Below are 56,821 nucleotides of genomic sequence, written 5' to 3'. Positions count from 1 at the left end.
TCAAGAACACCTGCGCGATGGCGGAGGGCCGCTACGCCTGGCTGAGCCAGCACATCGGCGACATGGACGACCTGGCGACGCTGCGTTCCTTCGACGCCGCCCAGCGGCACCTCGGAGAACTCACCGGGGTACGCCCGGTCCAGTTCGTCGCCGACGCACACCCGGGCTATCGCTCCACCGCATGGGCGCGCAGGCACGCCGGGGAGCGAACCGTGTACACCGTCCAGCACCACCACGCCCACATCGCCGCCGTCATGGGCGAGCACGGACTCGGCCCCACCGAGCAGGTGGTCGGCATAGCCTTCGACGGCACCGGGTTCGGGCCGGACGGCGCGGTGTGGGGCGGCGAGGTGCTGCTGGCGGGCTACAAGGGCTACCGCCGCCTGGCCCACCTGAAGTACGTCCCGCTGGCGGGCGGCGATCTCGCGGTGCGCAGGCCCTACCGCATGGCGCTGGCGCACCTGCGAGCGGCAGGCATCGAGTGGGCCGAGGACATCCCCGCGGTCGCGGCCTGCCCGCCCGCCGAGCGATCGGTGCTGGCCCACCAGTTCCGGACCGGATTGGGCTGCGCGCCGACGTCGAGCATGGGCCGGTTGTTCGACGCGGTGTCCTCGCTGTGCGGCGTGCGGCACGTCGTCGACTACGAAGCCCAGGCGGCGATCGAGTTGGAGGGGTTGTCGCGCACCGGCGCGGAGGGCGCCGTCGCATACCGGTTCCCGGTGGACGACGGCGATCCCGCCGTGATCGATCCCGCGCCGGTGCTGGCGGCCGTGCTCGCCGACATTCGCGCGGGCGCGCCCGCACAGGTGGTCGGCGCGCGGTTCCACGCCGCCCTGGCCCGGTTGGTGCTCGATCTCGCGGCTCGCTACGCCGCCGCGTCGACGGCCGTCGCCCTGTCCGGCGGCGTCTTCCAGAACGCCCTGCTACTCGCGCGGTCGTGTGCGCTGCTGCGCGACAACGGGTTCACCGTGATCACCCACCGCCGGCTGCCACCCAACGACGGTGGCCTCGCGTTCGGGCAACTCCTCGCGTGCAGCGAGGGATGAGCGAAGGAGAGCAACGATGTGTCTTGCGGTACCAGGCAAAGTGCTCAGCCTGCACGAGCGGGACGGCACGTTGATGTCGGTCGTCGACTTCGGCGGCCTGCACAAGGACGTGTGCCTGCAATACATCCCGGACGCGGCGGTCGGTGACTACGTCGTGGTCCACGTCGGCTTCGCGATCCAGCGGTTGGACGAGGAGTCCGCGTTGCGGACCCTGGCCGAGTTCGAGCACCTCGGCGTACTGAACGAGGAATTCGGCGACGGCTTCGAGATCGCCGCCAAGCAGGCGGGTGTGGACAACCCCGCCGCCGAACCACCACGTGAGCAACCGGAGGCGACGTCATGAAGTACCTGGACGAATTCAGCAACCCCGAGCTGGCCCAGCACCTGCTCGATCGGATCCGCAGCGCGACCAGCCGCCGCTGGGCGATCATGGAAGTCTGCGGCGGGCAGACCCATTCGATCATCCGCCACGGCATAGACCAGCTGCTGCCCGACCAGATCGAGATGATCCACGGTCCCGGTTGCCCGGTCTGCGTCACCCCGCTCGAGGTGATCGACAAAGCGCTGGAGATCGCCGCGCAGCCGGGCGTGATCTTCTGCTCGTTCGGCGACATGCTGCGCGTGCCCGGCAGCTCCAAGGACCTGTTCCGGGTAAAGAGCGAAGGCGGTGACGTCCGGGTGGTGTACTCGCCGCTGGACGCGCTCAACCTGGCCAGGGAGAATCCCGACCGCGAAGTCGTCTTCTTCGGCATCGGGTTCGAGACGACCGCCCCGGCCAACGCCATGACGGTGTATCAAGCGAGACGGCTCGGCATCCGGAATTTCTCGCTGCTGGTCTCACACGTGCTGGTCCCGCCCGCGATCGCCGCGATCATGGAGTCGCCGACCTGCCGGGTCCAGGGCTTCCTGGCGGCAGGGCACGTCTGCACCGTGATGGGCACCGAAGAGTATCCGCCGCTGGCCGAGCAGTACCGGGTGCCGATGGTGGTCACCGGATTCGAGCCACTGGACATCCTGGAAGGTATCCGCCGCACCGTGCTGCAACTGGAGTCGGGCAGGCACGAAGTGGAGAACGCCTACCCCCGGGCGGTGGCCGCGGCGGGCAACCCCGCCGCGAAAGCCATGCTGCAGGACGTCTTCGAGGTCACCGACCGGGCCTGGCGCGGCATCGGCGTGATCCCGCGCAGCGGCTGGCGGCTGTCGGACCGCTATCGCGAGTTCGACGCCGAACACCGCTTCGCCGTGGGCGACCTGCACACCGCCGAGTCGTCCGTCTGCCGCTCCGGCGAGGTGCTGCAAGGGTTGATCAAACCGAACGAGTGCGCCGCCTTCGGCAAGGAGTGCACGCCGCGTAACCCGTTGGGCGCCACCATGGTGTCCTCGGAAGGCGCGTGCGCCGCCTACTACCTGTACCGGCGTCTCGACCTGCCCGCGGAGGTGGCACATGCGTGAGGACGGCGCCGCCTCCCCGACGATCGATATGGAGGGCTGGGTCTGCCCGATGCCGCTGCGGGATTCGCCGAATATCGTGATGGGTCACGGCGGCGGCGGCGCGATGTCCGGCGAGCTCATCGAGCATCTGTTCCTGCCCGCGTTCGGCCCGGCCGCGAGCGCGGACCTGGCCGACTCCGCGGTGGTCACGCTCGATGGCGCGCGACTGGCATTCTCTACCGATTCGTTCGTCGTAAAGCCGATAGTGTTCCCCGGCGGCACGATCGGTGAGCTCGCGGTCAACGGCACGGTGAACGATCTGGCCATGTCCGGTGCGCGTCCGATGGTGCTGTCCACCGCGTTCATCCTCGAGGAGGGCACCGCGCTGGCCGACATCGCGCGCATCGCGCAGGCGGTCGGCACCGCCGCGCTGGCGGCGGAAGTCCGGCTGGTCACCGGGGACACCAAGGTCGTCGACGCCGGGCACGGCGACGGTATCTACATCAACACCGCCGGAATCGGTGTGGTGGCCCCCGAGGTGGACATCCGGCCGCAACGGGCGGCGCCGGGCGACGTCGTGCTGGTCAGCGGCGACATCGGCGTGCACGGTGTGGCGGTGCTCAGCTGCCGCGAGGGACTGGAGTTCGGCACCACCGTGCTCAGCGACACCGCGCCGCTGCACGGATTGGTCGCGGCGATGCTGGCGACCGGCGCGGACGTGCACGTGTTGCGCGATCCCACCCGCGGCGGCGTCGCGGCCTCGCTCAACGAGATCGCGCGCGCCGCGAAGGTCGGTGTGTCGCTGGACGAGCGCCAGCTCCCGGTGCCCGACGGCGTGCGCGACGCGTGCGGCCTGCTCGGGTTGGACCCCATGTACGTGGCCAACGAGGGCAAGTTGCTGGCGTTCGTCCCGCCGGAGGACGCCGACCGCGTGCTGGCGGCGATGCGGGAGCACCCGCTGGGCGCGCAGGCCGCGGCGATCGGCCGATGCGTCGCCGAACATCCCGGCATGGTGGTGGCTCGCACGGCGCTCGGCGGAACGCGCGTGGTGGATCTGCCCGCGGGTGAGCAACTGCCGCGAATCTGCTGACGCGGTCCGCGAATCGGTCCGCAGCTGGAAGGCGAGGTGTGCGTCATCGTCCGGATCGCCGATACCGCCGCGCCGCCGCGCGGCTTGCCGGCCCGCCTGGACGGGCGGCAGAGACGCGGCGTCGCGGGGATGGCGTCGGTCGTCGTCGCGCTGCACGTCCTCGGGTGGTCGGCGCTGCTGCTGGTGGTGGTGCCCGGCGGGTACGTCGTGGACGGTGCGGTGTTCGGCGTCGGCCTCGGCGTCACCGCCTACACACTCGGCATGCGGCACGCGTTCGACGCCGACCACATCGCCGCGATCGACAACACCACCCGCAAGCTGGTCGCGGACGGGCGCAAGCCGCTGTCGGTCGGGTTCTGGTTCTCCCTCGGGCACTCCACCATCGTTTTCGTCCTCGTCGCGCTGCTGGCGTTCGGCGTCAAGGCGCTGGCCGGGAACCTGCGCGACGACGACTCCGGGCTGCACCGATGGACCGGTGTTCTCGGCACCGGCATCTCGGGGAGCTTCCTGCTCGCCATCGGCCTGTTGAATCTGGTCTCGCTGATCGGGATCTGGCGAGTGTTCCGCGGGATGCGTCGCGGGACATACGACGAGGCCGAGTTGCGGCAGAAGTTGAACGACCGGGGCGCCCTGCAGCGGGTGATCGGACCGCTTACCCGGGCGGTGCGCGCGCCGTGGCAGATGTACCCGGTCGGGCTGCTGTTCGGCCTCGGCTTCGACACCGTCACCGAGGTCGGCCTACTGGTGATGGCGGGCGGCGCGGCGGCGACCGACCTGCCGTGGTACGCGATTCTCGTCCTGCCCGTGCTGTTCTCGGCGGGGATGACGCTCTTCGACGCCCTCGACGGGGCGTTCATGAACTACGCCTACGGGTGGGCGTTCGCGGGGCCGTTGCGCACCGTGTACTACAACATCGTCGTCACGGGCCTGTCGGTCGCCGTGGCCCTGTTGATCGGAGCGCAGGAGATGATCTCGTTGCTGACCGCCGAACTCGGCATCGCCGACGGTCCGTTGGCATGGGTCGGCGGATTGGACCTCGGCGCCATGGGATTCCTCATCGTCGGGCTGTTCGTGCTCACCTGGGCGGTGGCGGTCGCGGTGTGGCGTTTCGGCCGGCTGGAGCAGCGGTGGTCGCCCGGGCCCGTCGGTGAAAGGCCCTGCTGATGACCGGCAGCGGCGCGGAGATGTTCGCCCGGTACGCCTACGCGCCCAATCGGCTCGGCTACTGCGGTCCGCCCGACGCGGCCGCCCTGCGGGACGGCTCGGAAGACCAGGTGCGCGCGGTGGCGCGCCGTTTCACCGGGGCGTGGCCCTACCTGCGCGTGATGGCGCGGATGACCGGGATCGCCGATCCACTCGACCGCCGCCTCGTCGAGTCCTATTGGCTGGGCGGCGGAGTGGGCGCGGAACTGGACGCAGGCGAGTTCACCGCCGAACTGCTGGCACTGCTCGGCCCCGTCGCCGGTGGATATTGGACGTACTTGACCCCGGAGCTGGCCGAGGAGGCCGCGGCCAATCACTGCTTCCACGTTTTCGGCGTATACCCGTGGTCGCGGCTGTTGCGGCACGGCAACGATCATCCCTTGCGCGTGCTCGACAGCTGCCGGATCACCTGGGGGACCGTGCTGGACCGTACCGGCGCACAGGTCGTGCTGCGCTACCGCGAACTCGACTGGGACGGAGAGCGTCTCGCGCTCTCGGCGGAAACGTCTCGAGCCGTTCCGATCCACGTGGACGGGTATGCGGCGGTGCCGGATGTCGCGGTGGGGGAGCGGGTCGCGGTCCATTGGGGGCGGCTGTGCGGCCGCTTGGACGACGCCCAGGTGAGCGCTCTGGCGGCGGGTACGGCGCGTCAGCTCGAGCTCACCAACCGACGGATGGCCGCACGACGATGAGGCTCGCGGCCGGGCACCGGAACACGCGACGGCCGCGCGAGTTACCGCGCGGCCGTGGCACTGTCGCCCTTTCGGACCGTCAGATCTTGCGGATGACGGTGACGACCTTGCCCAGGATCTGGGCGTCGTTGCCGGGGATCGGCTCGAAGACCGGGTTGTGCGGCATCAGCCAGACGTCTCGGCCGGTGCGTTTGAAGGTCTTCACCGTGGCCTCGCCCTCGATCATCGCCGCGACGATGTCGCCGTTGTCGGCGACGTTCTGCTGCCGCACGACCACCCAGTCGCCGTCGCAGATCGCCGCGTCGATCATCGATTGGCCGACGACCTTCAGCAGGAACAGGGAACCGTCGCCGACCAGTTCGCGTGGCAGCGGGAACACGTCCTCGACCGCTTGTTCGGCCAGGATCGGGCCACCGGCGGCGATGCGGCCGAGCACGGGGACGAACGTGGGAACGGGCCGTTCGACGTCCACGGTGACATCGCCGTCGTCCACGGCCGCGACCGGCAGGCTGGTCACCGACCGCACCACCTCGTCCAGACCACGGACGTCGACGGCGCGGGGCCGGTTCGGGTCGCGGCGCAGATAGCCCTTGCGCTCCAGGGCGCGCAGCTGATGGGCGACCGACGAGGTGGACGTGAGGCCGACGGCGTCGCCGATCTCCCGGATGCTCGGCGGGTAGCCGCGCTCGCTCACCGAGGTGCGGATCACCTCCAGCACTCTGCGTTGACGCACGGTGAGATCCGCCCCGCTACCCGCCGCGTCGGCGCCGCTTTCGGTCGCGTCTCCCGTGTCGTCCGTCTGCCTCACCGCAACCGCCCTTTCCTGCTGTGCCCGGCCGGTTCGTGCCCGGCATGTGTCCTCGTGGCCTGTCGTGTCTTCGGTTCTTCGAATCTAGTCCGGTCACGCGCCGGGATCAAACATCTGTTCGACGCATGTCGGGTGTTCCTGCTGACTTTGTCGTCCGGGCGTGGTAGAAATCGAACACCAGTTCTTCGAACATGTGAGCGAATGACTACGGAACATGTGTTCGACTACGAGTCCGGCTCGAACGGCGACGGAGCACCCACCACGGAGGTTTGTCCGATGAGCACTGCGATCAGCGATACCACTCCATCCACCGATGCGACGGGCGCCGAACTCGATCGCCGCGTCATCGATCTCGACCCCGCGCGCGACGATCTCGGATACGAGTCCGTCCAGCGGTTGCTCCGCGGCGCCGCCCGCGCACGGGCGCTGACGCCCGCGTATCGGTCCGCGGTCGATCGGCGCCCGCCCGGCGCGCGGCCCGGTGGCGGCATGGTCGACTACGACCGGGCGCCACGAATTTCCGCGCCACGGCGAGGCTGTGGCGACCATCCGATGCGCCGGGTCGAACAGGCGCAGATCGGCTTCGCGGTGCTCGCCGTCGCCGCGCTGCTCACCGCCCTCGTGGTGGTGGGGTTCATCGCCTTGGCGCACGTGCGGGCGGGCGACTGGAGTGAGGGCCAGGGCGCTTCGGTCCCGGCGGCGGTGGAGGGCTCGGGTATGCCGGGCGGTGGGAATCCCCGCTGAGGAAAGGAAGTCCGGCCTCCCGCGAGACGCGATGGGCCTGCACACCGGTGACCTGGCGCCCGCCACATCGATATGGGAGCCGACTCCGTCGTCGCCCAGGCCGCCCTCGGCGAGGCGTTCCGCGACTGACTCGCCCGTGGTCGCCTCGCCGCCTGGTGGCCGGGCCTACGGGCGCGGACCTGACCGGCCTGGCGGATCGCCGGATGAGGAAGCCGACAGCCGGGGTGAGTGCGACGATCCGGGAACCCGGACGGGTATCCTCGAAGTGTTATGCAGGTGTTCCGCGTGTCGCACGAGGAACACCTGGTGCCGGGGTATAGACCTCTGTACACGGGCTCGCCGGGCCGATCGCCGCGATCGGCGCCCGGTCCGGACGCGAGCACGCGCATCGACGAAGGATTTCTCGGATGCATTGCCCGTACTGCCGACACCCCGACTCGCGGGTGGTGGACTCGCGCGAGGCCGACGAAGGCGCGGCCATCCGCCGTCGCCGCGCGTGCCCGCAGTGTGGGCGGCGATTCACCACGGTGGAGACCGCCATCCTGTCGGTGGTCAAGCGTAGCGGCGTCACCGAGCCGTTCAGTCGCGAGAAGGTCATCCGTGGTGTGCGCCGGGCATGCCAAGGTCGTGAAGTCGACGACGACGCGCTGAACCTGCTCGCGCAGCAGGTGGAAGACGCGGTGCGCGCCAAGGGATCTCCGGAGGTGCCCAGCCACGAGGTGGGCTTGGCCATCCTCGGCCCCCTGCGCGACCTGGACGAGGTGGCCTACCTGCGGTTCGCCTCGGTGTACCGGTCGTTCACCTCGGCCGAGGACTTCGAACGCGAGATCCGCGAGATGCGCCGAGCGCGCGCCGAGGCCTTGTCGGCCGCCGACTGACTCAGCGCCGGACCGCGGCGATCGCCTTCTCGATGCGCTTGGCGGACACCGGAAACGGGGTGCCGATCTTCTGTGCGAACAGGCTGACGCGGAACTCCTCGATCATCCACCAGATCTCGGTGACCGGGGGCGCATGTCTGCGGTTCTCCGGTAGCGACCCGAGCAAGCGGTCGTAGGCGGCCAGCACCCGATCGAGTTCGGCCATGCCTTGCCGATCGCGAACGGCCGAGCCGGGCAACGCCTCCAGCCGCGCCACCGCGGCCTGGAGATAGCGGGGTAGCTCGCGCAGCCTGGCCGCGCCGGTTTCGGACACGAAACCGCGGAACACCAGATTGTCGAGCTGGTGGCGGACGTCCTCGGCGATATCGCCCTCGCTCGTCCGCGCGAGCGCGACCGAAACCTGGTGAGCGCCGGCGAGAATCGGCACGACCGAGCGCACGAAACGAGCGACGGCGGAGGCGAAATCGGGACGGATCCGGGCGACGAGCGCGTCGAACTCCGCCGGGTCGCGCACCGGTCCGCCCGCCGCGGTGAGCAGCTCGTCGGCGGCGGCCGCGCGGCAATCGTCGAGCAGCGCCTCCAGCGAGCCGTACGGATTCTGGCTCAGGGCAAGACGATCCGCGGGCGAGAGGCCCGCGGTGGCGGTGCGGGCCGACACGGGCAGCGCGTGCAGCAGCAGCGCCCTGGTGCCGAGGCGCATCGCGGCGGCCTGCTCCGTGGCGGAGCTGAGCACCCGGACCGCGACGCCGTCGCCTTCGGCGACGAGTGCGGGGTACCCGGTGACGGTCTGCCCGGCGACCTCGCGCCGCACCGTCGGCGCGAGCGTGCCGAGCGATTCGGAGGTCCACACCGTGGCCGGCGGGCGTTCCACGCCCGCGGTTGCCCGGGCGACCGACGCGGAGACCTGCTCGGCGAGTTGGGTTTTCAGCGCGCCGAGGCTCTTGCCACGCGCGAGTGTGGCGCCGTCGCTGTCGACGGCCGCGAAGGTCATGCGCAGATGATCGGGCAGCGCGGAGACGTCGAAGTCGGTGGGGGCGATCGAGACCGAACCCAGCTTGGACAGCTCGCGCGCCAGTCCGGCGCGCAACGGCTCCGCGCGCGGGGTCAGCGCCGCCAGGGCGGCTGCGGCGAAGTCGGGGGCGGGAACCACGCTGCGGCGCAACGTCTTCGGCAACGTCTTGATCAGCGCGGCGGCCAGCTCGTCGCGCATGCCCGGCACCAGCCAGTCGAAGCCGACGGCGCGGACGTGCGCGAGCTGTTCCACCGGGATCCGCACGGTGACGCCGTCGTCCTCGTTGCCCGGCTCGAACTGGTAGGAAAGCGGGAAACTGAGCTCGCCCTGGCGCCAGGAGTCGGGGAAGGCTGCCGGATCCAGCGCGGCCGCACCCTCGTTGACCACGGTGGCGGTGGAGAAATCCAGCAGCTCGGGGTTTTCCCGTCGCGCGCTGCGCCACCAGCTGTCGAAATGACGCACCGAGACGATGTCGGCGGGCAGGCGCTTGTCGTAGAACTCGAACAGCACCTCGTCGTCGACCAGGATGTCCCGGCGGCGGGCGCGATGCTCGAGGTCGGCGACGTCCTCGAGCAGTGCGCGATTGCGGTGGAAGAACTCGTGGCGCGTCTGCCACTCGCCCTGCACCAGCGCATGCCGGATGAACAGCTCGCGCGACAACTCGGCGTCGATCCGGCCGTAGTCCACCGGCCTGCCGGTGACCAGCGGGATCCCGTACAACGTGACCCGTTCGTAGGCCCGCGCCGCACCCCGCTTGGCCGACCAGTGCGGTTCGGAGTAGATGCGTTTGACGAGGTCGCCGGCGAGTCGTTCGGCCCACTCGGGCTCGACCTTCGCGGCCATCCGGCCCCACAGCCGCGAGGTCTCGACCAGTTCGGCGGCCATCACCCAGCGGGGCGGCTTCTTCGCCAGCGACGAACCGGGGAAGATCATGAACTTGGCGTTGCGCGCGCCGAGGAATTCCCGGGACTCCGCCTCCCTGACGCCGATGTGCGACAGCATGCCCGCCAGCAGCGCCTGGTGAATGGCGGTGGAATCCCAGGGAAGTCCGTCGTCCGCGGCCGCCGAGTCGGTGGCGGATCCGTCCCGTCCGGTGTCGGACCGCCCGTCGTCCCGGCCGCGCGTGGACCGGCCCCGGCGTGATCTGCCGCCGGACTTGCGCTCCGGTGCCGCCGCGGCGTCTCGGGCCGGTCGCGCGGCAGCGGCCGGGGCAGGGGCTGAGGCGGGGGCTGAGGCCTCTTCTCGGGTCGACCATCCGAGGCCTTTGGTGATCGTGCGCAGCTGCCCGTGCAGGTCCTGCCACTCCCGGATCCGCAGGTAGTGCAGAAACTCCTCCCGGCACAGACGCCGGAACTGGTTGGACGACAAGGACTTGCGCTGCTCACCGAGGTAGTCCCACAGCCGCAGGTAGGCCAGGAAGTCGGAGCCGTCGACGGTGAAGCGCGCGTGTTTGGTGTCGGCTGCCTGCTGCTGGTCCGCGGGCCGCTCCCGGACATCCTGGATCGACAGCGCCGCGACGATGACCAGGACGTCGGCCAGGCAACCGTTGCGCTGGGCCTGCACCAGCATCCGCGCCATCCGGGGATCGACCGGCAGCTGAGCCATCTCGCGGCCGATGGGGGTCAGCGACAGAGCGGCCTCGTCGTCGCCACTGGTGCGTGCGGCGGATTTGCCGTCCCGCCGCGCGAGTGCGCCGAGTTCTTCGAGCAGGGCGATGCCGTCGCGGATGGCCCGGCGATCCGGCGCCTCCACGAACGGGAAGTTCTCGATGTCACCGAGGCCGAGCGCGGTCATCTGCAGGATGACCGCGGCCAGGTTGGTGCGCAGGATCTCGGGTTCGGTGAAGGCGGGCCGTGATTCGAAATCGTCCTCGGAATACAGCCGGATGCAGATGCCGTCGGCGACGCGGCCGCAGCGTCCCGATCGCTGCCGCGCCGACGCCTGGGAGACCGGTTCGATCGGCAATCGCTGCACTTTGGTGCGCATGGAATAACGCGAGATGCGCGCTGTGCCCGGGTCGACGACGTACCGGATGCCGGGCACCGTCAGCGAGGTCTCCGCGACGTTCGTCGCCAGCACCACTCTGCGCCCGGTATGCGGGGCGAACACGCGGTGCTGCTCGGCGGTGGACAGCCGGGCGTACAGGGGAAGGATCTCGGTGCGCGGCAGCTTCAGGTCGCGCAGCGCGTCGGCGGTGTCGCGGATCTCGCGTTCGCCGGACAGGAACACCAGCACGTCGCCGTCGCCCGCGGCGAACAACTCGGTCACCGCGTCACCGATCGCGTCCACCGGATCGCGGTCGACGACGCGGGTGTCCTCGTCGTCTTCGTCTTCGTCTTCGGCGGCGCCGGGAAGCTCCAGGGCGAGCGGCCGGTAGCGGATCTCCACCGGGTACGAGCGGCCGGAGACTTCGACGATCGGGGCTGGGGTGCCTTTCTCGTCGGCGAAATGCCGGGCGAACAGCTCGGGATCGATGGTCGCCGAGGTGATGATCACCTTGAGGTCGGGCCGGCGGGGGAGCAGTTGCTCGAGGTAGCCGAGCAGGAAGTCGATATTGAGACTGCGCTCGTGCGCCTCATCGATGATGATCGTGTCGTAACGGCGCAGCAGCCGGTCGCGCTGGATCTCGGCGAGCAGGATGCCGTCGGTCATCAGCTTGACCAAGGTGCGCTCGGAGGCGTGATCGGTGAACCGCACCGTGTAGCCGACGACATCGCCGAGCTCGGTGCCCAGTTCTTCGGCGATGCGTTCGGCCACGGTGCGCGCGGCCAGCCTGCGCGGCTGGGTGTGCCCGATGGCGCCGCGGATGCCACGGCCGAGTTCGAGGCAGATCTTCGGTATCTGGGTGGTCTTGCCCGAGCCGGTCTCGCCGGCGACGATCACCACTTGATGCTCGGCGATGGCCGCGGCGATGTCCTCGCGGCGGACGGTGACCGGTAGTTGCTCCGGATAGCGGATCTCCGGCACCGCCGCGCGCCGCGCCTCGACGCGCGATTCGGCGGCTGCGATCTCGGCTTCCACCTCGGCCAGGTCGCCACCGCGCGCCCGGTCGAGCCTGCGCCGCAGCCGGTGTTCGTCGCGGAGGGAGAGGTTCGCCAGGCGGGTGCGAAGGTCGCGGGAATCGGGGGCGGCTGTCCTGGTCATTGCATCGACCAGCCTAGCGAAACCCGGCAACGGGTTATTCCGCCAGGCGGTACGGCTGGTAACCGAGTGCGAGCTGCGGGCGTGCGTCCGCTTCGGCGACGTCCGCCGACACGCCAGGATCGGCCTGGGAACGACGGGCGTGCGTACGCTCCGGCGACGTCCGCACGCGAGGATCGGCCGAGGACGGCGGATGCCCGCTCGGCAGGGCGGGCGGCAGTCCGGCGCGGCCGGAGCCCATGGTGGCGTTCGGCCGATCGGCGCCGCGCGGGGCTGGATCGGGATCCGGAAACCGGCAAAGGTGGAGACATGAACGCGCTATGGCATGGCTTTGCCGACATGGGTGCCGTCGAGCGGGACGGTGCGTTCGTGGTCGCTCGCGGGGAGGGCGCCTACATCTTCGACCGAGCGGGCAATCGCTACCTGGACGCGACCGCCGGCCTGTGGTTCGCCAACGTGGGCCACGGGCGCGGCGAGATCGCCGACGCGGTGGCCGCCCAGCTGCGCACCATCGCGCACTACTCCAACTTCGGTGACATCACCGAGCCTGCCACCCAGGAACTCGCCGAGCGGCTCGCCGGGCTGGCCCCGGTGCCGGGCAGCAAGATCTTCTTCACCTCGGGCGGCTCCGACTCCGTCGACACCGCGGCCAAGCTCGCCCGCCGCTACTGGCACGAACTCGGGCAGCCGGGCAAGACGATCGTGGTCGGGCGGCGGATGGCGTATCACGGCATGCACGTGGCGGGCACCGCGCTGGCGGGCATCCCCGGCAACCGCGAAGGTTACGGCGAGCTGATGCCTGCGGCGCGGACCGTCGCGTGGGACGACGCGAAAGCCCTCCTCGCCCTGGTCGAGGACCTCGGCGCGGAGCGGATCGCCGCGTTCTTCTGCGAACCCGTCATCGGTGCGGGTGGAGTGTTCCCGCCGCCGCAGGGCTACCTCGCCGAGGTGCGCCGCATCTGCCGCGACCACGACATCCTCTTCGTCGCCGACGAAGTGGTGACGGGTTTCGGCCGCATCGGCGGAGCGTGGTTCGCCTCGTCGCGTTTCGCGCTGGAACCCGACCTGATGACCACCGCGAAGGGACTGACCTCCGGCTATCTCCCGATGGGCGCGGTCTTCGCCGCCCCGCACGTGGCGGCGCCGTTCTTCGCGGGCGGCGTCTGGTGGCGGCACGGCTATACCTACGGCGGTCACGCCGGCGCCGCGGCCGCCGCGTTGGCGAACCTCGACATCATCGAGCGCGAAGACCTGCTCGAAGCCGCCCTGCGCCTGGAGTCCAGCCTGCATGAACAGCTGTCGGTGCTCGCCGAGCACCCGAGGGTCGCCGAGGTGCGCAGTGGGCTCGGTGCTGTCGCGGCCGTCCAGCTGGCCGACCCCGCCGAAGGGTTGTCGCTGGTGAAAACCCTGCGTGCGCAAGGCATCTCGGGCCGCGCCGCGGGCCAAGGCGCCATGCAGATCTCCCCGGCGTTCGTCATGACCGACGATCAGGTCACCGAACTCGTCGAGGGATTCACCCGCGCGTTGAACGAGGTCTGATCCGCTGCCTTGCCTCACCATCCACGCAGGAACAGCCCGGCGAAAGAACCGGCTCGCCCGACGGGTGTGAACCGCTGATCGGTCTCTGCGGCTTCGCTTCTGGGCCGTGCGGCGCAATCGAAAAGGGCACCCTAACTCGTCTCGGAATGCGAGCATAGAAGTGCGACGACTGTGGTCGCCGTGCTGAGAGGTGGTGGGGTGTGGCGCAGTTCGTGCAGGAGTATGCCGTATTGCGGTGGGTTGTGGTGTCCGCGTTCGTGGTCGCCGCGGTGCTCGTGCTGTCCCGGGTGCTGGCTCCGGCGACGCCGTCGGCCGATCCCGCCGACGCATGCACCGAAACCTCTGTGGCTGGCGATATTTCGGTCGAGCACTCCGAGTCCGACGCCGCGCACCTGGTGATGTGCCTGGTCATGCTCGGCATGCTGCTGTTTCCGTCGGGGGCGAGCCCGCACGCGTTGCGTGGTGTGCTGACGGCGATGACCGTGGTCTTCGCCGGACTGCTGCTGATTCGCGCTGCGGAGTACGCCACACAGGGCAGGCCCCTGCCGATCGATCGGTTGGTTCCGCTCGGTTACCACATCGTGGCCGCCGCGGCGATGCTGTACGCGATGTCCGGCCATACGGCCTCCGGCCACGCGGGCGGACCGGCCGCAGGCCCCGCGCTCGGCCTTGCCGCGCTGTTCCTCCTGGACGCCCTCTTGGTCGCCTTCGCCGCCTGGACCGGCTGGGCGCACACGCATGTGCCGGGGCCGCTGGGGTTGCTGGCGCGTTCCAGCGGATGCGTCGCGGCGCTCACCGGTCCCGCGAAACCGTGGGCTGCGGTGCCGCACGTGGTGATGGACGCGGGCACCGCCTACATGCTGGTCACCATGATTTCGAGCTGACCAATCCGGTCCCCTCCTCATACCGAACCCCTGTCTATGCAGGCACGGGATTCGGCCATGAGCGACGAACACGGTTCTGCTTCACCCCGCCGATTCGTCGATCGGACACGCACGCGAGAGGACTCCGAGGACCCGGCGCTCGGGTGCCCGTTGCCGAGCGGCTACGACCGGTCGCGGGCCGCCCTCGCGCGCCGCGAACTCGTGGCGTTGCTCGCAGCGGCGGGCGCGGGGGATCGTGGCGCGTTCACCGAGTTCTACCAGTTGACCAGCTCGCGGGTGTTCGGGCTGACGGTGCGGATCCTGCGCAGTCACGCCGCCGCGGAAGAGGTGACCCAGGAGGTCTACCTCCAGGTGTGGTCGATGGCCGACCGCTACGACGCCACGCTGGCCAGTCCGGTCGGCTGGCTGATGATGCTCGCGCATCGGCGCGCGGTGGACCGGGTTCGCGCGGAGAGTTCGGCCACCAGCCGCGACCTGGTCTACGCGCACGAGCATCTGGGACGCGCTCACGATGTCGTCGCCGAATCGGTCACCCAGCGCATCGAAGAACAACAGGTGGCCGGCTGCCTGGAGACCTTGACCCCCACCCAGCGCGAAGCGATCGCCTTGGCCTACTACAGCGGGCGCACCTACCGCGAGGTCGCCGATTATCTCTCGGTACCGCTGCCTACCATCAAGACCCGCATTCGGGACGGGTTGAAACGATTGGAGAAGTGTTTGTCCGGAGGACATACCGATGGTTGACACCTCGCCGCGATCGGACGCGGACCTCCTGGATCTGGCCTACCCGTGCGCGCTGGACGCGGTCGCCGATATCGAACGCAGGCATATCGATGCCCGGTTGGCGGCCGCGGACCCGGACGTGCGGCAGGCGTTCTCCGACACCGTGTGGCAGGTGCGCGACATCATGGGGCGCCTGGCGGTGCTCGACGAACTCGCGCCGCCGCCGGAGCTGGAACGCCGCATCCTGGCCGCACTGCCCGACGAGCGGACGGGTCGATCGATCACGCGGATCTCGTCGTGGCGGCGGCCGCTGCGCTGGGCGGTGCCGATCGCGGCCGCCGCATGCGTGGTGATCGGTGGAAGTGTGATGACCGCACAGCTCACCGGCCCGTCGTCGAACCCGGCCGCCGCCGATCAGGCGCCCGTGCGACCGGATGTGCGGACGGTGGACGGATCGTTCGCGGGCGGCGGTCGGCTCGTGGTCGACGCCGCGCCCGCGCTCGGGCGGGCGGTCGTCGTGTTCGACCAGGTCGCGCCGCCGCCGGTGGGGCAGGTGTATCAGGTGTGGCTGATCGGCGCCGACGGGCAGGCCCGCTCGGCCGGGGTGCTCGGCGACGTGCCGTCGACCGCCCGGCCGTTCGTCACCGGTTTCCGGTCGGGCGAAGTGCTCGCGGTGACCGTCGAACCGGACGGCGGCTCGCAGGCGCCCAGCGGCGATCCGCTCGTGGGTGTCACGCTGCCGTGAGCCGGGGCTAGATCTCCACCGGTTGGTCGGCGACGACTCGGCCACCCAGATGCACCCAGCCGTCGGAGTCCCATCGGGTGAAGATCTGCGAGCCTTTGCCCTGGGTGATGACCAGGCCTTTGCGCAGCAGCGCCGTCAATGCCACGGCTGCGGCTCCGGTCGCCTCGTCCTCGGAGATACCCATGGTCGGGGCGAACATCCGTGATCGCATGGCGGCGCGGTGTTCGTCCGTCCATGCCCATAGGTAGTGCGGGCCGCCGGAGAACTCGTCCGGACGCAGTGCGGCCAGTTCCTCGGCGTCCTCCAGCTGATGGAAGGTGAACGGGGGCGCCCATTCGCCGCGAGCGGCGATCCAGGTCAATCCCTCGGTGAGTTCCACGGCCACCGGACCGGCCGGGACATCCAGGGTCCGCACCGGGATGCCCTGAGAGGCGAACCACCACGCGGTCCCCACCGAAGGGTGCCCCGCGAACGGAAGCTCCACGGCGGGGGTGTAGATCCGCAGCGCGACGGTGCCGTCCACCGGCTCCTCGACCACCACGGTCTCGCTGTAGCCTGCCTTGGCCGCCAGCGCCTGCCGATCGGCTGCCACCACGTCGGCCGCCCGCGCGATACCCAGCTCGTTCCCGAACCGCCCGGCAGCGTCGGTGAACACTCGCACCACATCAACCTGTGTGCTCATGCTGGTCGAGCCTACTCGGCTGCCGCGGCCGCGAGCTGTCGTCCAGGCCACATCGGGAACACGGGAGAGGCCCCTGCCGCAGGGCAGGGGCCTCTCTTGGCGGCGAAATCAGATCGTGGCCGCGCTGAGGGCCTCGGTCGACTGCACCGCCTGGCCGACACCGGCCACGATGGCGGCGGCGCGCAGCGATTCGAAGATCACTTCGCGAGAAACGCCCGCCTCGCGCAGGGTGTGTTCGTGTGCCTCGAGGCAGTGCGCGCAGCCGTTGATCGAGGAGACCGCGAACGACCACAGTTCGAAATCGGCCTTGTCGACGCCCGGTGTGCCGATGATCTGCATGCGCAGCCCGGCCCGCAGGTCGTCGTAGCGGCCGCCGAGGAACGCCTTGCCCCGGTAGAACACGTTGTTCATGCCCATGATCGAGGCAGCGCCGAGCGCGGCGTTGTACGCCTCCGCCGACAGGACGTCGGCGGCTTCCTCGGCGATCTCGCGCAGCGTGGTCGTCGACCGGGTCGCGGCCGCCGACGCCAGCAGGGTGCCCCACAGCTGCTGTTCGTTCAGCACGGTGGTGCGCGCGATGGATGACAGGTTGAGCTTGAGGTCCTTGGCGTACTCGGGAAGGGAGTTCTTCAGGTTCTCAATGCTCATTCGGCGATTCCTCTACTCGAAGCGGTCCCGCGGGACCAGGTCGGTTCTCGTTGATGGGTGAAGTACCCCGAAAGTTCGGGTACGGGAAGGGTTTCAGACGCTGGCGGCCAGGAGCTCGGCGGCGTTGATGGTGGGGTCGCCCTTCTTCCAGTTGCAGGCGCACAGCTCGTCGGACTGCAGCGCGTCCAGCACGCGCAGCACCTCGTCGACATTGCGGCCCACGGAACCCGCGGTGACCGAGACGAACTGGATCTCGTTGTTCGGGTCGACGATGAAGGTGGCGCGGTCGGCGACGCCGTCGGCGTTGAGCACGCCCGTGGCCGTGGCCAGTTCGCGCTTGAGGTCCGACAGGATCGGGAAGGGGAGGGTCTTGAGGTCCTCGTGCTGAGCGCGCCACTGGAAGTGCACGAACTCGTTGTCCACCGACGCGCCGAGCACCTGGGCGTCGCGGTCGGCGAACTCGTCGTTCAGCTTGCCGAACGCGGCGATCTCCGTCGGGCACACGAAGGTGAAGTCCTTGGGCCAGAAGAAGATGATCCGCCACTTGCCCGCGTGGTCGTCACTGGTGATCCGGGTGAAGTAGTCGTCGGGCTGCTGAGCGTCGACCTTCGACAGATCACCGCCGATGACCGCGGTGAGGTTGTATGCCGGGAATTGGTCGCCGATGGTCAGCAGGGCCATGCTCATCTCCTCGTCATGTTGGTTTGCTAGCTGTGTTCTGCAGTCTTGCGGGATCTTTGCGGTGACTCGAGCTACCGCCTCGAAACCCGGCACTCACACCGCGGGGGAAAAGCTCACCGGCGATCTTGCCGAAGGGTTGGTAAAAGGTAAAGGTGATCAGTCGCACTACACTGATAGGCGTGACTGATCAGACTTATCAGCCCACCCTGTCACAGCTGCGTGCGTTCGTGGCGATCGCGGAATATCGCCACTTCGGCACCGCGGCCGCCCGCCTCGGTGTGAGTCAGCCCACGTTATCGCAGGCGCTCGCGGCCTTGGAACACGGGCTCGGGCTACAGCTGATCGAACGAAGCACCAGGCGTGTGCTCGTGACCGCCGCCGGGATGCGGTTGCTGCCCAACGCGATGGCGACGCTGGAGGCCGCCGACCGCTTCGTCGCGTCGGCGACCGGCGGCGGCCTCGGCGGCACCTTGCGGATGGGCATCATCCCGACCATCGCCCCGTATGTGCTGCCCGGGTTGCTGCCCGAACTGCGCAAGCGGCTGCCCGACCTGCGCCCGCAGATCATCGAGGATCAGACCGCCCGGCTGCTGGACGGGCTGCGCACCGGTGTGCTGGACGTCGCGCTGCTGGCGGTGCCCACCGAGATGCCCGGCCTGGTCGAGATCCCGCTCTACACCGAGGAATTCGTACTGGTCACACCGCGCGGTCACGAGCTGGCCGGGCGTAGCGACCTCGCGGCGTCGGTGCTGGACGCCCAGCCGCTGCTGTTGCTGGACGAGGGGCACTGCCTGCGCGATCAGACCCTGGAGGCATGCCGCTCGGCCGACGCGCACCCGGCCACCGTCGGCGACACCAGAGCCGCGTCGCTGTCGACCGTGGTGCAATGCGTCGCGGGCGGCCTCGGCGTGACCCTGATTCCGCAGATGGCCGTGGCGGCCGAAACCGCCCGCGGCACACTGGATGTCGCCCACTTCTCCGCGCCCGCTCCCGGCCGCACCGTCGGTCTGGTCTTCCGCACCTCCAGTGCTCGCGCCGACGATTACGAGTATCTGGCCGCTATCGTTCGTGCCCAGCGGCCGATGTAGGTGTGCCGAGCGAGCGCGGCGCGCATCGTGGATGTGGGAGGAGAGGCGAGGTGGAATCGGCGGCGTCGGGAGAAGGCAGGCTCGGCAATCTGTTCGGGTCGGGCCATGCGCTGTTCGTCTATGGCACTCTCCAGTTCCCGCAAGTCCTGCAGGCTCTGCTCGGGCGAGTGCCGTCACTCGAACCGGCTCAGCTGACCGGTTGGCGCGCCGCCGCGCTGCCGCGGCGGATCTATCCCGGACTGGTCGCCGCGGCACAGGGCGTCGCCCGTGGCGCCGTGCTCAGTGGTCTCACCGCCGAAGAGTGGATGGTCCTCGACGCGTTCGAAGACGACGAGTACGACCTGCGCCGAGTGCGCGTAGACGACCGGAGCGCTCCGGTGTGGACCTATGTCTGGACCGTCGCGGCGGATCCTGTGGATTGGCAACGAGAACGGTTCGCCGCGGAGCATCTCGCAGACTTCACCGCTCGCTCCGCGCGCTGGCGCCAGGATCCCGCGAGCTTCTCGGGTGCCCTGGGTCCCGGATGGTCGAGGCCCTGACGCGCCTGGGTTGCTATTTCAAGACGACCGGTCGTATATTGCTGGCATGGCGCGACCTCGACGCAGCGAAGACACCCGGCGGCTTCTGGTCGAAGAGGGTGCCACGGGGTTCTTGACCACCGGCTACCACGGCACGGGGATCAAACAGATACTGGACAAGGTGGGTGTGCCGAAGGGCTCCTTCTACAACTACTTCGACAGCAAGGAGGAATTCGGTCGCGCGATCATCGAGCATCACTCCTTGTGTGTGCAGCGCAATCTGACCGAGGCGTTCGCCGCCGCGCCGGACCCGGTCGGTGGCCTGCGGGGCTTCTTCGAGCGGCTGATGGACGATTTCGTCGCAGCCGAGTTCACCGGCGGTTGCCTGATCGCGAACCTCGGTGGCGAGCTCGAAGGTAGTGAGCTCCTCCGGGAATCGCTGTCGGCGGCATGGGGCGCTTGGCGTGATCGCGTCGCCGAGCAACTCGCGCACGGGCAGCGCCTCGGCCTGATCCGCTCCGACATCGAGGCGGTCGAACTGGCTGACCTGCTGCTCGAATCGTGGGAGGGAGCGGTGATCAGAATGAAGATCGATCGCACCCCCACGCCCCTGCGCAAGTGCCTGGATCGCCTGCTCGGCGACTATTTCCTGCCCTGATTCGACGGCGTCGTACCCCTCCGGCCTCTTCGTACTCATTCGGAGACGACCGGTCGTATCGAACTGAAGGGAAGATATGAACAAGACGGTGATGGTGACCGGTTCCTCCAGCGGAATCGGTCGCGATATCGCACGGGCGTTCGTGGAACGCGGCGACAATGTCGTGATCAACGGGCGCGACGAGCAGAAGCTGGCGCGGGTCGCCGCCGAACTGGGTGTGCCGGATCGAGTCGCCGCGGTGCCGGGCGATATCGGCGAGCTCACGATCGGAGCGGCTCTGGTCCGCGTGGCCGTCGAGCGGTTCGGCGGCGTGGATGTGCTGGTCAACAACGCCGGCATCTTCGGAGCCAAACCATTCGTGGACGTCACCGAGGACGATCTGGACGGCTATCTCAACGGAAACCTCAAGGGCACCTACTTCACCACGCAGGCCGTCGTGCGGCGGTTCCTGACGCAGGCGAGGGGCGGCAGCATCGTGAACATCGGCACGGTGCTGATCGACCACGCCCTCGCCGGTCTGCCCGCCTCGGCGGCCCTGGTCAGCAAGGGTGGCGTACACGCGCTGACCACCGGCCTCGCCGCGGAACTCGCCGCCTACGGCATCCGGGTCAACGCGGTCGCCCCCGGGATCATCCGCACGCCGCTGTTCGGCGACGGTGACGAGCAGGCCTCCGGCAGGCTCGCGCTGTTGAACCGCATCGGCGAAGTCGCCGAAACCACCTCCGCCGTGCTGTATCTCGCCGACGCGGAGTTCACCACCGGACACATCCTGCCCGTCGACGGCGGGTTCATCTCGGGAAGGGCAGCCTAGTGCCATACGTGAACATCAAAGTCACCGACGAGGGCGTGACCCGCGAGCAGAAGGCGCGGCTGATCGAGGGCGTCACCGATCTGCTGCACGACGTGCTGGGCAAAGCGCCGGCGAGCACCTACGTGGTGATCGACGAGGTCGCGCTGTCGAACTGGGGCGTCGGCGGGGTCGACGTCGAGCGATGGCGCGAGCAGCAGCGCGCCTGAACTGATCCGGCCGCTGTTGGCGGTGGACCCGGCGCGGCTGTGACGGGGTGACGAACGCCGGAAGCGCCGGTTCCGATCGGAACCGGCGCTTCCGGCGGTCTCTCTACACCCGCAGTGCGTGCGGTTCGATCGCGCCGCGCACCAGCGCCCGCGCGTCGATGGTCTCGGGTTTGTAGGGCAGCTGCGCAAGGCGATCGGTCATGCTCTCGACCGGGTCGTCGACCGATTCCACCATGCCGAACAGGAACGACCATTCGTGCTCGTCGCTGCCGTAGTGCACGACGGTGCCGAACTGCTCGTGGAAACGCTGCCACGAACGCTTCAGGGTCTCGTTGCGCCACATCGTCGCGCAACCGGCCTGGGCGCTCAGCACACCGCCGGGCGCGAGCAGCGCACGACATCGGGACAGGAACTCCGCCTCGTAGAGCCGGTTGTGCTGCGCGTCCTCGACGCGCTCGTCCGGCAGATCGATCACGATGACGTCGTAGCGGGTGCCCGCCTGCGCGGCCGTGGCCAGGAAGTCCCAGCCGTCGGCGTAGTGCACCCTGATCGGTCCCTCGCCTGCGACCGCGGCGGCCAGCTCGTCGCTGGAGTAGCCGTAGGGCAGGTGCCGGGCGCACAGCTCGACCTCGAGCTGGTCGATGTCGACGTGGTCGACGTGGGTCGCGCCGGCGGCAACCGACATCTGACTGGCCACGCCCTCCCCGGAGCCGATGACGAGCACTCTGTCCAGCTTCTGGGCCAGCACGAAGGCGGGGACCATCATCGCCTCGTGGTAGGTGAGCTGGGAGAACTCGGTTGACTGGCGGTCGTCGTCGGAGAACAGGCTGATGCCCTGCTCGGTCCGCGCGATGACCATGTGCTGGAACGGGGTGTGGGTGTCGACGATCACCTCGTGCAGGTCCCAGATGCGGGTCAGGCCCGCACCCACCGGTTCCTCGATCCGCTGGCTGCCGTGCCCCCGGCGAATGACCTGCATGCGGACGTTTTCGGGAGCCAGGGCATCGCGCAGCAGCTCGACCGCCTTCGAGGCGCCCGCGCCGATGCTGCCGCAGGTGAAGACGTCGACGAAGATGTCGCCGGACTCCGGATAGGTGTGAATCGAGGCGTGGGACTCCGACAACAGCGCGAGGACGGTCACCCCCTGCGGTTCGAACTTCTTGTGTACGACATCGCAGATGGTGACGCCCGCCGCGATCAGAGACTCACGCAACGCCGATTCGAGTCGTTCGAGATCGTCGCAGAGGGCTGCGTCGACACCACCGAACTCGGCCAGCACATGCCAACCGGTGAATTCCGCCGTCATGGGCAAACTCACTCTCGCTCAGCGCCCGAGACATGAACGGTCAAGGGCGGAAAACCATTGAATGACACCGACGAATAGCTCGCGGTATAGGCACCGGTGTCGAGGATTCGAACGCGATCACCGGCTCGCAACGTGGTCGGTAGGAGGACTCGCGTGCGTTGATACAGTACATCGTCGCCGTCGCAGGTCGGACCGGCCACCACCGCCTCGTCGACGGGGTCGCCGTCCCGGTCGGTGACGAACCGGTAGGCGATGTACTCGTTCTCGGTCTCGGCCATACCGTTGTAGCGGCCGATGTCGAGATACACCCAGCGCCGTCCGTCCGGCGCGGTGCGGACGCCGACGACCTCGGCGTGGATCGTGCCCGCCGAACCGACCAGCGCCCGGCCCGGTTCGACGACCAATCCGGTATTCCCGGAAAGGAATTCGGTCGCCGCGTGTTTGATCACGGCGGCGATCTCGGTCGGCGCGGGCGCCGGGTCGGCGTAGGAGATCGGCAGCCCGCCGCCGATGTTCACCCAGCTGACTTGAATGTCTTTGTCCGCCAATGCTTCCACGATCCGCCCCGCCTGTTCGATGCCGATCCGCCACGCGGTGGGATCCAGTTGCTGGGAGCCGACGTGGAAGTACGGCCCGGCGACGACGAGCCCGAGATCCCGCGCCCGGACCAGTAGCCGGAACGCCTCACCCGGGGTGCAGCCGAACTTCGTGCCGAACGGTGTGCGCGACTCCGGCGCCGAGGCGAGGAAGCGGCACTCCACCTCGGAGCCGGGTGCGTGCTCCGCGATGCGCAGCAGGTCGTCCTCGGTGTCGAACGCGAAGCGACGCACCCCTTGGGCATGAGCCAGGGCGATGTGGGCGGCTTTCTTGATCGGGTTGCCGTAGCACAAGCGCTCCGGCGCCACACCCAGCCCGAGGCACAGGTCGATCTCGCCGATGCTGGCCACGTCGAATTCCGCGCCTTCCTCGTCGAGCAGGCGCACGATCTCCGGCACCGGGCTCGCCTTCACGGCGAAACGGATCCTCGTCGGCGCGCCCGTGTCGGCGGACAGGGCGGCAGCGAGCGCGCGGTAATTCTGGCGAACACGCTCCGGATGGATGACAAGGTACGGCGATTCGGGCATAGTTGATCTTTCGCTTGGCAGCGGGGGAGAGAGTATCAGCGGCCCGTACCCAGAAACGAATCCGTCGAAACCTGGGTTCGCCACGCGGTCGCGCACCCCCGTCCTCCTGGCGCGACGGAGCTACTGACCTGCGTGGATGCGGGACCGATGGCCGATGCGGGCTCAGCCGGCGGACACGGTGACGTCGTCGAAGACGACCTCGCCCGCGGCATCGGACTCGGCGAGGTCGACCACCGCGTCGATCGACCAGCCGTGGTCGCCCGCCGGGTCGTCCAGCACCTGCCGGACCTGCCAGAAACCGGGTCTTCGTTCCACCTGGAACAGCTGCGGACCCCTGGCGTCGGGCCCCGTGCCGATCCGCTCGTATTCCGCGTAATAGTCGGCGAACGCCTGCGCCCAATCCGGGCCCGGAGCGAGCTCGGCCAGCTCCTCCCAGCGCCGCAACGCGGCGAGTTCGACGCGGCGGAACATCGCGTTGCGGACCATCACCCGGAACGCGCGCTCGTTGGCGGAGATCGGACGTACCGTTTCGGCGCCGAAGGCGATCTGATCGGCGTCGGTCTCCGCACCCGGGTTGGTCAGTTGCTCCCACTCGTCGAGCAGGCTCGAATCCACTTGGCGGACAAGCTCTCCGAGCCATTCGGTGATGTCGTCGAGCTCCTCGGTGCGCGCCGACTCCGGCACCGTGCGCCGTAGCGCGCGGTAGGCGTCGGCGAGGTAGCGCAGCACCACGCCCTCGGAGCGGGCCAGTTCGTAGAAGGAGATCAGCTCCGCGAAGGTCATGGCGCGCTCGATCATGTCGCGCACCACCGACTTCGGCGCGGGCGCGAACTCCGACACCCACGGGTGCCCGGCGCGGTAGGTCTCGTACGCAGGCTCGATCAGCTCGGCCAGCGGCTTGGGCCAGGTCACCTCTTCGAGCAGTTCCATCCGCTCGTCGTAGTCGATGCCGTCGGCCTTCATTTCCGCGATGGCCTCGCCGCGCGCCTTGTGCTGCTGGGCCATCAGCAGTTGACGCGGATCCTCCAACGTGGATTCGATGAGCGACACCACGTCGAGGGTATAACTCGGAGATTCTTTGTCCAGCAGTTCCAGCGCGGCCAGCGCGAACGGCGACAGCGGCTGGTCGAGGGCGAAGTCGCGCTGCAGGTCGACGGTCAAGCGGGCGCGGCGGCCCTGGGCGTCCGGTTCCGGAAGCTGCTGCACCACCCCGGCATCGCGCAGTGCGCGATAGAGGCGGATGGCGCGCAGGATGTGCCTGCGCTGGGCAGGTCGCGGCTCGTGGTTGTCCTCCAGCAGGTGGCGCATGGCGGTGAAGCAGTTGCCCGGCCTGGCGATCACGTTCAGCAGCATGGCGTTGGTGACCGTGAATCGCGACACCATCGGCTCCGGTTGCGCGGTGACCAAACGATCGAAGGTCTCCTCGCTCCAGGAGACGAAACCCTCCGGCGGTTTGCGACGCTGCACCTTGCGCTGTTTCTTGGGGTCGTCGCCCGCCTTGGCCAGCAACCGGGTGTTCTCCACCTCGTGTTCGGGCGCTTGCACGACGACGGTGCCCATCGTGTCGTATCCCGCCCGCCCCGCCCGGCCCGCGATCTGATGGAACTCTCGCGCCTTGAGCCTGCGGGTGCGCACGCCGTCGAACTTGGTCAGTCCGGTCAGCAGCACCGTGCGGATGGGCACGTTGATCCCGACGCCGAGGGTGTCGGTGCCGCACACCACCTTCAACAGGCCGTCCTGAGCCAGGCGCTCCACCAAGCGCCGGTACTTCGGCAGCATGCCCGCGTGATGCACGCCGATACCGTGCCGGATCAGCCGGGACAGGGTCTTGCCGAACCCCGCCGCGAAACGGAACTCGCCCAGCGCTGCGGCGATCGCGTCCTTCTCGGCCCGCGTCGCGAAGTTCACGCTCGTCAGCGCCTGCGCGCGCTCGAGCGCGGCGGCCTGGGTGAAGTGCACGACGTACACCGGAGCCTGGTGGGTGGTGACCAGCTCCTCGAGAGTCTCGGTGATCGGAGTGCGGGCATAGGAGAAGCTCAGCGGCACGGGGCGCTCGGTGCCCGCGACGATCGCGGTGGAGCGGTCGGTGCGGCGTTCCAGGTCGCGTGCAAAGAAGTCGACCTCGCCGAGCGTGGCCGACATGAGCAGGAACTGGGCGCGCGACAGTTCCAGCAACGGGACCTGCCACGCCCAGCCGCGATCGGGGTCGGCGTAGAAGTGGAATTCGTCCATCACGACTTGGCCGACGTCGGCGGCCGCGCCCTCGCGCAGCGCCAGATTGGCCAGGATCTCCGCGGTCGCGCAGATGATCGGCGCATCCGGATTCACCGCGGCGTCGCCGGTGACCATACCGACGCGGTCGGCTCCGAACACCTCGCACAGGGCGAAGAATTTCTCGCTCACCAGCGCCTTGATCGGCGCGGTGTAGTACGTGCGCAGCCCCTGGGTGAGGGCGAACAGATGCGCCCCGACCGCGACGAGCGACTTTCCGGAACCGGTCGGGGTGGCGAGGATGACGTTGGATCCGGAAGCCAGCTCGAGCAGCGCCTCGTCCTGCGCCGGGTAGAGCGGGGTGCCCTGCTCGGCGGCCCACATCCCGAACGACTCGTAGAGCGCGTCGGCGTCGGTCCCCGGGATGTCGAGCAGTTCGGTCAGATCCACTCCGACCACCCTACGGCCTCGCTATCGGGCACGCGTGCAGGGGCGATCGGGTCCCGACCGCCGCGCGATCAGTCCTGCTCGCTCTCGTCGTCACCCTTGGCGCGGCTCTGCTCGGCGAGGAATCGCTCGAACTCCGCGCCCAGCTCGTCACCGCTGGGCAGCTCGCCGTCGCCCACCAGCAGGCTCGACTGCCGCTCCTGCGCGGTCACGAAGCTGTCGTACTGCCGTTCCAGGGCATGCACGACGGTCTCCACCTCGACGTTGCCGGCGATGTGCTCGTTGACCTGCTCGCGGACGCGTGCGGCGGCCTCGCCGAGGGCGGCCAGCGGGAACTCCAAGCCCGCGTTGTCGGCGACATTCTCCAGCAACGTCTGCGCGGCCTCCGGATAGGCGGTCTGCGCCAGATAGTGCGGGACGTGCACCGAGAAACCGACCGACTCGTGACCGTGCTGCGCCATGCGGAATTCCAGCAGCGAGGAAGCGCTGCCCGGCACCTGGAGCTCGCCCGGCCACCGCTGATGCTCGGAGATGAGGTCGCGGTCGGAGGAATGCGCGGTCACGCCGAGCGGGCGAGTGTGCGGAATCGCCATCGGGATGGCGCTCAGGCCGATGCTGCGGCGCACACCGAGCTGTTCGGCGAGCAGCCGCACCGCGGTGGTGAACTTCTCCCAGCGCAGATCCGGTTCCAGACCTGCGAGCAACAGGAACGGGGTCCCCGCGGTGTCGCGCAACGCCCAGAGGTTGAGCTCCGGCTCGGCGTAGTCGGAGAAATGATCGGTCTTGAACGTCATGAGCGGACGCCGCGACCGGTAATCCAGCAGCTCGTCCACGTCGAACGAGGCGACCAGCTCGCTTTCGAGGCTCTCGCGCAGGTGCGTGGTCGCCAGCCGTACCGCGTGCCCGGCGTCGGTGAAACCTTCCAGCCCGTGCACCAGGACCGGGCCCGCGCCGTCGGCGGACGACAGCTGCGGAGCGGGGAACTCCAATTCGTACATTCGCGACTCGTAGTCCATCGCGTACTCCTTCCTGCGCGGCTCCTGCGGCCCGGACACGTACCTCACGCGCCAGTGTGGTTGCCTGCTCGATGGTTCGCCACCCCTGGTGACAGGGGGAGACGAGCAGTCGTCCGAACCGGGGACCACCGTCCATTGTCCCCCATGCCGGTGACGGTCACCGCGCACGGCCGGACACCGACCCGTACTCCCAGGCAACAGCATCGGTAGCCCGCGCATTCCCGGCCCGGCGGCGTGGCATCGCCGGCTGGACACCCGGAGTTTGGCACAGTGGGGGTGTGACCGTGGCCGATTCGACGCGCAGCCGGCTGGGCTGTGTGGTGCCCCTCGTCTGCGCGGTACTGCTCGCCGGATGCGGGTCGACGGTGCCGGGACGACCGGTCTCGTCGGCGCAGACCACACAGACCACGGTGACCAGGCATGTGAGCGCCGAACTGCCGACGCTGCTGCCGGATCCGGGGCAGTTCCCCCCGCCGTACACGGCGGTGGTGCTGCCGCAGGAGGCCGTCGCTCGAGCGGCGGGCGACCTGGACGGCATCGGCCGCGGCGCGAACGTCGAGCCCGATCGGTGCGTGCCGCCGCACCAGGACTTCGGACCCGATCGCACGGCGATGGCGGTCGGCACGGACGACGCCACGCGCGCCACCCTGACCGTCGAATTGACCCGCACCGATGAGCCGTTGGCGTCCTTGCGCACCAGACTGCAACAGTGCGGATCGGTGCGGGTGACGCGCGCGGGCGCCGCCACCACCGTGACGACCGAAATCACTGCGCCACCGCCGATGGACGCCGACGACGCTCTTTCGCTGCGCAGGACCGTGCGACCGGAGTCGGGAGGCGCCGGGCTGACCCAGTCCATGCGCACGCACGTCGGGCAGATCGAGGACGTGCGAATTTCGGTGACCTACATGTCGTTCGCCGACAGCGAACCGGATATCGCGGCACTGGATGCGCTGTTCGCCACCGCGGTGCGCGAAGTGCGGGAGAAATAGCGGCCCTGGCCGCACAGTAACAGGCGTCACCGACATCGATCGCGATTTCTGACTCCGGGCAGTCGAGTGATACACAGTCAGCGGCGAATTCCACAGGCTCGCCGAATCACCAGGTCGGCGTCCGAGCAGGGCGACCGCGCAGCCGCATGGTCGAAGCATGACCACTTCCGCGAACCCGTTTCCCGCCCCTGAACCTGTCGAGGCCGGGCATACCGACAAGAACGACGCATCCCGGGTGGGTCCCGGCAGTAAGCACGCGTCGACCTGCGGCGTTCCTTCCAAGGCCGCACGGCGAGCCGCTCCCGTCGTCGCGCAGAGATCGTTTTCGCACACGACGATCAGCGGGACGCGTACGTGGCATCCGGAAGAGCGGGCTCGGCATGCCCGATGCCGTGACGATCCTCCGCAATATCCGACCACGCCGGATAACGCTGTACGCGTGGACGACCCGGGCGAGTTGATCGCCGCGGTACCGGCGATGCTGGGATTCACCCCGGAACGGTCGGTGGTCGTCCTCGTTCTGCGAAGCGGGACGGTCGGCGGTGCGATCATCGACGCGGTGGTGCGGTTCGATCTGGATGCGCCCGGTGGCCGGCGCGTGCGCGGCGCGACGCTGGCGGCCGCGGTCGCGCGGATCTGCGCGCACGACGAGGCGGCCGAGGTTCTGGCGGTCGTCGTCGACGAACGCGCCGTGGAACCGGAAAGTCGCGCCGACCCGCACGGTTGCGCGGCCGGACGATTCGACGTGCTGGTCGGTTCACTCGGCAGGCGGTTGGCGGCGTGTGACATCTCGCTCGGCGGGGTATGGGCGGTGCCCGCCATCACCGCCGGGCAGCATTGGTGGACGTTGGCGGGGCCGCGGCGGCGCGGCGTGCTCCGGGATCCGGCCGCCTCCCTGGTGGCGCTGACCCATGTGCTGGACGGCAGGCCGATTCGTGGTTCGCGTTCGGAGATCAGCGATCTGGTCGCGGTGGATCCACTCGCACACGCCGAGGTGGCCGCCCACTTGGACGACGCGCTCGCTCACGCGCGGGAGCGCTATGCGGGGGCCGCGCGTCGCGGTGATCCCGCCGGGTACAGCAGGCAAGCGCTCGACTACGTGTTGTGGCAGATCGCCAACACCGCCTCCGGCGCCGCGTTGTCGGCACCCGAACTCGCGAGAATCGCTGCCGCCCTGCGCGATCGAGCGGTGCGGGACACGATGTTCGCCTTGGCCGTCGGCGACCAGGCCGACGCGGCCGAGGCGGTGTGGGCCGCGCTGACGCGCGTACTGTCCGGTCCCGATCGCGCCGAAGCCGCCGCACTGCTCGGCTACAGCGCTTACGTCCGCGGCGACGGACCGCTGGCGGGCATCGCGCTGGAGGCCGCGCTGGCGGCGGATCCGGGACATCCGATGGCGAGACTGCTCGACGCCTCCCTGCGTTCGGGTATGCGCCCGCAGCAGCTACGGCGACTCGCCCACAGCGGCTACCGAGTCGCCGCGGGGCTCGGGGTCGACCTGGGTACGGCGGAGCCATGAGATCGCCTGTGGCGCCCAGCATTACCGAATCGGCTGTGCGGCGTTCGGTGAGCTGGGCCCCGTCGGATCGCTGCGACCTTGTGATTCACGCTGCTTCGCCCGGACACACGGCGCCGCGGCGATCCTGGCGTCGGTGCGGTGGCGCGCTCATGGCTGCCCGAGTCGGTCAGGGGCCGAGTCGGGCACTCCGCAGCCGGTTACTTCGCGCTGTGCGCGCGGGGACCGAGCGACTGGAGGAAACCCCAAGCGTCGCTGACGATCTCGTCGAGGTCGTTGTGTTCGGGACGCCAGCCGAGCTCCGCGACGGCACGCTCGCTGGACGCGATCAGGGTCGCCGGGTCGCCGGGGCGGCGGGGGGCGTCCTGCGCCGTGATCGGCAGGCCGGTGACGCGCTCGCAGGCCGAAATAACCTCGCGCACGGAAAATCCGGCGCCGCTGCCGAGATTGTAGATCCGGTGGGTACCTGCTTCCGCGGTCGCCAAGGCCAGCAGATGGGCTTGGGCGAGGTCGCGGATGTGGATGTAGTCGCGGACCGCGGTGCCGTCCGGGGTCGGCCAATCGGTGCCGAAGACCGAGATCGCCTTGCGATGCCCTGCGGCGACTTGCAGCACCAGCGGGATGAGATGCGTTTCCACCACCCGGTTCTCGCCGAGACCACCGTAGGCGCCCGCGACGTTGAAGTACCGCAAGCTGGTCGCGGCCAGTCCGTGCGCGACCGCGTAGGAGGTGATGGCATGGTCGATGGCCAGCTTCGACGCGCCGTAGGGATTGGTCGGGCGGGTCGGAGCGTCCTCGGTGATGGGCACCTGCTCCGGTTCCCCGTAGACCGCCGCCGTGGAGGAGAAGACCAGTCGCCGCGTGCCCGCGCGCCGCATCGCCTCCAGCAGCTCGAGCGTTTTCACCACATTGCCGTGCCAGTATTTCTCCGGCTGCTGCACCGATTCGCCGACCAGCGACTGCGCCGCGAAATGCAGGACGCCATCGAAGGGCTCGGCAGCCAGCAGTGCGGGCGCGGCGACTGCTACGTCACCCTCGACGAACCGGGCCTCGGAGGGGACGCCGTCGGCATTTCCGGTGGACAGATCATCGACCACGACTACCGAGTGGCCGGCTTCCAGCAGGACCTGGGCGCAGACGCCGCCGACGTAGCCCGCGCCACCTGTGACGAGAAGTTTCACGTGTCAGGCCAGCTTCACCTGGACGGCGTGCGCCATCTCGTCAGGCAGTTCGAAACCGTCGTGGCCGGGCACGGTGATGACGACCGAACCCGGCCGAGCCTCCACCGTGACGCGGGCATCGGGCACCACGCCCGCCTCGCGCAGCCTGCCGATGACCTCCGGGTCGGTCTGGATGTGCTCGGCGAGCCTGCGCACGACGACGGCGTGTACATGGCCGTGCGGCAGGTCCGACAGGCGCAGCAGCTTCTCGTCGGCGGGGGCGGGCGGCATGATGCCCAACTCGTCCAAGCCGGGGATGGGGTTGCCGTACGGGGAGGTGGTCGGGTGGTTGAGCACCTCTACCAGGCGGCGCTCGACGTCCTCGCTCATCACGTGCTCCCAGCGACAAGCCTCCGCGTGCACGTTCTGCCAGTCGAGGCCGATGATGTCGACGAGCAGCCGTTCGGCCAGCCGGTGCTTGCGCATGACCGCGACGGCCATGCTGCGCCCCTTCTCGGTCAGCTCCAGATGACGGTCTCCGGCCACCAGCAGCAGACCGTCGCGTTCCATCCGTGCGACGGTCTGGCTCACGGTGGGACCACTCTGTTCGAGGCGCTCGGCGATCCGGGCGCGCAGGGGCACCACGCCCTCCTCCTTGAGGTCGTAGATGGTACGGAGATACATCTCCGTGGTGTCGACCAGATCCTTCACCTGTTACCCCTTCGTCGGCACGAATTCTACCCACGCACGACGGCACTCCCGTGTGCCGTATCGTGCCGCACCACACTGCGCACGACATCTCCGGTGGCATTGCGGGAACCCGATCGGCGCACGGCAGACGGCCGTGAACGTACTTTCTTGTATTTGTACTGCATAACAACGTTTCGCGGGGTTGCTTGCTTCCCACTAGCGTTGCGATCATGGCCACTGCACCGCGCGGCGAACCTCAGGCGCCGATTTCGCCCGGGACGAGCCGGCCCGGAACCGTCGTCTGGACGGAGCGGTTCCTGGATTACACCTGGACTCCGGAGCATCCGATGAAACCGGCACGCCTGAAGTTCACCATGGCGCTGGCGGAGAGTCTGGGGGTGCTCGAGGGTGTCGAGCTGCTCGAACCCGCCGCCGCCGGGCGTCCGGACCTGCTGCGCATCCATACGCCCGACTACCTCGACGCGGTCGAACGCGCCGTTGCACCGGTGGGCGCGCCTGCCGCCCCGCCCTACGGCCTCGGCTCCCCGGACAATCCGGTCTTCCCGCGCATGCACCAGGCCGCGTCCACGATCGTGGGCGGCACCCTGGCCGCGGCCAGGGAGATCGCGGAGGGCCGCACCAAGCGAGCGGTGAGCATCGGGGGCGGCATGCACCACGCCATGCCCGATTCGGCGTCGGGCTTCTGCGTGTACAACGACCCGGCGGTGGCCATCTCCTGGCTGCTCGACCACGGTTTCGACCGGATCGCCTACATCGATGTGGACGTGCACCACGGTGACGGCGTGCAGCGCGCCTTCTACGCCGACCCTCGGGTACTGACCATCTCGCTGCATCAGCATCCGGCCACCTTGTGGCCCAACACCGGCTGGCCGGAGGAGACCGGCGTCGGCGCGGCTGAGGGCACGTCGATCAACCTGCCGCTGTTGCCCGGCACTCGGGATGCGCAGTGGCTGCGCGGATTCCACGCCGTGGTCCCGGGCGCGGTGGCGGCATTCGGCCCGCAGATCGTGGTCAGCCAGTGCGGCGTGGACACCCATCGCGAAGACCCGTTGGCGGATCTGGAACTCACCGTCGACGGTCAGCGGGCGGCTTTCCGCGCCATGCGCGACCTCGCCGACCGATATGCCGAAGGACGCTGGCTCGCCGTCGGCGGCGGCGGATACGGCCTGATCAGGGTGGTGCCGCGGGCGTGGACGCATCTGCTGGCCACCGCCCTGGACCGCACCGTCGACCCCGCGACGCCGATTCCGCAGGATTGGATCGACACGATCCGCGCGGCGGCGCCGCGTGCGGACCCGCCGCGCACCATGGGCGACGGCGGTGACACCGCTTACCGTCCGTGGGACGGCCCCGGCGGTACCGGTGAGACCGGTGACGTACGGATAGATCGCGCCCAGCGTGCCGTCGACCTGGCCGTCCTGGCCACCCGCCGAGCGACTTTCGGGTTGCTAGGTCTCGACCCGGAGGACCCTCGTGACTGACTTTCTCGATACCCCGGATGCTCCCGCGACCCCGCCCCTGCCGCCGCAGCACTGGTTCGCCGACGTGCTGGCCTCCGACGGAGGTGTCGTACGACTGCGCCCGATCACACCCGACGACTCCGACCGGCTGCAGGAGTTCCACAGCGCGCTCTCCGATCGCACCAGGTACCTGCGATATTTCGGGCCGTACCCGCGGATCTCGCCCAGGGACCTGTATCGCACCACACACGTCGACTATCACGACCGGGTCGGACTGGTGCTGGAACTGGGGGAGGCGATCGTCGCGGTGGGCCGCTACGAACTACTGGAACGGAACGGACCGCGTGCGGCGGAGGTCGCGTTCGTGGTGGCCGACGGACATCAAGGACGTGGGCTCGGCTCGATCCTGCTCGAGCACCTGGCCGGCGCCGCCGCCGAGAACAAGATCGAGACCTTTGTCGCCGAGGTGCTCGCGGAGAACACGGTGATGGTGACCGTCTTCCGCGACGCGGGTTATCAGGTCGAACGCAGCCGCGACGGATCGGTTCTCCATCTCGAATTCGCCATCGATCCCACCGAAGCGCTGCTGTCGGTGCGTGATTCGCGCGAACGCGCGTCGGAGGCGCGCAGTGTGGGCAATCTGCTCGCTCCGCGCTCGGTCGCGGTGATCGGCGCCACCCCTGCCACGGGGCGGGTCGGCGGTGCGGTGCTGTCGAATCTGCTCTCCGGCCTGTTCCAGGGACCGGTGTTCCCGGTGAACCCGAACCGTAGATCGGTGCGCGGGGTACGGGCGTATGCGACGGTCCGGGAGATTCCGGACGAGGTCGACCTGGCGGTGGTGGCGGTGCCGCCGACGGCGATCGGGTCGGTACTCGACGACTGCATGGCCAAGGGCGTCAAAGGTCTCGTGGTGTTGACCGCGGGTTTCGGTGAGACCGGCGCGGACGGCCTGGCGGCCGAACGCGAACTCGTGGCCGCCGCTCGTGGGCACGGGATGCGCGTGGTCGGGCCGAGTGCGCTCGGCATCGCGAATACCGACCCGGCGGTCGCCTTGAACGCGACTCTCGCCACCGTGTTGCCCGGTCGCGGGCGAATCGGGTTCTTCTGTCAGTCCGGGCCCCTGGGCGCGGCCATCCTCGGCGAGGCGGCGGCTCGCAATCTCGGCTTGTCGACGTTCGTGTCCGCTGGTAACCGCGCCGACGTCTCCGGCAACGACCTGCTGCAGTACTGGGACAGCGACCCGGACACCGATGTGGTCCTGCTGTATCTGGAAAGCTTCGGCAATCCCCGCAAGTTCTCCCGGATCGCGCGGCGGGTGGCCCGTACCAAACCGATCGTGGCGGTGAGCAGCGGCCGCTCGGTCGCCCAGCCCGCGGGAGACATGGACCGCTCGATCGTGCGCGATCTGTTCGCCCAGGCGGGCATCGTCCAAGTCGATTCGATCTCCGAACTGTTCGACTGTGCCGCTCTGCTGGGCTACCAGCCATTGCCCCGCGGCTCACGCTTGGCGGTCGTCGGTAACAGCACCGCTCTCAATTGGCTGGCTCTCGACGCGGCGCGAGGCGAGGGCCTCGAGGTGGGAGATCCAGTCAACTTGGGCCCACAGGCGACTCCGGGCGCGTATTTGGACGCACTGGTCGCTGCCCTGCGCTCCGACGAGACGGACGCCGTGATCGTCGTGTTCGCACCGCCGGTGCCTCTGCCGACGGCGGGCTTCGCCGACGCGATCAGGGCGGCGGCTGCCGCCGTGCCCGATGCCCAGAAGCCGATTCTCACCACGTTCGTCGCCGAGCAAGGCATCCCGAACCTGCTCGCGGTGCGCGGGCCGGCCGCGACAGCGGTGCACGGGTCGATCCCGTCGTATCCCGATCCGGAACGCGCCGCGCGAGCCCTGGCCCGGGTCCGGCGATACGCCGAATGGCGGACAAGGCCCGTGTCGCCGGTGGTACGGCCGCCGGGCATCGACACCGACCGCGCCCGTCAACTGGTGGCGGACTGGATGGCCGGGTCGGGCGGTCGCAGGCTCACCGATCTGGAAACGGTGGAACTGCTCGCGTGCTACGGCATTTCGGTCGTGGAGTTCCGCGAGGTGCGCACCGCGGAGGAGGCGGTCGCTGCCGCGGAAGAACTCGGCTATCCGGTGGCGGCCAAGGCGACGGGCGAACTGTGGCGGCGCAGACCGGATCTCACCGGTGTCCGGCTCGATCTGTGGCGGCCGGAGGCGGTGCGGCAAGGTTACGCGGATCTGGCGGAGTTGTGCGGTGATCCGGTGCTGCACATCCAGAAGATGGCCACCAAGGGCGTCGGCTGCATCCTGCGGGTGCAGGACGACCCGTCGTTCGGCTCGGTCATCGAATTCGGGTTGTCCGGTCTGATCATCGAGTTGCTCGGCGACCGCGCCTATCGGGCGCTGCCGCTGACCGCCGACGAGGCGATGGCGCTGATCGACGCACCGCGGGCCGCGCCTTTGCTGTCGGGTACCCCGGCGAGCCCCCGCGTGGACAAGGCAGCCCTCGCCGAACTGGCACAGCGTATTTCGGCTTTGTTCGACGATCTGCCGGAGATGCGAGAGTTGTCCTTCGATCCGGTGCTGGCTTCGCCCACATCGGCGGAGATCCTCTACGCGCGCGGCCGTATCGGCCCGGAGCCGAGTCGTTTCGACACCGGGCCGCGCCGGCTGGGCTGAGCCGTCACCAGCGGGTGTGCCGGGCAGGCGGGGCGGGACTGGCGCGGCTGAGCGGACGGCTCGCACACGTGACGGACCGGACCCTCAGCCTTGCCCTGTTGTCGCTGCTCGTGGCGGTGCGAACCGCGTGTTCCGTCAGCGTCGGTACTCCGAAAGTCCAGCAAGCCGACTTGGTAAAGTCGGTCGAGGATTCGCTCACCGAGAAGGTCGGCCAGGAGCCCGACGCGATCGATTGCCCCCGCGGTGACACCGGCGAAAAGGGCACGACCACGCGCTGCACGCTGACAGCGGGCGGGACATGCTGGGCGTGACGCCGACGGTGCCTCGGTCGAAGACGACACCGTCCGTCAAGGACGACATCGCGGTGGATCAGGGCCGAGTCGCCCGACGAGGGCGCAAACGGGGGAGTACGACACCGCCGACCGGCTCGCGCGTCACCCGGAGGGGGACGGGTACGCGCGGTCACCGGTCGGCGCGGGAAGGTGACCCCGGCGGAAGGGGCACCGAGCCGAACGCCGGAACTCTCTGGAAGCAGCCGGCGCCGGAGGATGATCAGCTGGCGTAGGCGCGGAGCCGGTCGGCCCGCTCACCCTTGCGCAGCTTCGACATGACTTCACGCTCAATCTGGCGCACCCGCTCGCGGGACAGGCCGAAGAGCTTGCCGATCTGGTCCAAGGTGCGCGGCTGACCGTCGTCGAGGCCGAAGCGCAGCCGGATGACCTGCTGCTCGCGCTCGTCGAGGGTGGCCAGGACACTGCGCACGTCGTGGTGCAACAGACCGGCGATGACCGCGGACTCGGCCGAGGTGGCCTCGGAATCCTCGATGAAATCGCCCAGCGGAGCCTCTTCGTCGTTGCCGACCGGCATGTCCAGGCTCACCGGGTCGCGGCTGTGGTCGAGCAGATCGGAGATCTTGTCGACCGGGATGCCGGATTCGGTGGCCAGTTCCTCGTCGGTGGCCTCCCGGCCCAACTGCTGGTGCAGTTCGCGCTTGATCCTGGCCAGCTTGTTCACCTGCTCGACGAGGTGGACGGGCAGCCGGATGGTGCGGCTCTGATCGGCCATGCCGCGGGTGATGGCCTGCCGGATCCACCAGGTGGCGTAGGTGGAGAACTTGAAGCCCTTGGCGTAGTCGAACTTCTCCATGGCCCGGATCAAACCGAGGTTGCCCTCTTGGATGAGGTCCAGCAGCGGCATGCCGCGGCCGGTGTACCGCTTGGCGAGCGAGACAACAAGGCGCAGGTTGGCTTCGAGCAGATGAGACCGGGCGGCCTGACCGTCGCGCACGATGATCGCGAGATCACGCTTGCGGGTGGCCGACAATCGCTTGCCGGTTTCCAGCAGGTGCTGCGCGTAGAGGCCCGCCTCGATGCGCTTGGCCAGCTCGACCTCATCGGCAGCTGTGAGCAGCGCGGTGCGGCCGATCCCGTTCAGGTACACGCGTACCAGGTCGGCGGCAGGGCTCTGAGCGTCGAGGTCCGAATCGCTGGTGCGCACACGAGTGGTGGCGGGGCTTGTCATGACTTGCCTCCTGTCGGTGGTGTCTCACTCCGATAAACGGACCCGACAGGAAGAAAGTTCCCCGTTACGGCTGGCATAAACCGCTCTGAACAGCGGTTTTCGCCTCTCTCGGCTGAGAAGTTCCTGAGAAGCACCGCAGCGCGGGACGTTCCCCGGCCAGGACCTGCACCGACCGGGCGCGGCTGCCGTGCGGTTACACGGGCTTGATGAGACCGTGTCGTACCAATCCGGTGACCACGGACAACGCGTCGGCCGCGAACTGGGCGCTCACCTCCTCGTCTCCGTGGGCGAGCGCCAGCAGTTCGATCAAGTCGTACAACGGCAGGCCGTCGGCGCGCATTCCCGCCAGCAGCGAGACTGTGGCCGGATCCACTTCGTGCTGCCAGCGAGGTCCGTCGCCGCGATGCAGCCGCGCCACCTCCGGCGCCCACCCGTCGGCGCCCGGCAGGTAGACCCGCTCCAGCGCGGTGGCCGGATCCACGACGAAACGGGAAGACCAAGCGAGGTTTTCGTCACCGGCGACGGCCCGCAGCCAGGCCGAGCGCTCGAAATACCGGATTGCCTCGTCGCCGAGCGGATCGTCGAAGCCGTGGGTGAGATCCTCGGCGAGCAGTTCGGTCGGCCCGTCGATCGCGCGCAGATACACGAACCCGAACCCGATGCCCTCGACGTCGGCCGCCTCGAAGGCGTCCAGCCAGCGGTCCGCGCGGGCCTGCGCGGCCGGATCGCGGGGATCCAGCCCGGCGTCTCGCAACCACGTGCCCACATACAGCGCGGGGTCGGCGACATCACGTTGGACCACCCAGGCGTCCACGCCGTGGGCGGGCAACCAGGACGAGACGCGCCCGCGCCAGTCCTCGTTCTCGACATGAACCCATGCGGCGAGCATCGCGGCGGTGCCGCCGGGTGCGAGCAGGCCGGAGGCTTGCGAAATCACCAATTCGCTTGCGCCGTCGAGTGCGAGGCCGGAATCGCGATAGGTGTGCTCGATGCGCGCGGGGCCCACCACGAACGGCGGATTGGCCACCACCTGGTCGAAGCGCCTGCCCCGCACCGGTTCGAACCAGGAGCCCTCCACCAGTTCGATATCCAGGTCATTGAGCGCCGCGGTGGCCTCGGCCAGCCACAACGCGCGGGCGTTGACATCGGTGGCGGTGACGCGCCGCGCGTAGGAGGCGGCGTGCACCGCCTGCACGCCGCACCCGGTGCCGAGGTCGAGCACCGTGCCCACCGGGCGGGTGGGTGTGGCGCGCAGCAGCGAGAGGGAAGCGTGGCCGACGCCGAGGACGTGGTCCTCGGTCAAGGTGCGCCGATGCATCGAATCATTGAGGTCGGACAGGATCCACCGGGTGCCCGAGCCCGCGTCGAGCGGGCGTAGGTCCAGCGCGGCGCGCAGCTGGTCGCCGTCACGGTCCAGCAGGCCCGCGGCGACCGCGCGGTCGATCCGCACCGGCGCGAGGGCCGCGGCCACCTCCCGCTCGGGAAGTGCGTCACCGAGCAGCAGGAGACGAATGAGCGTGCCCAATTCGCCGGCCGAGCGTGCCGCGCGGCGCACCGGTACCGGCTCGGACCGGCCCAGCGCGGCATGCGCGTCGCCGAGCACCTCGAGCAGGGTGTCGGCGTCGTAGCCCACCCGGGTCAGTGCAGTGCGCAGGTCCGGGCACAGCGCGGTGAGCAGCGAACCGGTGGTCATCGATCGGTTTTCAGGCACGTCGGTACTCTGCCACCGCGCCCACCCGGCACAGACCGGGCGCCCACTGCGTCACGGTTTCTCCACCCGGGGACCGTTCCGGCGTTCTCGTGACGAGCCGCCTTCGCCGCCGCCACCAGCGCGTGCGGGAGAGTGGTCACACTCCGTTGGGATCGCGGCCGGTGACGCAGTAGAGCGCGTCACCCGGATCGGTCAGGACTATCCAGTGCTCGTGGCGTTGCACGACGGTCGCGCCGAGCGAGGTGTGCCAGGCGGTGGTGGCTTCGATGTCGCTCGCGGCCAGATCGACGTGCGCGCTGGTCGTGCGGTTCTCGCCGAGGCGCTGCAGCAGCAGCTGCACGGGCAACTGGTGTTCCTCGGAGCGCAGTCTGGCGAATTCCGGCCGCCTGCCGGGCTCGAACGTCCAGCCGGTCAGCAACGTCCAGAACCGGGTCTCCACCTCGTGGTCGGCGGGACCGATATCGAGGCAGACCTGATCCAGGCGCGACAGCGTGCCGTCCGGACCTCGAACGGCAGGCGCGGGCGTGCTCTTGGCACGGCCGCTGGGGGTCAGGCAGAACACTTGGCCGCCGGGGGAGCGCAGCACCGCGTAGTCGGGGTGGTTGGCCACCAGCTCCGCGCCGAGGCCGAGCGCGGTGCGGACGGCGGAGGGGATGTCGTCGACGTCCAGGTCGAGGTGCACTCCGCCGAGCCCGGTCACCGCCTGCATCTTGACGCTCGCCGCGGCGAACAGCGCGGGATCGGGCAACAAGGTGAGGAATTCGTCGTTCGCACCGCGCCGAGGGGAGAGCTCGGTGCCGGTGACCGTGGACCAGAACTTGGCGCAGTCGTCGAAACGCTGCGTCGGGCGATCCAGGAAGACCCAGATCCACCGAATCATGTTCACTCCTGTCTTTTCGCACGCGACAAACCGAGGTGATCGTGGTGCGCGAGGCTTATGCGACCCTAGGTACGCGTGCCCGCTCTGTCGAGAAGATACCGGGACCGCCAGGTATGGCACGAATTTGATGATATGTGGCATTCGAGCCACTCGTTGCGTGGGCATAGTTCCGGCAGGCTCGGCGCGTGACCGAACTGCAGACACCGATCCCGGCTCCCCTCCATCCCGCGCCGCGCCGTCGCTTGCACCCCGCGTGGCTGGTCGCGGGCGTCGGCTTCGTCACGCTCCTGGGCGCGGCCGCCTTCCGGTCGGTGCCCAGCGTGCTGATGGATCCGCTGCACGAGGAGTTCGGCTGGTCGCACGGCACCATCGGGGCGGCCGTTTCACTGAATCTCCTGCTCTACGGGCTCATTTCGCCGTTCGCCGCGGCGCTGATGGATCGCTTCGGCATCCGCAGGGTGGTGGTCTGCGCGCTGCTGCTGGTCGCCGCGGGCAGTGGGCTGACGGTGTTCATGTCCCGGCCGTGGCACCTGGTGCTGACCTGGGGTCTGCTGGTCGGCGTCGGCGTGGGGTCGATGTCGATGCCGTTCGTCGCCACGATCACCGGCCGATGGTTCGTGCGGCAGCGTGGTCTGGTCACCGGCGTGCTCACCGCCGCGGGCGCGACCGGGCAGTTGATCTTCCTGCCGCTGGTGTCGGCACTGGCGCAGGCACACGGGTGGCGGGTGCCGTCCCTGATCGTCGCGGGCGCGGCGCTGGCCGTGGCGCCGCTGGTGCTGTTGTTCATCCGGGACTATCCCAGTGACGTGGGCGTACGGGCCTACGGCGCCGAGCCGGACAGCACGGCGGGCGTGCGGTCACCTGCGGCCGGTGGCGCGTCGCGTGCGCTGACCGTGCTCGGTTCGATCGCGCGCCGTCCGGGATTCTGGTTGCTGGCGGGCGGATTCGCCGTCTGCGGCGCCTCGACCAACGGGCTGGTCGGCACCCATTTCGTGAGCGCGGCCCACGATCACGGCATGCCGCTGACCACCGCGGCGAGCCTGCTGGCCGTGGTCGGCGTCTTCGACGTGGCAGGCACCATCGCCTCCGGCTGGCTGACCGACCGGGTCGACCCGCGCTCCCTGCTGCTCGGCTACTACACGCTGCGCGGCCTGTCGCTGCTGATCCTGCCCGCGCTGCTGGGCCCCGACACCCAGCCGAGCCTGTGGGGGTTCATCGTCTTCTACGGCCTGGACTGGGTGGCCACGGTGCCGCCGACGGTCGTGCTGTGCCGCGAACTGTTCGGCGCCGACGGTCCGGTCGCGTTCGGCTGGGTGTTCGCCGCGCACCAGATCGGCTCGGCGGTGGCGGCCACCGGCGCGGGTCTCGTGCGTGACCTCCACGGCAGTTACGACCTCGCCTGGTACCTGGCGGGCGGTCTGTGCGGCGCCGCGGCCGTGATGTCGGCGGTGATCCGCCGCGCACCGGCCGTCGCCGGGACGACGCCCGGCTCGCGTTGACGTCCTTCTCGGAAGACCGTGGTCGGCCCGCTGACATGCTTCGCGCAGACCGTTCGGCCAAGGTCGTGCCGCACCCGCGCTGCGGCGGATATCGTGCGCCGTCATCAGCGCCCGGCGCGCTGCACGGATAGGGCTGCGCGCCGGTGTGGATTCTCAGCTGTCGATGGCGTTGTGTGAACGGGACTCGATGGCCGTGCGCGGACGGTCCCAGCGGCTGGGTTCGTCCTTGCGGCGGGGCGGGCGATCGTTGGCGATCAGCACGGCGATCCAGGGCAGCGGGATGGACGCGACGATGATCAGGATGGACAGCAGCGGGTTGCCGAAGGCGCTGTAAGCGATCGCCGCGAGAACCAGGCACGGGATGCGGAAGGCCATGATGATCGTGTACCGGCGCACCCGAGCCCGGTGCTGGTCCTCCAAGGAAGGCGCCGCCTCGGTGATCAGCACGGGGTGCTTGTCGTCACTGCCTGGGAAATATCCGGGGGAACGGCGGGGCTGCGTCGGCATCGTCACGTGGGGGTGCTCTTCGCGGTCGCGGCCGTCGGCGGATGGGGAATCGCCGTTCTGCTGCATACCCCGAGTCTTCCACTCGCGCTCCGTTCGCGCACATGCCGCCGTCGGCTTCCGCTCCGGAATCGTGGTCGCTTCGACGCGGCACCGTGGTCGGCCCGGGCTCGCAGGATGCGGCATCATGGAATGCGTGAGCACCGACACCATGGTTCGCCCGGATACGACGACCGACGAGACGACGGGCGACGACACCCCGAAGTTCTTCCACTACGTGAAGAAGGACAAGATCGCCGAGAGCGCCGTGATGGGCACCCACGTGGTCGCGCTGTGCGGAGAGATCTTCCCGGTGACCCGCTCGGCCAAGCCCGGCTCTCCGGTGTGCCCGGAGTGCAAGAAGGTCTACGACGGCCTACGCAAGGGCGAATGAGACGGCTCTACTCGCCGGACGAGGACCGTGCTCCTCGTAGGTCGAACACGGCCTGCGAACCGTCGGGCCCGGCGTCGGTCGGGCGCGCGGCCTCGTTCTGCGCGGCCTCGTTCTGCGCGGCCTCGTTCTGCTTCGCTGCGTCCTCCTCGGCGCCGCTGTCTCGGCGAACCTGATTGGCGATCCACTCCTTCACCTGCTCCATGCGCGTCGCGCGGGCGGGCCAGAACTCCTGCACCGCCGCGTTGAACTCCGCGCCCAGAATCACCGCGAAGCCCAGGAAGAACGTGAACAGCAGGAACGCGATCGGCGTCGCCAGCGCACCGTAGGTGACGCCGGTGCGGGTCACCCAGGACAGATAGCGGCGCAGCACATCGCTGGCCGCCATGAAGAAGACCCCCGCCACCAGTGCCCCGCCGAATAGCCGGTGCCACGGCAGTGAGGTGTGCAGCGCCAGCTTGTACAGGGTGGTGAGCCCGATGATCAGCAGCAGGCCGACGCCCGGGTAGTAGAAGAAATCCAACAGTTGCAGGCCGGTCGCACGCCAAGGCGAGGGCAGCACCCGCCCGATCAGCGTCGGCCCCAGCGCCACCAGCGGCAGGATGAACACCGCCGCCACCAGGAACAGCACGTACAGCAACAGCGCGAAGATGCGCTGCCACACCGGGTGCCGGGCGTCTTGCTGGTCGTGGGCCTCGACGATCGCGTCGACGAAGGTGGCCATCGCCGACGATCCGGCCCACAGCGAGAGCACGAAGCCCACCGACACCACCGCGCCGCGCCCGCGCCCGAGCACGTCCCGCACCGTGGGCTCGATGAGGTCCGACACCACGCTCGCGCTGAACAGATCCTGGCTGAATGCGATGATCTTGGACTCGACGATCTGCACCGTGTCCGGGCCGAACCATCCGCCGACATAACCGAGGCTGCCGAGAACACCGAGCAACAGCGGAGCCAACGAGAGCGTCTGCCAGAAGGCCGCGGCGGCCGACTTGGCGAAGATGGAATCGGTCCAGGCCTTCTGCGCCACCCGGACGATCAGCGTGCCGGTCCGCCTGCCCACCGCCGCTGTCCGCGCGCCCGCACGGTCGGCCCAGGACCGGGGACGCACGACGGCGACGCGGGTCGACGGTGCGTCGGTCCGCGGCGGATCGCCCCCGAGGGCACGGTGATCGGTCATCGTGGTTACAGCATCGCGCACTTCGGCGATCGGCATCGCGGTGCGGATGCGACGTGTCGGTGCGCATCGGATGAACTCCCAGCGTCCTGGCCGGTGGCCGTGTGACGCCCATCGCGCACACCGCGTCGGTTTGGCGACACGCCGTGCCGGGCCGCTAGGGTCGTCTGCGTGACTGGGTCGGGTGGCGCCGCTGTGGCGGGAGAAGCGGAGACGCCGGGCGATTCGAAAGCGGTGAGTGTCGCTGTCGGCGGCTCGCTACGCGCCTGGCAGCGACGCGCGCTGACGAAATATCTGGCCACCAAACCGCGGGACTTCCTCGCCGTGGCCACTCCCGGGGCGGGAAAGACCACCTTCGCGCTGCGCGTGGCCGCGGAACTGCTGGCCGACCGCACTGTGGATCAGGTCACCGTGGTCGCACCCACCGAACATCTCAAGCACCAGTGGGCGCAGTCCGCCGCGCGGGCCGGGATCGCGCTCGACTCACGCTTCTCCAACTCCACCGGCGGCACCTCGGGTGACTACCACGGTGTGGTGGTCACCTACGCACAGGTCGCGGCACATCCCTCACGTCACCGGGTGCGCACCGAAAACCGCAGGACGCTCGTCGTCCTCGACGAGATCCACCACGCGGGAGACGCCAAGAGTTGGGGCGACGCGACCGCCGAGGCGTTCGGCGACGCCACCCGCCGCCTCGCGCTGACCGGTACCCCGTTCCGCAGTGACGACAGCCAGATTCCGTTCGTCGTCTACGAGCCCGACGAGTCGGGTTTCCCGAAGTCCCGCGCCGACCACACCTACGGCTACGCCGAGGCCCTCGCCGACGGCGTGGTGCGCCCGGTGGTCTTCCTGGCGTACTCCGGCGAGGCGCACTGGCGCGACAGCGCGGGCGAGGAATATTCCGCGCGTCTGGGTGAGCCGTTGAACGCCGAGCAGACCGCACGAGCCTGGCGCACCGCGCTGGACCCGGCGGGCGACTGGATCTCCGCCGTGCTGCGTGCCGCCGACATCCGGCTGCGCCAGAAGCGCGCCTCCGGCATGCCCGACGCGGGCGGCCTGGTGATCGCCACCGACCAGGACCGCGCCCGCGACTACGCGGAGTTGCTGGAACACATCTCGGGCGAGAAGCCCGCGCTGGTGCTCTCCGACGACCCCGCCTCCTCCAACCGCATCGCCGAATTCGGCAACGGCACCCAGCCCTGGATGGTCGCCGTCCGCATGGTGTCCGAGGGCGTCGACGTGCCGCGCCTGGCCGTCGGGGTGTACGCGACCAGCGCCTCCACGCCGTTGTACTTCGCACAGGCGATCGGGCGGTTCGTGCGTGCCCGCAGGCCAGGCGAGACCGCGACCGTGTTCCTGCCCTCGGTGCCGGTGCTGCTGGATCTGGCCGCGCAGCTGGAATTGCAGCGCGACCACGTCATCGGCAAGCCGCACCGGGAGAAGAACGGCCTCGACGACGAACTGCTGATCGACGCGAACAAGCAGCAGGACGAGCCGGGCGAGCAGGAGAAGTCCTTCGTCGCGCTGGCCGCCGACGCCGAGCTCGACCAGGTGATCTACGACGGGTCCTCCTTCGGCACCGCGACCTTCGCGGGCAGCGACGAGGAGGCCGACTATCTGGGCATTCCCGGGCTGCTCGACGCCGAACAGATGCGCGCGCTGTTGCGCGAGCGGCAGGCCAAACAGGTCGCCGAGCGGAGTGTGTCCGCGCCCGTCTCCGATCCCGGTCCGCAGGTCGCCAGCGCCGCAGAGCGCGTCGCCACGGCCGATCGGCTCGGCGAACTGCGGCGCGAACTCAACAGCCTGGTGGCGATGCACCACCACCGCACCGGAAAACCACACGGCGTGATCCACGGCGAGCTGCGCCGCGAATGCGGGGGCCCGCCGACGGCGCTGGCCTCCGCCGAGCAGCTCGGTGAGCGCATCGCCGCGCTGCGCCGGAAGTAGCCCGGGTGATCAGGCGGGCCAAACGGCCATGGCGCAATCGATGGAGGCGGTGAGTTCCGTGAGCGTCGCGCCGTCGCGTGCCTGGATGGACAGGCCGTAGAGAACCGTGGTGTAGAACGCGGCCAGCGCCGCGGTGTCGGTGCCTTCCGGTAGATCGCCCTCAGCGATGCCGCGATCGAGCCGCCGCCGGATGTCTTCGGTCGTCTCGCGGCGCTTCTCGATCAGGAAGTCGCGGATGCTCGTGTTGCGCGTGGTGTAGGTGGAACCCGCGAGCACGACCATGCAGCCGTGCGGCTTGTTCTCCTCGGTGTAGGCCGCCGCGTTGTCCCGGAGCATCGCCTCGATACTCGCCCGCGCGGTCGGCTCTTCGCGCAGCGCGCGATCGGTGTAACCGCCGTCGGTACGTCCGTAGAGCTCGACGGCCGCGCGGAACAGCGCCTCCTTGTCGCCGAACGCGGCGTACAGGCTGGGGGAGTTGATCCCCATCGCGGCGGTCAGATCACTCATCGAGGCGCCCTCGTAGCCGTGCTCCCAGAACACCTCCATGGCGCGACGCAACGCCTCGGCTCGGTCGAAGGCCCGCGGTCGTCCCCGTTCGGCCATGGCAAAACCTTTCTGTGTCGATCGTTAAATATACCTCTTGACACCGGTGCTGCCGATGCGCTTGGCTATTTATGTATTGATCGACACAAAATGTGGAGGAGTACCGATGTCGGACCTCACGGGCAAGGTCGCGCTGGTCACCGGCGGTAGCCGCGGAATAGGGGCGGCCATCGCGCGCCGCCTCGCCGCGGCGGGGGCGGACGTGGCACTGACCTATCAGCACGCCGAGGGGCAGGCGAAGACGGTGGTCGGTGAGGTCGAGGCACTCGGACGCCGAGCCCTCGCGATCCAAGCCGACAGTGCCGACGCCACGGCGGTGCGCGCGGCGGTGGACCGCGCCGCGTCCGAACTCGGCGGGCTGGACATCCTGGTGAACAACGCGGGGATCTTTCCCTCGAAGCCGTTCGAGGAATTCACCGTCGCGGAGATCGACAACGCGCTCGGCGTGCACGCACGTGCCGCGTTCGTCGCCGCGCAGGCCGCGGTCGGATACATGACCGACGGCGGGCGGATCATCAGCATCGGCACCAACCTGACCGATCACGCCCCGTTCGCCGGTCTGTCGCTCTACAACCTCAGCAAGTCCGCTCTCAACGGGTTCACCAAGGCGCTGGCGCGCGAACTGGGCCCGCGTGCGATCACGGTGAACCTCGTGCAGCCCGGCTCCACCGACACCGATATGAACCCGCAGGACGGCGCGCACGCGCAGCAACAGCGCGACCTGACCGCGCTGGGCCGTTTCGGCGTCGCCGACGATGTCGCGGACGCGGTGGCCTATCTGGCCGGACCGTCCGGCCGCAGCGTCACCGGCGCGTTCCTCACCGTGGACAGCGGCACCAACGCCTGATCACCCGGCGAAGTACCGCCCCGGCGAGACCCCCACCGCCCGCCGGAACGCCGCGACGTAAGCGCTCGGCGTCGCGTAGCCGACCCGGCCCGCGATCCGGGCGATCGGCAGCCCGGCCGCGAGCAGCGGCAGGGAAGCGGCCAGCCGGATCTGCGTGCGCCACTGGCCGAAGCCGAGGCCGGTCTCCGCCACGAACAACCGGGCCAGCGTGCGCGGGCTGGCGGCGACGTGCGCGGCGAACTCGGCGAGCGTGCGCGGATCGGCCGGATCGGCGGCGAGCGCGTCCGCCACCTGCCGCGCCCGGGGGTCGGTGGGCCGATGCGCGCCGATCGGGATCACCTCGACGGGCTCGAGGAGGTCGAACACCACCGCCTCGGCGCGCGCCCGCCGCTCCCGGGTGGTGTGGGCCGTGGTGAGCAGGTCGAACAGTTCGTGCAGGAGTCGGGTCACGCGCAACATGGTCGGCGCGCCGAAGGCGATCGGACAGCGTCCGGGATCCAGGAAGATGCCCCGCATGGCCGCGCCGTCGGAGGTGCCGGTGCGATGCGCGATGCCCGCGGGGATCCACAGTGCCCTGGTCGGCGGCAACACCCAGCGGCTGTCGCCCACTTCGACCGCCAGGACTCCGCGGGCGGCCCAGGCGATCTGGTGTTGCGGATGTTCGTGCAACTCGAACCAGTGCCCCGCGGGAAGCACTCCGGCGCCGAACACCATGGCGGTCGCGCCGGGCGGGACGGGGTGGATCACGGCATGGCCGTTTCGCGACACGATATGTCACCGTAGCCTGTCGTGCCGGGTGCGATCCGTTCCTAACGTCGCAGGCATGGCGATGAACACACTTCACCGATTGCTGTGCCGCTCATCGATGTGGGAACGGGCCAGCGCGACGCGCATCGTGCCGTGGGCTCTGTCCGGCATCGACCTCGGCGCAGCGGCTCTGGAGATCGGTCCTGGCTACGGCGCCAACGTATCCGCGCTGCTGGCCCGGACCTCGACCCTCACCGGTGTCGAGATCGACCCGGCGCTGGCCGCCCGGCTGCGTGACCGGCACGGCGAGGCGATGACGGTGATCGACGGCGACGGCGCCGAGATGCCCCTGCCCGCGGAACGTTTCGACTCCGTAGTCTGCTTCACGATGTTGCACCACGTGCCGACGCCGGGCAGGCAGGACGCTTTGTTCGCCGAAGCCCTGCGGGTACTGCGCCCCGGCGGAGTGTTCGCGGGCAGCGACGGGCTCGACGGCCGCATGTTCCGGCTCATACACCTGGGCGACACCTGCGTCCCCGTGCCACCGGAGACGGCCGCCGACCGGCTGCGCCGGGCCGGCTTCACCGACGTGCGGATCGACACCGGCACTTCGAGTTTCCGCTTCCGGGCTCGACGGCCGGAATGAGTATCGCCGGGTAAGACGCTGGAACGGCGCGGTCGCACGCAGACGTAGTCGCACCGAGTTGCTCTCGGAAATCCCGCGCCGACCCCAGCGTTCCCCCGCCGACCGCTCAGCCGGGAGTCGTCGTGAAGAACCGCTGGGGGTCCAGGGCGCTGATGGGCGTCCATCGCGCCTGCGGTGCGGACTCGTCCGCATCCTGCGGCGCTGCGGCGAAATAACCCTGGATCGCCAAGGCGAGCCGGGGATTCTCGTCGATCTGCCGCGCCATCTCGTAGTAGACCGCCAGCACGTGGACGCACCGTGCCGAGCGCGCGGTGCATGAACAATCGGTTCCGGCGAGGACGGGCGCGAGCGAGACCCCGGCCGCGCCGATCGCGCGGTGCATGTCGTCGGTCAGCACTGTGGGGTCCGGCACGATCCCGGCGATGGCGGTGATCGTCGCGCGGGACAGCGCCGCCACCTCCACGTGGGTCAGCGAGGCCTGACCGCCACGGTGGATGGTGGCCCGCACCACCCGTCCCTCGACGGTGGCCCGCACGCCGTTGTTGCGGGCGATGCTGCGCGCGCGGGGCAGCAGCGGGTCCGGCCGGGTCTGGCGCAGCGGCTCGGCCAGGCGCACCCAGTCCATGCCCCACGCGGTGTAACCGAATTCGTTGTCGGCCATCAGTTTCCCCTCTTGCGGCGCAGGATCTCGATCAGCTGGTCGTCGTCGAGCGCGGCCAGTGCCGCGATGCCCGCCGTGTCGCCGAGGTCGCGCAGTGCCGCCTTGCGGTCGTGCATGCCCGCGATGTGCTCCTCCACGGTGGTGGTCGAGGTGAGGGTGGTGACGGTGACCGTGCGGGTCTGGCCGATCCGGTGGACCCGGTCGGAGGCCTGTGCCTCCACCGCGGGGTTCCACCAGCGGTCGAAGTGGACGACGTCGGCGGCGCGGGTCAGTGTGAGTCCGGTACCCGCCGCGCGCAGGCTCAGCACCAGGATCGGCGGTCCGTCCTCGGCTTGGAACCCGGCGACGATCTCGGCGCGTTCGGTCTGGCTCGAGCCACCGTGGAAGAACGGCGCCGCCACCCCGAACTGTTCGGCGAAATGGCGTACCAGCAGTTCACCGGTCCGGCGGTACTGGGTGAAAACGATCGTCGGACTGCCTGTTTCGAGATTGGTGGCGATGATGTCGGTGCACAGGTCGAGTTTTCCGGAGCGGCCGGCCAACTCGTCGAGTTCGCCGGTGATCAGCCCGGGATGGTTGCACACCTGTTTGAGGGCGGTCAGCGCCGCGAGCACGCGGCCGTGGCGCTCGATGCCCGCCCCGAATCCGTCGTCGACGGCTTTGTCGAGCAGTTGGTCGTAGAGCCGCTCTTGTTCGTCGGTGAGGTCACAGAGCAGGCCGCTGTGGATCTTGGCGGGCAGTGCGGCGGCGACCTGGCTCTTCTTGCGTGCCAGCACGACCGGTTCGATGGTGTCGCGCAGCCGTGCCGCGGCGGCCGCCGAACCCTCGTGGATCGGCCGCACGAAGCGCCGCCGGAACTGCGTCCGGTACCCGAACAACCGGGGCGCCACCAGGTGCAGCAATGCCCACAATTCGTCGAGATGGTTCTCCACCGGCGTGCCGGTCAGCGCGACGGTCGCGGCCGCGTCGATCGCTCGCGCGGCTTTCGCGACTTGGGTGCGGGGATTCTTCAGGGCCTGCGCCTCGTCGAAGACGGCCGTCGCCCAGCTGAGGTGCGTCAACAGCCACCCGTGCAGCCGCAAGGTCGGATAGCCGGTGACGACGACCGTCGCGGCATCGGCGTCGAGGTCGCCGCCGCGCCACGCGACCACGCGCAGCCCCGGCGCGAACCGGCCGATCTCGTGCGCCCAGTTGCCGACCAGCGAGGTCGGGCACACCACCAGCTGCGGGCCCGCCTCGGCGCGGTCGAGCAGGAAACCGATGGTCTGCACGGTCTTGCCGAGACCCATCTCGTCGGCGAGCACCGCGCCGCCGTGCGCGGCCACGGTCTCACGCAGCCAGCCCACTCCGCGTGCCTGGTAGGGCCGCAGCCGTGCTTTCAGCGTCGCCCGCAGGTCCGCGGTGATCGCTTCGGTGTCGCGCAGTACATCGAGCGCGCGTTGCGCCGAGACGATCGCCGTGCCGGAGGCGTCCGGCACGGCGTGCGCGGCTACGGGCAGCTCGTCCGGGCCGGTGCCGGAGAACTCACCGGCGAGGGCGCAGCGCACCACCCGCTGCCAGGCCGCGATCGACTCGCCCGGGTTATCCACCGTCGCGGCCGCGAAGGTCTCGGGGTCCACCAAGGCGGCGTCGACGTCGGCGACGCCGAGACCGCCGTCGACGGCGACCGGGACGGCCAGCGCGAGGGTCTCCCGGTCGCCATGCCCGCGCGGGGCCGGGCCGGTGCCGTGGCCGTCCCAGCTCCAGAGCGCGAACATGTGCCGATCCGGCAGGTAAGTGGCGTGTGTGCTGGGCAGAACGCACCCCCAAAATCAACGTATGGTGTACGGAGTATCGTGACAACGTACACCGTACCGGATTTGTTCCGAGGAGTCCGAGATGCCCGAGGAGCCCGTGAGCGACGAGATCACTCCCGACCAGGCCCGGCAGCTGATGAGCCTGCTGTGGCGGCACGACCTCCCGCCGCGTCCGTCCGGCCGCGGCCCGAAACCGGCGGTCAGCGTCGACGCGGTGGTCGGCGTGGCGGTCGGGCTCGCCGATCGCGAGGGCTACGACAAGGTCTCCATCCGCACCGTCGCCGCCGAGTTGGGGTTGCGGCCGATGAGCCTCTACACGTACGTGCCGAGCAAGGACGCGCTGACGGTCCTCATGGTCGACGCGGTCGCCGACGAGGACGCACCCCTTCCCGGCGACCTGCCGCCGCGCGAACGCCTGGCCGCGGTGGCCCGTCAGGTCCGTGCGGAACTCACCGCGCACCCCTGGTTGCTCGAGGTGTCGCCCTGGCGGCTGGTGCTCGGGCCGGGACGAATGCGTCGCTACGAGCGGCAGCTCGCCGCGATAGACGGGCTCGGATTGTCGGAGGTGGCGATGGACCGGGTGATCGCCGTGCTGTCGGAGTTCGCCACCGGTAACGCCCGCATGGCGGTCGCCGCGGCCCGGGAGACCGGGCGCATGAGCGACGCACGCTGGTGGGAGGTGCACGGCCCCCTGCTGGCCGAGGTCATGCCACCGGGCCGCTTCCCGCTCTCCTCCCGCGTCGGAGCGGCGGTCGGCGAGCTGTACCAAGCCCCCGCCGACCCGGACGGCGCGTTCGAATACGGCCTGGCGAGACTGCTGGACGGCATCCTCGCCACGGTGTCCGCGGGCTGACCGTCCGACCGTCCCCGCACACGCCGACAGCGGGCGACCGGTAGGTCACCCGCTGCCGACGGAAACGGTGTTCTGTTGTCCGATGCTGTTGTGTCAGGACGCGAGGAGCAGGTCAGAGCGCGGGAGCGGACTCCGTGTCGATCACGGCGTCCAGCTCACGCAGCCGATCCATGTGTTCGTTCGCGTGGTGCTGGCAGAAGAGCAACTCTCCACCCGCGGGCAGTACGGCGCGCACTCGGGCGGCCGCCCCGCAACGGTCGCAACGATCGACCGCGGTCAGTGGGGTGCTTGTCAGGGTTCCTGGCATGACTCCTCCGTCCTGGCTCCCGGTCCCGACGACCGTTCACCTGGTGTGGGGCCCGTGGTCACTCACCACGAGCTCGCTACCGCTACTTCCCAGCAGGGGTATGACTACTCTGTCAGACGTTCGGGACGGGGGAGTTTGTTCCCGCGCGTGAATCAGTGTGTTTTCGATAACACGACCAGGGATTTCGCTAAGGGCGAACGCCGCAGGTCCTGTCGTCTATGTGCACTGCGTCACATCCTCGATCGACCGATTCAGTTGTCCACTGGGAGATTACCCGTGACGTATGACACTCACACTCTTGTTCACCTATGCGCTTCGGTGGAATGGCTTTCCGCTCGGCAAACGGGGGAGTACCGGCCGCCCTCGCTCGCCGAGGAAGGGTTCATCCACCTCTCCTCGCCGCAGCAGGTGCACCTGCCCGCGAACCGTTTGTTCGTGGGACGGCGGGATCTGGTGCTGCTGTGCATCGACACCCGCCGCGTCGGCTCGCCGATCAAGTGGGAGCCGGGCGTCCCGACCGATCCGGAAGCGATGCTCTTCCCACACCTGTACGGTCCTGTGCCGGTGAGCGCGGTGACGGACGTCGAGGAGTACCTGCCCGGCGCGGACGGGACGTTCGCCCCGCTCGCGACCTGACTCATCGGTCGCGGATCTCGCGCGCCACGATGGCGGCTTGAACCCGCGATCGCACACCGAGTTTCGTCAGCACCCGCGAGACGTGCGTTTTGACGGTGGTCTCGCCGATGAACAGCCGACCCGCGATCTGCGCGTTCGACAGGCCGTCGCCGAGACAGTCGAGCACTTCGCGTTCCCGCTCGGTGAGTTCGTCGAGCCCGTCGGGAGCGGTCTGCGGCACAGCCTGATTCGAGACGTACGCCGAGATCACCGCTCGTGTCACTTCCGGAGCCAGCACCCCGTCACCCGCCGCGACGGCGCGCACCGCCGCCACCAGCGCCTGCGCGGTCGTGGATTTCAGCACGAACCCCGACGCTCCCGCGCGCAGCGTACGGAACACGTACTCGTCCAAGTCGAACGTGGTCAGAATGAGCACCTTCGCCAGGCCGTCCGCGGTGATCCGCTCGGTCGCGGTGATCCCGTCGACCCCGGGCATCCGGACGTCCATCAGCACCACCTGTGGCCGCAGCGCTTTGGCCTGGGCCACCGCGACATCACCGTCGGCGGCCTCGCCGACCACCTCGATATCGTCCTCGGCATCCAGGATCATCCGCAGGCCCGCGCGGATCGCCGCATGGTCGTCGGCGACCACCACCCGAATCCTCATGCGACACCTGCGGAACCGAGCGGCAGTCTGGCCAGGACTTCCCAGTCGCCGGAATCCGGTCCGGCTCGCAGGCTTCCACCGAGTACGGCGGCCCGCTCGCGCATGTTCACCACGCCGCGACGCCCGGCTTCCGCCGCGGACCGGGGCGTCCGCGACGGCACGGTCGGGTTTCGGACGGATATTCGCAACGTCTGGTCCTCGGTTCGCACATCGATCGAGACCGGTTGCCCAGGAGCGTGTTTCATCGCGTTGGTCAAAGCCTCCTGAACGATGCGGTAAGCGGCCTGGTCGACCGCGCTCGGCAGCTCGGCGCAGTCGAGTGATTCGCGCACCCGTACCGAGATCCCCGCCGCGCGTGCGGCGTCCACCAGGATCGACAGCTGCGCGAGTGTGCGCGGTGCGGCGGCCTCGGCCGCGTCGTCGTCGCTGCGCAGCAGCCCGATCATGGTGCGCATCTCCTCCAGCGCGCTGAGGCTGTCGGCGCGGATGGACCGCATGATCCCGGCCACCGCTGGGTCCGGGTCGTGGCGAGCAGGCAGGCCGAGCGCCGCCTCCGCGTGCAGCGCGATGGCCGACAGGTGCCCGGCGATCACGTCGTGCAGGTCGCGCGCCATCGTGGTTCGCTCGTCGGCGATCGCCGCGCGACGGTCGAGTTCGGCGACCAGTGTCAGTGCTCGAGCGCGGCTGCGCTCGGCGTCGGCGATCTCCTTGTGCGTGCGCACCGAGCTCGCCCACCAGATCGGCGCCGCGACGAAGCTGAAGACCGCCACCAGCGCCACCGCGACCGAATGCGGGTCGCGGGTCGCGGCCAGCGTCAGCACGACGACGATCCCGGAGAGCGCCGACCAGGACAGGGCGGTGATCCGTGCGGCGCGGCGCCCGGCATACAACACCGCCGAATAGATCAGGTCGGCGTAGATGATCCATACCGGCACCGTGGCGCCGAGCTGGATGTCCACCGCCAGCGGGAGCAGCCCGCACAGCATCGCCGTGACCGGCGTCCGCCGCCGGAAGAACGTCGCCAGGCACAGCACCGCCAGCACACCGAATCGGACCCACCACGCGACGTGCCCGGCGCGATCGGTCATCGTGGACAGGCCTGCCAGGTACAACGTTGCGCCGCCCGCGAACGCGATCACCGCGCCCAGCGCATCTCGGGTCCGCTCGGGCAATTCCGACCACCGCCGCACGGCTCCATCACAACACAGCCGGCGCGACGCGCCATCGGCCGAAGTGATGACCGATCCGTTCATCGGCGCGGTGATCCGGTTAATCTGGAGAGCGTGAACGTCGACGTCACCGCACTACCCGGAATCGGTGTCCGGAAGGACTTCGGAGTGCGTTCCGGTCGCCGAATCGGCGTGGTCGCCCACCGCGACGGTGATATCGACCTGATCGTCTCCAAACTCGATGATCCCGACGCCTGTGCCGCGCAGATCCCGCTGACCACCGATGAAGCGGCGGTCCTGGCGAACCTGCTCGGCGCGCCGCAACTGGTCGCCAAGCTCAACGACGACCATCGCGATCTGCCCGGGATCACCACGCGCCAGCTGCCGATCGGGGACGACTCCCCGTACGACGGTCGCACCCTCGGCGAGACCGAGATGCGCACCCGCACGAAGGTCTCCATCGTCGCGGTCATGCGAGCCGGGCAGTTGCATCCCTCGCCCGGTCCCGATTTCACCTTCACCGCGGGCGACCTGCTCGTGGTCGTCGGCACTCCGGAGGGCTTGGATGCCGCCGCGAAGATATTGACGCACGGCTGAGCCGTGACGGACACCGCGCTCGCCCTGATCGAGCTCGGAGCGGTTCTCTTCGTTCTCGGCATGCTGGGCCGTGTCGCGGGCCGGGTCGGCATGTCACCCATTCCGCTGTACCTGCTCGGTGGCGTCGCCTTCGGTCAGGGCGGCTTCATCGAGCTCGGGGCCGCGCACGACTTCGGTCATGTGGCCGGTGAGATCGGGGTCGTGCTGCTGCTGTTGCTGCTCGGCTTGGAGTACACCGCGGCGGAGCTGGTAACCGGGCTGCGCCGTTCCTGGCCGGCCGGCCTGGTGGACATCGTGGTCAACGCCACGCCCGGCGCCGTGGTGGCGGTGATGCTGGGCTGGGGCGTCAACGGGGCGATCACGATGGCGGGTGTCACCTACATCTCTTCCTCGGGCATCGTGGCGAAGGTCCTCGACGACCTCGGCCGCCTGGGCAACCGGGAGACACCGGTGATCCTGTCCATCCTCGTCTTCGAGGATCTGGCGATGGCGGTCTACCTGCCCATTCTCACCACGGTGCTGGCAGGGCTGAGCTGGATCAGCGGACTGCGCGCCCTGGCGCTGGCACTGGTCACCATCACCCTGGTTCTCGTGGTCGCGCTGCGCTACGGACGCTACGTGTCGGCGGTGGTGGACAGCGCCGACCGTGAGGTCTTCCTGCTCACGCTGCTCGGCGCGGCGCTGCTGGTGGCCGGTGTCTCCTCCGCGCTGAGCGTGTCGGCGGCGGTCGGGGCCTTCCTGCTGGGCATCGCGATCTCCGGCTCGACCGCGCACGCGGCGGCGAAGATGCTCGAACCGCTACGCGACCTGTTCGCGGCCATCTTCTTCGTGGCCTTCGGGTTGAGCACCGAGCCGCGGTCGATCCCGCCGGTGTTGGGCTGGGCGATCGCGCTGGCGGCGATCAGTGTCGTGACGAAGGTGGCGACGGGGTGGTGGGCTGCCGCGCGAGAGGGCATTCGACCCATGGGCCGGGCCCGGGCGGGCGCGGCCCTGGTGGCGCGCGGCGAATTCTCCATCGTGATCGCGGGACTGGCGGTGAGCGCGGGCGCGATGGACGGACAGCTCACCGCTCTGGCCTCGACCTACGTGCTGCTGATGGCGGTGCTGGGACCGATCGTGGCGCGTGTCATCGAGCCGGTCGTCGGGCTGCTGCAGCACCGTGGCCGCCCCGAGCCCGTGATCTCCTGATCAGTCCTGCGCGGGGTTGGCTCTCCGCGCGGCGGTCCGTTCCGCCCAGCGCCGGTCGTACCGCGCCCCGGAATCGGCACGGGAGAGGCCGTAGTTGCCGACATCCGCGGCGACGGCAATCCTTGGAAAGCGCGACGCCCGCATTCGCCGGCCGCTGGAGGATCCAGCGGCACGACGAATGCGGGCGTCGAGACGGTGCGACCTAGTCCAGGTAGTCGCGCAGGACCTGGGAGCGGCTCGGGTGGCGCAGCTTGCTCATGGTCTTGGACTCGATCTGGCGGATGCGTTCGCGGGTGACCCCGTAGACCTGGCCGATCTCGTCGAGGGTGCGGGGCTGGCCGTCGGTGAGACCGAAGCGCAGCCGGACCACGCCCGCCTCACGCTCCGACAGCGTCTCCAGCACCGACTGCAGCTGATCCTGCAGCAGGGTGAAGCTCACGGCGTCCACCGCGACCACGGCCTCGGAGTCCTCGATGAAGTCACCGAGCTGGCTGTCGCCCTCGTCACCGATGGTCTGGTCCAGCGAGATGGGCTCACGCGCGTACTGCTGGATCTCCAGCACCTTCTCCGGCGTGATGTCCATTTCCTTGGCCAGCTCC

Annotated in this window: 54 protein-coding genes and 1 pseudogene (2 of these 55 running past the window's edge); 31 read left to right on the top strand and 24 right to left on the bottom strand. The window is 69.4% G+C overall.

Features of this window, described 5'->3' with window-relative positions; genetic code table 11:
• The 6 genes from GVY39_RS01370 to GVY39_RS01345 all read left to right on the top strand — a co-directional run.
• Positions 1–1,046 carry the 3' end of a carbamoyltransferase HypF gene (locus tag GVY39_RS01370; protein WP_159919596.1) on the top strand. It extends 1,336 nt beyond the left edge of the window, so only the last 1,046 of its 2,382 coding nucleotides appear in the window; its start codon lies off the left edge, out of view; it ends in the stop codon at positions 1,044–1,046.
• Between the two features lie 16 nt (positions 1,047–1,062).
• Positions 1,063–1,389 carry a HypC/HybG/HupF family hydrogenase formation chaperone gene (locus GVY39_RS01365; protein WP_159919594.1) on the top strand — a complete coding sequence of 109 codons (327 nt, stop codon included), beginning with the start codon at positions 1,063–1,065 and terminating at the stop codon, positions 1,387–1,389.
• Positions 1,386–2,498, top strand: coding sequence for a hydrogenase formation protein HypD (gene hypD / locus GVY39_RS01360; protein WP_159919592.1), 1,113 nt, complete (start codon positions 1,386–1,388; stop codon positions 2,496–2,498). Before GVY39_RS01365 ends, hypD begins: the two co-directional genes overlap by 4 nt.
• Entirely contained in the window at positions 2,491–3,567 is a 1,077-nt protein-coding gene (gene hypE / locus GVY39_RS01355; RefSeq protein ID WP_159919590.1) for a hydrogenase expression/formation protein HypE, read from the top strand. Before hypD ends, hypE begins: the two co-directional genes overlap by 8 nt.
• A 96-nt stretch (positions 3,568–3,663) precedes the next feature.
• Entirely contained in the window at positions 3,664–4,731 is a 1,068-nt protein-coding gene (locus GVY39_RS01350; RefSeq protein ID WP_370523774.1) for a HoxN/HupN/NixA family nickel/cobalt transporter, read from the top strand.
• On the top strand, positions 4,731–5,462 hold the full coding sequence (locus GVY39_RS01345; protein WP_159919588.1) for a DUF6390 family protein: 732 nt from the start codon (positions 4,731–4,733) through the stop codon (positions 5,460–5,462). Before GVY39_RS01350 ends, GVY39_RS01345 begins: the two co-directional genes overlap by 1 nt.
• A 79-nt stretch (positions 5,463–5,541) precedes the next feature.
• On the opposite strand, the gene lexA is transcribed toward GVY39_RS01345, so the two are convergent.
• Positions 5,542–6,270, bottom strand: a complete 729-nt coding sequence (gene lexA / locus GVY39_RS01340) for a transcriptional repressor LexA (protein WP_201295129.1) — start codon at positions 6,268–6,270, stop codon at positions 5,542–5,544.
• 276 nt (positions 6,271–6,546) lie between these two features.
• Between lexA and GVY39_RS01335 the strand changes: the two genes are divergently transcribed.
• On the top strand, positions 6,547–7,014 hold the full coding sequence (locus tag GVY39_RS01335) for a hypothetical protein (protein ID WP_159919586.1): 468 nt from the start codon (positions 6,547–6,549) through the stop codon (positions 7,012–7,014).
• Between the two features lie 407 nt (positions 7,015–7,421).
• The gene (nrdR, locus tag GVY39_RS01330) at positions 7,422–7,892 is read left to right on the top strand and encodes a transcriptional regulator NrdR (RefSeq protein ID WP_067808939.1); all 471 of its coding nucleotides are present in this window, start codon (positions 7,422–7,424) and stop codon (positions 7,890–7,892) included.
• A 1-nt stretch (position 7,893) separates the two neighbouring features.
• On the opposite strand, the gene hrpA is transcribed toward nrdR, so the two are convergent.
• The gene (gene hrpA / locus GVY39_RS01325; protein ID WP_159919584.1) at positions 7,894–12,048 is read right to left on the bottom strand and encodes an ATP-dependent RNA helicase HrpA; all 4,155 of its coding nucleotides are present in this window, start codon (positions 12,046–12,048) and stop codon (positions 7,894–7,896) included.
• Between the two features lie 306 nt (positions 12,049–12,354).
• Between hrpA and GVY39_RS01320 the strand changes: the two genes are divergently transcribed.
• The 4 genes from GVY39_RS01320 to GVY39_RS01305 all read left to right on the top strand — a co-directional run bounded on the left by GVY39_RS01320 (position 12,355) and on the right by GVY39_RS01305 (position 15,936).
• Entirely contained in the window at positions 12,355–13,584 is a 1,230-nt protein-coding gene (locus GVY39_RS01320; RefSeq protein ID WP_159919582.1) for an aspartate aminotransferase family protein, read from the top strand.
• A 200-nt stretch (positions 13,585–13,784) separates the two neighbouring features.
• Positions 13,785–14,468: a DUF5134 domain-containing protein gene (locus GVY39_RS01315; RefSeq protein ID WP_159919580.1), complete on the top strand. Its 684-nt coding sequence runs from the start codon at positions 13,785–13,787 to the stop codon at positions 14,466–14,468.
• A gap of 57 nt (positions 14,469–14,525) precedes the next feature.
• Complete coding sequence (gene sigK / locus GVY39_RS01310; protein WP_236565238.1) at positions 14,526–15,212, top strand: ECF RNA polymerase sigma factor SigK; 687 nt, start codon at positions 14,526–14,528, stop codon at positions 15,210–15,212.
• The gene (locus GVY39_RS01305; RefSeq protein ID WP_159919576.1) at positions 15,205–15,936 is read left to right on the top strand and encodes an anti-sigma factor domain-containing protein; all 732 of its coding nucleotides are present in this window, start codon (positions 15,205–15,207) and stop codon (positions 15,934–15,936) included. The genes sigK and GVY39_RS01305 overlap by 8 nt, the downstream gene beginning before the upstream one ends.
• Positions 15,937–15,943: 7 nt before the next feature.
• Here the strand turns inward: GVY39_RS01305 and GVY39_RS01300 are convergent, their stop codons facing one another.
• From GVY39_RS01300 to GVY39_RS01290, 3 genes are all read right to left on the bottom strand, one after another.
• Positions 15,944–16,618, bottom strand: coding sequence for a PhzF family phenazine biosynthesis protein (locus GVY39_RS01300; protein WP_159919574.1), 675 nt, complete (start codon positions 16,616–16,618; stop codon positions 15,944–15,946).
• A gap of 108 nt (positions 16,619–16,726) precedes the next feature.
• A complete protein-coding gene (locus GVY39_RS01295; protein WP_159919572.1) occupies positions 16,727–17,266 on the bottom strand; it encodes an alkyl hydroperoxide reductase in 540 nt (179 codons plus the stop codon).
• Between the two features lie 93 nt (positions 17,267–17,359).
• Complete coding sequence (locus GVY39_RS01290) at positions 17,360–17,947, bottom strand: peroxiredoxin (protein ID WP_159919570.1); 588 nt, start codon at positions 17,945–17,947, stop codon at positions 17,360–17,362.
• Positions 17,948–18,126: 179 nt separating this feature from the next.
• Here GVY39_RS01290 and GVY39_RS01285 point away from each other — a divergent pair, with 179 nt between their 5' ends.
• The 5 genes from GVY39_RS01285 (at position 18,127) to GVY39_RS01265 (ending at position 21,228) form a co-directional block, all read left to right on the top strand.
• Positions 18,127–19,035: a hydrogen peroxide-inducible genes activator gene (locus GVY39_RS01285; protein ID WP_159919568.1), complete on the top strand. Its 909-nt coding sequence runs from the start codon at positions 18,127–18,129 to the stop codon at positions 19,033–19,035.
• A gap of 50 nt (positions 19,036–19,085) precedes the next feature.
• Positions 19,086–19,574, top strand: a complete 489-nt coding sequence (locus tag GVY39_RS01280) for a gamma-glutamylcyclotransferase family protein (protein WP_201295128.1) — start codon at positions 19,086–19,088, stop codon at positions 19,572–19,574.
• 46 nt (positions 19,575–19,620) lie between these two features.
• Positions 19,621–20,211, top strand: a complete 591-nt coding sequence (locus tag GVY39_RS01275) for a TetR/AcrR family transcriptional regulator (protein ID WP_201295127.1) — start codon at positions 19,621–19,623, stop codon at positions 20,209–20,211.
• Between the two features lie 76 nt (positions 20,212–20,287).
• Positions 20,288–21,022 carry an SDR family NAD(P)-dependent oxidoreductase gene (locus GVY39_RS01270; RefSeq protein ID WP_159919566.1) on the top strand — a complete coding sequence of 245 codons (735 nt, stop codon included), beginning with the start codon at positions 20,288–20,290 and terminating at the stop codon, positions 21,020–21,022.
• An 8-nt stretch (positions 21,023–21,030) separates the two neighbouring features.
• The gene (locus GVY39_RS01265) at positions 21,031–21,228 is read left to right on the top strand and encodes a 4-oxalocrotonate tautomerase family protein (protein ID WP_223513090.1); all 198 of its coding nucleotides are present in this window, start codon (positions 21,031–21,033) and stop codon (positions 21,226–21,228) included.
• Between the two features lie 103 nt (positions 21,229–21,331).
• Here the strand turns inward: GVY39_RS01265 and speD are convergent, their stop codons facing one another.
• The 4 genes from speD to GVY39_RS01245 form a co-directional block, all read right to left on the bottom strand.
• Complete coding sequence (gene speD, locus GVY39_RS01260; RefSeq protein WP_159919562.1) at positions 21,332–22,534, bottom strand: adenosylmethionine decarboxylase; 1,203 nt, start codon at positions 22,532–22,534, stop codon at positions 21,332–21,334.
• Between the two features lie 8 nt (positions 22,535–22,542).
• The gene (locus tag GVY39_RS01255; RefSeq protein ID WP_159919560.1) at positions 22,543–23,658 is read right to left on the bottom strand and encodes a type III PLP-dependent enzyme; all 1,116 of its coding nucleotides are present in this window, start codon (positions 23,656–23,658) and stop codon (positions 22,543–22,545) included.
• A gap of 162 nt (positions 23,659–23,820) precedes the next feature.
• On the bottom strand, positions 23,821–26,319 hold the full coding sequence (locus GVY39_RS01250) for an RNA helicase (RefSeq protein ID WP_159919558.1): 2,499 nt from the start codon (positions 26,317–26,319) through the stop codon (positions 23,821–23,823).
• 68 nt (positions 26,320–26,387) lie between these two features.
• Entirely contained in the window at positions 26,388–27,332 is a 945-nt protein-coding gene (locus GVY39_RS01245; RefSeq protein WP_159919556.1) for a PAC2 family protein, read from the bottom strand.
• A gap of 278 nt (positions 27,333–27,610) precedes the next feature.
• Here GVY39_RS01245 and GVY39_RS01240 point away from each other — a divergent pair, with 278 nt between their 5' ends.
• Both GVY39_RS01240 and GVY39_RS01235 read left to right on the top strand, forming a co-directional pair.
• Positions 27,611–28,324: a sensor domain-containing protein gene (locus tag GVY39_RS01240; protein ID WP_159919554.1), complete on the top strand. Its 714-nt coding sequence runs from the start codon at positions 27,611–27,613 to the stop codon at positions 28,322–28,324.
• Positions 28,325–28,763: 439 nt separating this feature from the next.
• Positions 28,764–29,843 carry a DUF4192 domain-containing protein gene (locus GVY39_RS01235; protein WP_236565237.1) on the top strand — a complete coding sequence of 360 codons (1,080 nt, stop codon included), beginning with the start codon at positions 28,764–28,766 and terminating at the stop codon, positions 29,841–29,843.
• Between the two features lie 197 nt (positions 29,844–30,040).
• Here GVY39_RS01235 and galE read toward each other — a convergent pair whose 3' ends face one another.
• A complete protein-coding gene (gene galE, locus GVY39_RS01230) occupies positions 30,041–31,021 on the bottom strand; it encodes a UDP-glucose 4-epimerase GalE (protein WP_159919550.1) in 981 nt (326 codons plus the stop codon).
• Positions 31,022–31,024: 3 nt separating this feature from the next.
• Positions 31,025–31,711: a metal-dependent transcriptional regulator gene (locus GVY39_RS01225; protein ID WP_159919548.1), complete on the bottom strand. Its 687-nt coding sequence runs from the start codon at positions 31,709–31,711 to the stop codon at positions 31,025–31,027.
• 209 nt (positions 31,712–31,920) lie between these two features.
• On the opposite strand from GVY39_RS01225, the gene GVY39_RS01220 reads away from it, so the two are divergent.
• From GVY39_RS01220 to GVY39_RS01210, 3 genes are all read left to right on the top strand, one after another.
• The gene (locus GVY39_RS01220) at positions 31,921–33,192 is read left to right on the top strand and encodes an acetoin utilization protein AcuC (protein ID WP_159919546.1); all 1,272 of its coding nucleotides are present in this window, start codon (positions 31,921–31,923) and stop codon (positions 33,190–33,192) included.
• Entirely contained in the window at positions 33,185–35,857 is a 2,673-nt protein-coding gene (locus GVY39_RS01215) for a bifunctional GNAT family N-acetyltransferase/acetate--CoA ligase family protein (protein WP_159919544.1), read from the top strand. Before GVY39_RS01220 ends, GVY39_RS01215 begins: the two co-directional genes overlap by 8 nt.
• Before the next feature lie 68 nt (positions 35,858–35,925).
• Complete coding sequence (locus tag GVY39_RS01210; RefSeq protein WP_159919542.1) at positions 35,926–36,168, top strand: DUF4333 domain-containing protein; 243 nt, start codon at positions 35,926–35,928, stop codon at positions 36,166–36,168.
• A gap of 241 nt (positions 36,169–36,409) precedes the next feature.
• Here GVY39_RS01210 and GVY39_RS01205 read toward each other — a convergent pair whose 3' ends face one another.
• The 3 genes from GVY39_RS01205 to GVY39_RS01195 all read right to left on the bottom strand — a co-directional run bounded on the left by GVY39_RS01205 (position 36,410) and on the right by GVY39_RS01195 (position 39,969).
• Entirely contained in the window at positions 36,410–37,378 is a 969-nt protein-coding gene (locus GVY39_RS01205; protein WP_043727973.1) for a sigma-70 family RNA polymerase sigma factor, read from the bottom strand.
• Positions 37,379–37,571: 193 nt separating this feature from the next.
• Positions 37,572–39,071 (bottom strand): methyltransferase, encoded by a 1,500-nt coding sequence (locus GVY39_RS01200; RefSeq protein ID WP_159920249.1) that lies wholly within the window; start codon positions 39,069–39,071, stop codon positions 37,572–37,574.
• A 154-nt stretch (positions 39,072–39,225) separates the two neighbouring features.
• Positions 39,226–39,969, bottom strand: a complete 744-nt coding sequence (locus GVY39_RS01195) for a VOC family protein (protein WP_159919540.1) — start codon at positions 39,967–39,969, stop codon at positions 39,226–39,228.
• A 185-nt stretch (positions 39,970–40,154) separates the two neighbouring features.
• On the opposite strand from GVY39_RS01195, the gene GVY39_RS01190 reads away from it, so the two are divergent.
• Positions 40,155–41,468, top strand: a complete 1,314-nt coding sequence (locus GVY39_RS01190) for an MFS transporter (protein ID WP_201295126.1) — start codon at positions 40,155–40,157, stop codon at positions 41,466–41,468.
• A gap of 153 nt (positions 41,469–41,621) precedes the next feature.
• On the opposite strand, the gene GVY39_RS01185 is transcribed toward GVY39_RS01190, so the two are convergent.
• Positions 41,622–41,975, bottom strand: a complete 354-nt coding sequence (locus GVY39_RS01185; RefSeq protein ID WP_236565269.1) for a DUF3099 domain-containing protein — start codon at positions 41,973–41,975, stop codon at positions 41,622–41,624.
• 184 nt (positions 41,976–42,159) lie between these two features.
• On the opposite strand from GVY39_RS01185, the gene GVY39_RS01180 reads away from it, so the two are divergent.
• A complete protein-coding gene (locus GVY39_RS01180) occupies positions 42,160–42,405 on the top strand; it encodes a DUF3039 domain-containing protein (protein WP_283779193.1) in 246 nt (81 codons plus the stop codon).
• Positions 42,406–42,412: 7 nt separating this feature from the next.
• Here the strand turns inward: GVY39_RS01180 and GVY39_RS01175 are convergent, their stop codons facing one another.
• Positions 42,413–43,582, bottom strand: coding sequence for a YihY/virulence factor BrkB family protein (locus GVY39_RS01175; protein WP_159919534.1), 1,170 nt, complete (start codon positions 43,580–43,582; stop codon positions 42,413–42,415).
• Between the two features lie 192 nt (positions 43,583–43,774).
• On the opposite strand from GVY39_RS01175, the gene GVY39_RS01170 reads away from it, so the two are divergent.
• Positions 43,775–45,526: a DEAD/DEAH box helicase gene (locus GVY39_RS01170; RefSeq protein ID WP_370523773.1), complete on the top strand. Its 1,752-nt coding sequence runs from the start codon at positions 43,775–43,777 to the stop codon at positions 45,524–45,526.
• A gap of 9 nt (positions 45,527–45,535) precedes the next feature.
• On the opposite strand, the gene GVY39_RS01165 is transcribed toward GVY39_RS01170, so the two are convergent.
• Positions 45,536–46,129, bottom strand: a complete 594-nt coding sequence (locus tag GVY39_RS01165) for a TetR/AcrR family transcriptional regulator (protein ID WP_159919532.1) — start codon at positions 46,127–46,129, stop codon at positions 45,536–45,538.
• A 106-nt stretch (positions 46,130–46,235) separates the two neighbouring features.
• Between GVY39_RS01165 and GVY39_RS01160 the strand changes: the two genes are divergently transcribed.
• A complete protein-coding gene (locus GVY39_RS01160; RefSeq protein WP_159919530.1) occupies positions 46,236–46,976 on the top strand; it encodes an SDR family NAD(P)-dependent oxidoreductase in 741 nt (246 codons plus the stop codon).
• Here the strand turns inward: GVY39_RS01160 and GVY39_RS01155 are convergent, their stop codons facing one another.
• Positions 46,977–47,744: a helix-turn-helix transcriptional regulator gene (locus tag GVY39_RS01155; RefSeq protein ID WP_201295125.1), complete on the bottom strand. Its 768-nt coding sequence runs from the start codon at positions 47,742–47,744 to the stop codon at positions 46,977–46,979.
• A 55-nt stretch (positions 47,745–47,799) separates the two neighbouring features.
• On the opposite strand from GVY39_RS01155, the gene GVY39_RS01150 reads away from it, so the two are divergent.
• The gene (locus GVY39_RS01150) at positions 47,800–48,369 is read left to right on the top strand and encodes a class I SAM-dependent methyltransferase (protein WP_159919528.1); all 570 of its coding nucleotides are present in this window, start codon (positions 47,800–47,802) and stop codon (positions 48,367–48,369) included.
• A gap of 106 nt (positions 48,370–48,475) precedes the next feature.
• Here the strand turns inward: GVY39_RS01150 and GVY39_RS01145 are convergent, their stop codons facing one another.
• Both GVY39_RS01145 and GVY39_RS01140 read right to left on the bottom strand, forming a co-directional pair.
• Positions 48,476–49,030, bottom strand: coding sequence for a hypothetical protein (locus tag GVY39_RS01145; RefSeq protein WP_159919526.1), 555 nt, complete (start codon positions 49,028–49,030; stop codon positions 48,476–48,478).
• On the bottom strand, positions 49,030–50,787 hold the full coding sequence (locus GVY39_RS01140) for a DEAD/DEAH box helicase (protein WP_159919524.1): 1,758 nt from the start codon (positions 50,785–50,787) through the stop codon (positions 49,030–49,032). Before GVY39_RS01140 ends, GVY39_RS01145 begins: the two co-directional genes overlap by 1 nt.
• Before the next feature lie 121 nt (positions 50,788–50,908).
• On the opposite strand from GVY39_RS01140, the gene GVY39_RS01135 reads away from it, so the two are divergent.
• Positions 50,909–51,679: a TetR/AcrR family transcriptional regulator C-terminal domain-containing protein gene (locus GVY39_RS01135; RefSeq protein ID WP_159919522.1), complete on the top strand. Its 771-nt coding sequence runs from the start codon at positions 50,909–50,911 to the stop codon at positions 51,677–51,679.
• Between the two features lie 112 nt (positions 51,680–51,791).
• Here GVY39_RS01135 and GVY39_RS01130 read toward each other — a convergent pair whose 3' ends face one another.
• The gene (locus tag GVY39_RS01130; RefSeq protein ID WP_036538000.1) at positions 51,792–51,986 is read right to left on the bottom strand and encodes a hypothetical protein; all 195 of its coding nucleotides are present in this window, start codon (positions 51,984–51,986) and stop codon (positions 51,792–51,794) included.
• Positions 51,987–52,262: 276 nt separating this feature from the next.
• Between GVY39_RS01130 and GVY39_RS01125 the strand changes: the two genes are divergently transcribed.
• Positions 52,263–52,622 carry a DUF952 domain-containing protein gene (locus GVY39_RS01125; RefSeq protein ID WP_159919520.1) on the top strand — a complete coding sequence of 120 codons (360 nt, stop codon included), beginning with the start codon at positions 52,263–52,265 and terminating at the stop codon, positions 52,620–52,622.
• Position 52,623: 1 nt separating this feature from the next.
• Here the strand turns inward: GVY39_RS01125 and GVY39_RS01120 are convergent, their stop codons facing one another.
• A complete protein-coding gene (locus tag GVY39_RS01120; protein WP_159919518.1) occupies positions 52,624–53,268 on the bottom strand; it encodes a response regulator transcription factor in 645 nt (214 codons plus the stop codon).
• On the bottom strand, positions 53,265–54,458 hold the full coding sequence (locus GVY39_RS01115; protein WP_159919516.1) for a sensor histidine kinase: 1,194 nt from the start codon (positions 54,456–54,458) through the stop codon (positions 53,265–53,267). Before GVY39_RS01115 ends, GVY39_RS01120 begins: the two co-directional genes overlap by 4 nt.
• A 93-nt stretch (positions 54,459–54,551) precedes the next feature.
• Between GVY39_RS01115 and GVY39_RS01110 the strand changes: the two genes are divergently transcribed.
• The gene (locus GVY39_RS01110; protein ID WP_159919514.1) at positions 54,552–55,034 is read left to right on the top strand and encodes a cation:proton antiporter regulatory subunit; all 483 of its coding nucleotides are present in this window, start codon (positions 54,552–54,554) and stop codon (positions 55,032–55,034) included.
• A gap of 3 nt (positions 55,035–55,037) precedes the next feature.
• A complete protein-coding gene (locus GVY39_RS01105; protein ID WP_159919512.1) occupies positions 55,038–56,222 on the top strand; it encodes a cation:proton antiporter in 1,185 nt (394 codons plus the stop codon).
• A gap of 202 nt (positions 56,223–56,424) precedes the next feature.
• On the opposite strand, the pseudogene GVY39_RS01100 reads toward GVY39_RS01105, so the two are convergent.
• A pseudogene (locus GVY39_RS01100) lies at positions 56,425–56,821 on the bottom strand (RNA polymerase sigma factor) (its annotated part continues 1,019 nt past the right edge of the window); the annotation flags it as partial.

It is taken from the genome of Nocardia sp. CY15, assembly GCF_009829295.1.
In the GTDB taxonomy this organism is placed as follows: Bacteria; Actinomycetota; Actinomycetes; order Mycobacteriales; family Mycobacteriaceae; genus Nocardia; species Nocardia sputi.
This window is presented reverse-complemented; position numbering and strand designations above follow the sequence as displayed.

Excerpts from the sequence above, each read along its gene's own strand:
- GVY39_RS01365 (WP_159919594.1), top strand. The coding sequence starts at position 1,063 with ATGTGTCTTGCGGTACCAGGCAAAGTGCTCAGCCTGCACGAGCGGGAC.
- hypD (WP_159919592.1), top strand. The coding sequence starts at position 1,386 with ATGAAGTACCTGGACGAATTCAGCAACCCCGAGCTGGCCCAGCACCTG.
- hypE (WP_159919590.1), top strand. The coding sequence starts at position 2,491 with ATGCGTGAGGACGGCGCCGCCTCCCCGACGATCGATATGGAGGGCTGG.
- GVY39_RS01345 (WP_159919588.1), top strand. The coding sequence starts at position 4,731 with ATGACCGGCAGCGGCGCGGAGATGTTCGCCCGGTACGCCTACGCGCCC.
- GVY39_RS01335 (WP_159919586.1), top strand. The coding sequence starts at position 6,547 with ATGAGCACTGCGATCAGCGATACCACTCCATCCACCGATGCGACGGGC.
- nrdR (WP_067808939.1), top strand. The coding sequence starts at position 7,422 with ATGCATTGCCCGTACTGCCGACACCCCGACTCGCGGGTGGTGGACTCG.
- hrpA (WP_159919584.1), bottom strand. The coding sequence starts at position 12,048 with ATGACCAGGACAGCCGCCCCCGATTCCCGCGACCTTCGCACCCGCCTG.
- GVY39_RS01320 (WP_159919582.1), top strand. The coding sequence starts at position 12,355 with ATGAACGCGCTATGGCATGGCTTTGCCGACATGGGTGCCGTCGAGCGG.
- sigK (WP_236565238.1), top strand. The coding sequence starts at position 14,526 with ATGAGCGACGAACACGGTTCTGCTTCACCCCGCCGATTCGTCGATCGG.
- GVY39_RS01305 (WP_159919576.1), top strand. The coding sequence starts at position 15,205 with ATGGTTGACACCTCGCCGCGATCGGACGCGGACCTCCTGGATCTGGCC.
- GVY39_RS01300 (WP_159919574.1), bottom strand. The coding sequence starts at position 16,618 with ATGAGCACACAGGTTGATGTGGTGCGAGTGTTCACCGACGCTGCCGGG.
- GVY39_RS01295 (WP_159919572.1), bottom strand. The coding sequence starts at position 17,266 with ATGAGCATTGAGAACCTGAAGAACTCCCTTCCCGAGTACGCCAAGGAC.
- GVY39_RS01290 (WP_159919570.1), bottom strand. The coding sequence starts at position 17,947 with ATGGCCCTGCTGACCATCGGCGACCAATTCCCGGCATACAACCTCACC.
- GVY39_RS01275 (WP_201295127.1), top strand. The coding sequence starts at position 19,621 with ATGGCGCGACCTCGACGCAGCGAAGACACCCGGCGGCTTCTGGTCGAA.
- GVY39_RS01270 (WP_159919566.1), top strand. The coding sequence starts at position 20,288 with ATGAACAAGACGGTGATGGTGACCGGTTCCTCCAGCGGAATCGGTCGC.
- speD (WP_159919562.1), bottom strand. The coding sequence starts at position 22,534 with ATGACGGCGGAATTCACCGGTTGGCATGTGCTGGCCGAGTTCGGTGGT.
- GVY39_RS01255 (WP_159919560.1), bottom strand. The coding sequence starts at position 23,658 with ATGCCCGAATCGCCGTACCTTGTCATCCATCCGGAGCGTGTTCGCCAG.
- GVY39_RS01245 (WP_159919556.1), bottom strand. The coding sequence starts at position 27,332 with ATGGACTACGAGTCGCGAATGTACGAATTGGAGTTCCCCGCTCCGCAG.
- GVY39_RS01220 (WP_159919546.1), top strand. The coding sequence starts at position 31,921 with ATGGCCACTGCACCGCGCGGCGAACCTCAGGCGCCGATTTCGCCCGGG.
- GVY39_RS01205 (WP_043727973.1), bottom strand. The coding sequence starts at position 37,378 with ATGACAAGCCCCGCCACCACTCGTGTGCGCACCAGCGATTCGGACCTC.
- GVY39_RS01200 (WP_159920249.1), bottom strand. The coding sequence starts at position 39,071 with ATGACCACCGGTTCGCTGCTCACCGCGCTGTGCCCGGACCTGCGCACT.
- GVY39_RS01195 (WP_159919540.1), bottom strand. The coding sequence starts at position 39,969 with ATGATTCGGTGGATCTGGGTCTTCCTGGATCGCCCGACGCAGCGTTTC.
- GVY39_RS01185 (WP_236565269.1), bottom strand. The coding sequence starts at position 41,975 with ATGCCGACGCAGCCCCGCCGTTCCCCCGGATATTTCCCAGGCAGTGAC.
- GVY39_RS01180 (WP_283779193.1), top strand. The coding sequence starts at position 42,160 with ATGGAATGCGTGAGCACCGACACCATGGTTCGCCCGGATACGACGACC.
- GVY39_RS01175 (WP_159919534.1), bottom strand. The coding sequence starts at position 43,582 with ATGACCGATCACCGTGCCCTCGGGGGCGATCCGCCGCGGACCGACGCA.
- GVY39_RS01165 (WP_159919532.1), bottom strand. The coding sequence starts at position 46,129 with ATGGCCGAACGGGGACGACCGCGGGCCTTCGACCGAGCCGAGGCGTTG.
- GVY39_RS01160 (WP_159919530.1), top strand. The coding sequence starts at position 46,236 with ATGTCGGACCTCACGGGCAAGGTCGCGCTGGTCACCGGCGGTAGCCGC.
- GVY39_RS01150 (WP_159919528.1), top strand. The coding sequence starts at position 47,800 with ATGGCGATGAACACACTTCACCGATTGCTGTGCCGCTCATCGATGTGG.
- GVY39_RS01145 (WP_159919526.1), bottom strand. The coding sequence starts at position 49,030 with ATGGCCGACAACGAATTCGGTTACACCGCGTGGGGCATGGACTGGGTG.
- GVY39_RS01140 (WP_159919524.1), bottom strand. The coding sequence starts at position 50,787 with ATGTTCGCGCTCTGGAGCTGGGACGGCCACGGCACCGGCCCGGCCCCG.
- GVY39_RS01135 (WP_159919522.1), top strand. The coding sequence starts at position 50,909 with ATGCCCGAGGAGCCCGTGAGCGACGAGATCACTCCCGACCAGGCCCGG.
- GVY39_RS01130 (WP_036538000.1), bottom strand. The coding sequence starts at position 51,986 with ATGCCAGGAACCCTGACAAGCACCCCACTGACCGCGGTCGATCGTTGC.
- GVY39_RS01120 (WP_159919518.1), bottom strand. The coding sequence starts at position 53,268 with ATGAGGATTCGGGTGGTGGTCGCCGACGACCATGCGGCGATCCGCGCG.